The sequence below is a fragment of the Clostridium chrysemydis genome (assembly GCF_015234215.1).
Lineage (GTDB): Bacteria > Bacillota > Clostridia > Clostridiales > Clostridiaceae > Clostridium > Clostridium chrysemydis.
Map to the genome: position 1 here is coordinate 1 of NZ_JADEKP010000004.1, position 56,952 is coordinate 56,952.

72 protein-coding genes and 1 other annotated feature (1 of these 73 only partly in view) are annotated in these 56,952 nt (G+C 32.8%); of the genes, 67 read left to right on the plus strand and 5 right to left on the minus strand.

Annotation, left to right across the window (positions count from 1 at the left end; translation table 11 throughout):
• From tuf (INR60_RS11310) to INR60_RS11590, 57 genes are all read left to right on the plus strand, one after another.
• On the plus strand, positions 1–1,149 hold a 1,149-nt coding region (tuf, locus tag INR60_RS11310; RefSeq protein WP_194191646.1), incomplete at its 5' end, for an elongation factor Tu.
• A 209-nt stretch (positions 1,150–1,358) separates the two neighbouring features.
• Positions 1,359–1,508 carry a 50S ribosomal protein L33 gene (gene rpmG / locus INR60_RS11315; protein ID WP_194191647.1) on the plus strand — a complete coding sequence of 50 codons (150 nt, stop codon included), beginning with the start codon at positions 1,359–1,361 and terminating at the stop codon, positions 1,506–1,508.
• 55 nt (positions 1,509–1,563) lie between these two features.
• Complete coding sequence (secE, locus tag INR60_RS11320; RefSeq protein ID WP_194191648.1) at positions 1,564–1,788, plus strand: preprotein translocase subunit SecE; 225 nt, start codon at positions 1,564–1,566, stop codon at positions 1,786–1,788.
• Positions 1,789–1,824: 36 nt separating this feature from the next.
• A complete protein-coding gene (gene nusG / locus INR60_RS11325) occupies positions 1,825–2,346 on the plus strand; it encodes a transcription termination/antitermination protein NusG (protein ID WP_194191874.1) in 522 nt (173 codons plus the stop codon).
• A gap of 86 nt (positions 2,347–2,432) precedes the next feature.
• Positions 2,433–2,858 (plus strand): 50S ribosomal protein L11, encoded by a 426-nt coding sequence (gene rplK / locus INR60_RS11330; RefSeq protein ID WP_194191649.1) that lies wholly within the window; start codon positions 2,433–2,435, stop codon positions 2,856–2,858.
• Between the two features lie 57 nt (positions 2,859–2,915).
• Entirely contained in the window at positions 2,916–3,602 is a 687-nt protein-coding gene (rplA, locus tag INR60_RS11335; protein WP_194191650.1) for a 50S ribosomal protein L1, read from the plus strand.
• A gap of 55 nt (positions 3,603–3,657) precedes the next feature.
• Positions 3,658–3,789 (plus strand) — a sequence feature (ribosomal protein L10 leader region).
• Positions 3,790–3,820: 31 nt separating this feature from the next.
• Positions 3,821–4,324 carry a 50S ribosomal protein L10 gene (rplJ, locus tag INR60_RS11340; protein WP_194191651.1) on the plus strand — a complete coding sequence of 168 codons (504 nt, stop codon included), beginning with the start codon at positions 3,821–3,823 and terminating at the stop codon, positions 4,322–4,324.
• Positions 4,325–4,379: 55 nt separating this feature from the next.
• Positions 4,380–4,742, plus strand: coding sequence for a 50S ribosomal protein L7/L12 (gene rplL, locus INR60_RS11345; protein ID WP_194191652.1), 363 nt, complete (start codon positions 4,380–4,382; stop codon positions 4,740–4,742).
• Positions 4,743–5,131: 389 nt separating this feature from the next.
• Positions 5,132–8,839, plus strand: a complete 3,708-nt coding sequence (gene rpoB / locus INR60_RS11350; protein WP_194191653.1) for a DNA-directed RNA polymerase subunit beta — start codon at positions 5,132–5,134, stop codon at positions 8,837–8,839.
• Between the two features lie 20 nt (positions 8,840–8,859).
• Entirely contained in the window at positions 8,860–12,396 is a 3,537-nt protein-coding gene (gene rpoC / locus INR60_RS11355) for a DNA-directed RNA polymerase subunit beta' (protein ID WP_194191654.1), read from the plus strand.
• 205 nt (positions 12,397–12,601) lie between these two features.
• A complete protein-coding gene (rpsL, locus tag INR60_RS11360; protein ID WP_194191655.1) occupies positions 12,602–12,976 on the plus strand; it encodes a 30S ribosomal protein S12 in 375 nt (124 codons plus the stop codon).
• A 156-nt stretch (positions 12,977–13,132) separates the two neighbouring features.
• Positions 13,133–13,603, plus strand: coding sequence for a 30S ribosomal protein S7 (gene rpsG, locus INR60_RS11365; RefSeq protein ID WP_194191656.1), 471 nt, complete (start codon positions 13,133–13,135; stop codon positions 13,601–13,603).
• A gap of 77 nt (positions 13,604–13,680) precedes the next feature.
• Entirely contained in the window at positions 13,681–15,753 is a 2,073-nt protein-coding gene (fusA, locus tag INR60_RS11370; RefSeq protein WP_194191657.1) for an elongation factor G, read from the plus strand.
• A 171-nt stretch (positions 15,754–15,924) separates the two neighbouring features.
• Entirely contained in the window at positions 15,925–17,118 is a 1,194-nt protein-coding gene (gene tuf / locus INR60_RS11375) for an elongation factor Tu (RefSeq protein ID WP_194191658.1), read from the plus strand.
• Between the two features lie 464 nt (positions 17,119–17,582).
• Positions 17,583–17,891 (plus strand): 30S ribosomal protein S10, encoded by a 309-nt coding sequence (gene rpsJ / locus INR60_RS11380; RefSeq protein ID WP_008426564.1) that lies wholly within the window; start codon positions 17,583–17,585, stop codon positions 17,889–17,891.
• 80 nt (positions 17,892–17,971) lie between these two features.
• On the plus strand, positions 17,972–18,601 hold the full coding sequence (gene rplC / locus INR60_RS11385; protein ID WP_194191659.1) for a 50S ribosomal protein L3: 630 nt from the start codon (positions 17,972–17,974) through the stop codon (positions 18,599–18,601).
• A 25-nt stretch (positions 18,602–18,626) separates the two neighbouring features.
• Positions 18,627–19,247, plus strand: coding sequence for a 50S ribosomal protein L4 (rplD, locus tag INR60_RS11390; protein ID WP_194191660.1), 621 nt, complete (start codon positions 18,627–18,629; stop codon positions 19,245–19,247).
• Positions 19,247–19,540 (plus strand): 50S ribosomal protein L23, encoded by a 294-nt coding sequence (gene rplW, locus INR60_RS11395; RefSeq protein WP_194191661.1) that lies wholly within the window; start codon positions 19,247–19,249, stop codon positions 19,538–19,540. The genes rplD and rplW overlap by 1 nt, the downstream gene beginning before the upstream one ends.
• Positions 19,541–19,598: 58 nt before the next feature.
• Positions 19,599–20,432 (plus strand): 50S ribosomal protein L2, encoded by an 834-nt coding sequence (gene rplB / locus INR60_RS11400; RefSeq protein WP_194191662.1) that lies wholly within the window; start codon positions 19,599–19,601, stop codon positions 20,430–20,432.
• A gap of 65 nt (positions 20,433–20,497) precedes the next feature.
• Entirely contained in the window at positions 20,498–20,773 is a 276-nt protein-coding gene (gene rpsS / locus INR60_RS11405; RefSeq protein ID WP_194191663.1) for a 30S ribosomal protein S19, read from the plus strand.
• A gap of 23 nt (positions 20,774–20,796) precedes the next feature.
• Positions 20,797–21,132, plus strand: a complete 336-nt coding sequence (gene rplV / locus INR60_RS11410) for a 50S ribosomal protein L22 (RefSeq protein WP_194191664.1) — start codon at positions 20,797–20,799, stop codon at positions 21,130–21,132.
• 19 nt (positions 21,133–21,151) lie between these two features.
• A complete protein-coding gene (gene rpsC / locus INR60_RS11415) occupies positions 21,152–21,820 on the plus strand; it encodes a 30S ribosomal protein S3 (protein WP_194191665.1) in 669 nt (222 codons plus the stop codon).
• 17 nt (positions 21,821–21,837) lie between these two features.
• Positions 21,838–22,272 (plus strand): 50S ribosomal protein L16, encoded by a 435-nt coding sequence (rplP, locus tag INR60_RS11420; RefSeq protein ID WP_194191666.1) that lies wholly within the window; start codon positions 21,838–21,840, stop codon positions 22,270–22,272.
• Complete coding sequence (gene rpmC / locus INR60_RS11425; protein ID WP_194191667.1) at positions 22,272–22,484, plus strand: 50S ribosomal protein L29; 213 nt, start codon at positions 22,272–22,274, stop codon at positions 22,482–22,484. Before rplP ends, rpmC begins: the two co-directional genes overlap by 1 nt.
• 21 nt (positions 22,485–22,505) lie before the next feature.
• Positions 22,506–22,760, plus strand: a complete 255-nt coding sequence (rpsQ, locus tag INR60_RS11430) for a 30S ribosomal protein S17 (protein WP_194191668.1) — start codon at positions 22,506–22,508, stop codon at positions 22,758–22,760.
• Between the two features lie 33 nt (positions 22,761–22,793).
• The gene (gene rplN / locus INR60_RS11435) at positions 22,794–23,162 is read left to right on the plus strand and encodes a 50S ribosomal protein L14 (protein WP_194191669.1); all 369 of its coding nucleotides are present in this window, start codon (positions 22,794–22,796) and stop codon (positions 23,160–23,162) included.
• Positions 23,163–23,179: 17 nt separating this feature from the next.
• Positions 23,180–23,494 (plus strand): 50S ribosomal protein L24, encoded by a 315-nt coding sequence (gene rplX, locus INR60_RS11440; RefSeq protein ID WP_194191670.1) that lies wholly within the window; start codon positions 23,180–23,182, stop codon positions 23,492–23,494.
• Positions 23,495–23,518: 24 nt separating this feature from the next.
• Positions 23,519–24,058, plus strand: a complete 540-nt coding sequence (gene rplE / locus INR60_RS11445) for a 50S ribosomal protein L5 (protein WP_194191671.1) — start codon at positions 23,519–23,521, stop codon at positions 24,056–24,058.
• Between the two features lie 15 nt (positions 24,059–24,073).
• The gene (locus INR60_RS11450; protein ID WP_194191672.1) at positions 24,074–24,259 is read left to right on the plus strand and encodes a type Z 30S ribosomal protein S14; all 186 of its coding nucleotides are present in this window, start codon (positions 24,074–24,076) and stop codon (positions 24,257–24,259) included.
• Between the two features lie 32 nt (positions 24,260–24,291).
• Positions 24,292–24,690: a 30S ribosomal protein S8 gene (rpsH, locus tag INR60_RS11455; RefSeq protein WP_194191673.1), complete on the plus strand. Its 399-nt coding sequence runs from the start codon at positions 24,292–24,294 to the stop codon at positions 24,688–24,690.
• Between the two features lie 64 nt (positions 24,691–24,754).
• Entirely contained in the window at positions 24,755–25,294 is a 540-nt protein-coding gene (gene rplF / locus INR60_RS11460) for a 50S ribosomal protein L6 (RefSeq protein WP_194191674.1), read from the plus strand.
• A gap of 23 nt (positions 25,295–25,317) precedes the next feature.
• Entirely contained in the window at positions 25,318–25,677 is a 360-nt protein-coding gene (gene rplR, locus INR60_RS11465; protein ID WP_194191675.1) for a 50S ribosomal protein L18, read from the plus strand.
• Positions 25,678–25,694: 17 nt separating this feature from the next.
• Positions 25,695–26,192, plus strand: coding sequence for a 30S ribosomal protein S5 (gene rpsE, locus INR60_RS11470; protein ID WP_194191676.1), 498 nt, complete (start codon positions 25,695–25,697; stop codon positions 26,190–26,192).
• A gap of 13 nt (positions 26,193–26,205) precedes the next feature.
• Positions 26,206–26,385 carry a 50S ribosomal protein L30 gene (gene rpmD / locus INR60_RS11475; protein WP_194191677.1) on the plus strand — a complete coding sequence of 60 codons (180 nt, stop codon included), beginning with the start codon at positions 26,206–26,208 and terminating at the stop codon, positions 26,383–26,385.
• A 21-nt stretch (positions 26,386–26,406) separates the two neighbouring features.
• Positions 26,407–26,847 carry a 50S ribosomal protein L15 gene (gene rplO / locus INR60_RS11480; protein ID WP_194191678.1) on the plus strand — a complete coding sequence of 147 codons (441 nt, stop codon included), beginning with the start codon at positions 26,407–26,409 and terminating at the stop codon, positions 26,845–26,847.
• A gap of 2 nt (positions 26,848–26,849) precedes the next feature.
• Positions 26,850–28,127: a preprotein translocase subunit SecY gene (gene secY / locus INR60_RS11485; RefSeq protein WP_194191679.1), complete on the plus strand. Its 1,278-nt coding sequence runs from the start codon at positions 26,850–26,852 to the stop codon at positions 28,125–28,127.
• 26 nt (positions 28,128–28,153) lie between these two features.
• Positions 28,154–28,801, plus strand: coding sequence for an adenylate kinase (locus INR60_RS11490; RefSeq protein ID WP_194191680.1), 648 nt, complete (start codon positions 28,154–28,156; stop codon positions 28,799–28,801).
• 3 nt (positions 28,802–28,804) lie between these two features.
• Positions 28,805–29,554: a type I methionyl aminopeptidase gene (gene map / locus INR60_RS11495; protein WP_194191681.1), complete on the plus strand. Its 750-nt coding sequence runs from the start codon at positions 28,805–28,807 to the stop codon at positions 29,552–29,554.
• 72 nt (positions 29,555–29,626) lie between these two features.
• Complete coding sequence (locus INR60_RS11500) at positions 29,627–29,908, plus strand: KOW domain-containing RNA-binding protein (RefSeq protein WP_194191682.1); 282 nt, start codon at positions 29,627–29,629, stop codon at positions 29,906–29,908.
• Positions 29,909–29,915: 7 nt separating this feature from the next.
• The gene (infA, locus tag INR60_RS11505; protein ID WP_194191683.1) at positions 29,916–30,134 is read left to right on the plus strand and encodes a translation initiation factor IF-1; all 219 of its coding nucleotides are present in this window, start codon (positions 29,916–29,918) and stop codon (positions 30,132–30,134) included.
• A 41-nt stretch (positions 30,135–30,175) separates the two neighbouring features.
• Entirely contained in the window at positions 30,176–30,289 is a 114-nt protein-coding gene (gene rpmJ, locus INR60_RS11510) for a 50S ribosomal protein L36 (RefSeq protein ID WP_003373491.1), read from the plus strand.
• A 237-nt stretch (positions 30,290–30,526) separates the two neighbouring features.
• A complete protein-coding gene (gene rpsM, locus INR60_RS11515; protein WP_194191684.1) occupies positions 30,527–30,892 on the plus strand; it encodes a 30S ribosomal protein S13 in 366 nt (121 codons plus the stop codon).
• A 16-nt stretch (positions 30,893–30,908) separates the two neighbouring features.
• Positions 30,909–31,298, plus strand: a complete 390-nt coding sequence (rpsK, locus tag INR60_RS11520; RefSeq protein ID WP_194191685.1) for a 30S ribosomal protein S11 — start codon at positions 30,909–30,911, stop codon at positions 31,296–31,298.
• A 25-nt stretch (positions 31,299–31,323) separates the two neighbouring features.
• Positions 31,324–31,944, plus strand: a complete 621-nt coding sequence (gene rpsD, locus INR60_RS11525; RefSeq protein ID WP_194191686.1) for a 30S ribosomal protein S4 — start codon at positions 31,324–31,326, stop codon at positions 31,942–31,944.
• A 93-nt stretch (positions 31,945–32,037) separates the two neighbouring features.
• A complete protein-coding gene (locus tag INR60_RS11530; RefSeq protein ID WP_194191687.1) occupies positions 32,038–32,985 on the plus strand; it encodes a DNA-directed RNA polymerase subunit alpha in 948 nt (315 codons plus the stop codon).
• Positions 32,986–32,997: 12 nt separating this feature from the next.
• Positions 32,998–33,339, plus strand: a complete 342-nt coding sequence (gene rplQ, locus INR60_RS11535; protein WP_194191688.1) for a 50S ribosomal protein L17 — start codon at positions 32,998–33,000, stop codon at positions 33,337–33,339.
• A 451-nt stretch (positions 33,340–33,790) separates the two neighbouring features.
• Positions 33,791–34,636, plus strand: a complete 846-nt coding sequence (locus INR60_RS11540) for an energy-coupling factor transporter ATPase (RefSeq protein WP_194191689.1) — start codon at positions 33,791–33,793, stop codon at positions 34,634–34,636.
• Positions 34,621–35,481 (plus strand): energy-coupling factor transporter ATPase, encoded by an 861-nt coding sequence (locus INR60_RS11545; protein WP_194191690.1) that lies wholly within the window; start codon positions 34,621–34,623, stop codon positions 35,479–35,481. Before INR60_RS11540 ends, INR60_RS11545 begins: the two co-directional genes overlap by 16 nt.
• Positions 35,482–35,495: 14 nt before the next feature.
• Entirely contained in the window at positions 35,496–36,296 is an 801-nt protein-coding gene (locus tag INR60_RS11550; protein ID WP_194191691.1) for an energy-coupling factor transporter transmembrane component T family protein, read from the plus strand.
• Between the two features lie 147 nt (positions 36,297–36,443).
• On the plus strand, positions 36,444–37,178 hold the full coding sequence (gene truA / locus INR60_RS11555; RefSeq protein WP_194191692.1) for a tRNA pseudouridine(38-40) synthase TruA: 735 nt from the start codon (positions 36,444–36,446) through the stop codon (positions 37,176–37,178).
• A 161-nt stretch (positions 37,179–37,339) separates the two neighbouring features.
• Complete coding sequence (rplM, locus tag INR60_RS11560; RefSeq protein ID WP_194191693.1) at positions 37,340–37,774, plus strand: 50S ribosomal protein L13; 435 nt, start codon at positions 37,340–37,342, stop codon at positions 37,772–37,774.
• A gap of 28 nt (positions 37,775–37,802) precedes the next feature.
• Positions 37,803–38,195 carry a 30S ribosomal protein S9 gene (gene rpsI / locus INR60_RS11565; RefSeq protein ID WP_194191694.1) on the plus strand — a complete coding sequence of 131 codons (393 nt, stop codon included), beginning with the start codon at positions 37,803–37,805 and terminating at the stop codon, positions 38,193–38,195.
• Positions 38,196–38,341: 146 nt separating this feature from the next.
• Entirely contained in the window at positions 38,342–38,962 is a 621-nt protein-coding gene (locus INR60_RS11570; protein ID WP_194191695.1) for an alpha/beta fold hydrolase, read from the plus strand.
• A 256-nt stretch (positions 38,963–39,218) separates the two neighbouring features.
• Positions 39,219–40,832, plus strand: a complete 1,614-nt coding sequence (locus INR60_RS11575; protein ID WP_420797490.1) for a Na/Pi cotransporter family protein — start codon at positions 39,219–39,221, stop codon at positions 40,830–40,832.
• A gap of 110 nt (positions 40,833–40,942) precedes the next feature.
• Entirely contained in the window at positions 40,943–41,614 is a 672-nt protein-coding gene (locus INR60_RS11580) for an N-acetylmuramoyl-L-alanine amidase (protein WP_194191697.1), read from the plus strand.
• A 191-nt stretch (positions 41,615–41,805) separates the two neighbouring features.
• Positions 41,806–42,648 carry a fumarate hydratase gene (locus tag INR60_RS11585; protein WP_194191698.1) on the plus strand — a complete coding sequence of 281 codons (843 nt, stop codon included), beginning with the start codon at positions 41,806–41,808 and terminating at the stop codon, positions 42,646–42,648.
• A gap of 11 nt (positions 42,649–42,659) precedes the next feature.
• A complete protein-coding gene (locus INR60_RS11590; RefSeq protein ID WP_194191699.1) occupies positions 42,660–43,223 on the plus strand; it encodes a Fe-S-containing hydro-lyase in 564 nt (187 codons plus the stop codon).
• A 23-nt stretch (positions 43,224–43,246) separates the two neighbouring features.
• On the opposite strand, the gene INR60_RS11595 is transcribed toward INR60_RS11590, so the two are convergent.
• Positions 43,247–44,104 (minus strand): YitT family protein, encoded by an 858-nt coding sequence (locus INR60_RS11595; RefSeq protein WP_194191700.1) that lies wholly within the window; start codon positions 44,102–44,104, stop codon positions 43,247–43,249.
• 247 nt (positions 44,105–44,351) lie between these two features.
• On the opposite strand from INR60_RS11595, the gene INR60_RS11600 reads away from it, so the two are divergent.
• From INR60_RS11600 to INR60_RS11630, 7 genes are all read left to right on the plus strand, one after another.
• Entirely contained in the window at positions 44,352–44,519 is a 168-nt protein-coding gene (locus INR60_RS11600) for a hypothetical protein (RefSeq protein WP_194191701.1), read from the plus strand.
• Between the two features lie 92 nt (positions 44,520–44,611).
• Complete coding sequence (locus tag INR60_RS11605; protein ID WP_194191702.1) at positions 44,612–45,295, plus strand: response regulator transcription factor; 684 nt, start codon at positions 44,612–44,614, stop codon at positions 45,293–45,295.
• On the plus strand, positions 45,285–47,126 hold the full coding sequence (locus tag INR60_RS11610) for a sensor histidine kinase (RefSeq protein WP_238480442.1): 1,842 nt from the start codon (positions 45,285–45,287) through the stop codon (positions 47,124–47,126). The genes INR60_RS11605 and INR60_RS11610 overlap by 11 nt, the downstream gene beginning before the upstream one ends.
• A gap of 25 nt (positions 47,127–47,151) precedes the next feature.
• Complete coding sequence (locus tag INR60_RS11615; protein ID WP_194191703.1) at positions 47,152–47,511, plus strand: arsenate reductase family protein; 360 nt, start codon at positions 47,152–47,154, stop codon at positions 47,509–47,511.
• Between the two features lie 289 nt (positions 47,512–47,800).
• Positions 47,801–50,023 (plus strand): ribonucleoside-diphosphate reductase subunit alpha, encoded by a 2,223-nt coding sequence (locus tag INR60_RS11620; RefSeq protein ID WP_420797491.1) that lies wholly within the window; start codon positions 47,801–47,803, stop codon positions 50,021–50,023.
• A gap of 31 nt (positions 50,024–50,054) precedes the next feature.
• On the plus strand, positions 50,055–51,092 hold the full coding sequence (locus INR60_RS11625; protein ID WP_194191705.1) for a ribonucleotide-diphosphate reductase subunit beta: 1,038 nt from the start codon (positions 50,055–50,057) through the stop codon (positions 51,090–51,092).
• Between the two features lie 83 nt (positions 51,093–51,175).
• Positions 51,176–51,571: a hypothetical protein gene (locus INR60_RS11630; protein WP_194191706.1), complete on the plus strand. Its 396-nt coding sequence runs from the start codon at positions 51,176–51,178 to the stop codon at positions 51,569–51,571.
• A gap of 15 nt (positions 51,572–51,586) precedes the next feature.
• Here the strand turns inward: INR60_RS11630 and INR60_RS11635 are convergent, their stop codons facing one another.
• The gene (locus INR60_RS11635) at positions 51,587–52,192 is read right to left on the minus strand and encodes a DedA family protein (protein WP_194191707.1); all 606 of its coding nucleotides are present in this window, start codon (positions 52,190–52,192) and stop codon (positions 51,587–51,589) included.
• A gap of 157 nt (positions 52,193–52,349) precedes the next feature.
• Between INR60_RS11635 and INR60_RS11640 the strand changes: the two genes are divergently transcribed.
• Both INR60_RS11640 and INR60_RS11645 read left to right on the plus strand, forming a co-directional pair.
• On the plus strand, positions 52,350–52,514 hold the full coding sequence (locus INR60_RS11640) for a DUF4177 domain-containing protein (RefSeq protein WP_194191708.1): 165 nt from the start codon (positions 52,350–52,352) through the stop codon (positions 52,512–52,514).
• A 35-nt stretch (positions 52,515–52,549) separates the two neighbouring features.
• Entirely contained in the window at positions 52,550–52,804 is a 255-nt protein-coding gene (locus INR60_RS11645; protein WP_194191709.1) for a hypothetical protein, read from the plus strand.
• 30 nt (positions 52,805–52,834) lie between these two features.
• Here INR60_RS11645 and nadC read toward each other — a convergent pair whose 3' ends face one another.
• The 3 genes from nadC to nadA are packed head-to-tail and all read right to left on the minus strand — an operon-like array spanning position 52,835 to position 55,866.
• Positions 52,835–53,686, minus strand: a complete 852-nt coding sequence (gene nadC, locus INR60_RS11650) for a carboxylating nicotinate-nucleotide diphosphorylase (RefSeq protein WP_194191710.1) — start codon at positions 53,684–53,686, stop codon at positions 52,835–52,837.
• Positions 53,664–54,938, minus strand: a complete 1,275-nt coding sequence (locus tag INR60_RS11655; RefSeq protein ID WP_207729568.1) for an L-aspartate oxidase — start codon at positions 54,936–54,938, stop codon at positions 53,664–53,666. The genes nadC and INR60_RS11655 overlap by 23 nt, the downstream gene beginning before the upstream one ends.
• A gap of 19 nt (positions 54,939–54,957) precedes the next feature.
• Positions 54,958–55,866 carry a quinolinate synthase NadA gene (gene nadA, locus INR60_RS11660; RefSeq protein ID WP_194191711.1) on the minus strand — a complete coding sequence of 303 codons (909 nt, stop codon included), beginning with the start codon at positions 55,864–55,866 and terminating at the stop codon, positions 54,958–54,960.
• Positions 55,867–56,338: 472 nt separating this feature from the next.
• On the opposite strand from nadA, the gene ptsP reads away from it, so the two are divergent.
• Positions 56,339–56,952: the start of a phosphoenolpyruvate--protein phosphotransferase gene (gene ptsP, locus INR60_RS11665; protein ID WP_194191712.1), read on the plus strand. Its footprint extends 1,003 nt past the window's final position; only the first 614 of its 1,617 coding nucleotides appear in the window; its start codon is at positions 56,339–56,341; its stop codon lies beyond the right edge, outside the window.

Genomic DNA, 56,952 nt, shown 5'->3' on the forward strand with positions numbered 1-56,952 from the left:
GGAACTATCGGTCACGTTGACCACGGTAAAACTACATTAACAGCTGCTATAACAACTGTTTTAGCAAACAGAGGATTCGCTGAGTCATTCAAATATGACGAAATCGATAAAGCTCCAGAAGAAAAAGAAAGAGGAATCACAATCAACACTGCACACGTTGAGTACGAAACAGAAAACAGACACTACGCTCACGTTGACTGTCCAGGACATGCTGACTACGTTAAGAACATGATCACTGGTGCTGCTCAATTGGACGGAGCTATCTTAGTTTGTTCAGCTGCAGATGGTCCAATGCCTCAAACAAGAGAGCATATCCTACTTGCATCAAGAGTTGGAGTTGACCACATCGTAGTATTCTTAAACAAAGCAGATATGGTAGATGACGAAGAATTATTAGAATTAGTTGAAATGGAAGTAAGAGAGCTATTAAGCGAGTACGATTTCCCAGGAGACGACATCCCAGTAATAACTGGATCAGCATTAAAAGCTTTAGAAAACCCAACTGATGAAGCTGCAACAGCTTGTATCGATGAGTTAATGAAAGCAGTAGATGAGTATATCCCAACTCCAGAGAGAGCTACAGATAAACCATTCTTAATGCCAATCGAGGACGTATTCACAATAACAGGAAGAGGAACAGTTGCAACTGGTAGAGTTGAAAGTGGTATCTTAAATGTTGGTGAAGAAGTTGAAATCGTAGGAATTAAAGAAGAAACTAAGAAAACTGTTGTAACAGGAATCGAAATGTTCAGAAAGTTATTAGACAACGCGCAAGCTGGAGATAACATCGGAGCATTATTAAGAGGAATCCAAAGAACAGAAATCGAAAGAGGTCAAGTTTTAGCTAAAACTGGATCAGTTAAACCACACAAAAAATTCGTAGGTCAAGTATACGTACTTAAAAAAGAAGAAGGTGGAAGACATACTCCATTCTTCGATGGATACAGACCACAATTTTACTTCAGAACAACTGACGTAACAGGATCAATCAAATTACCAGACGGAATGGAAATGGTAATGCCAGGAGATCACATCGACATGAACGTTGAATTAATCACTCCAGTTGCAATGGACGAAGGATTAAGATTCGCGATCAGAGAAGGTGGAAGAACAGTTGGTTCAGGAGTTGTTACTTCAATAATCGAGTAATTTAAAATTTAGAATCAAATATATATACTAATTAAATATATAATTATATAGGACTGGGTTTAACTACCTAGTCCTTTATAAAGAGTATATTATTGACATGGTAAAAGAATTGTGATAATGTGAGAAAGTAACACACAATCACGATTTTTAGATACAGTAAGAGGAAATTAACTCTTAGAATATATATATAAAAACTGGAGGTGCGAACCGTGAGAGTAAAAATAACTTTAGCATGCACAGAGTGTAAACAAAGAAACTACAACTCAATGAAGAATAAGAAAAACAACCCAGACAGAATAGAAATGAACAAATACTGCAAATTCTGTAAAAAGCATACTCTTCATAGAGAAACTAAGTAATTCAAAGCGATTTTAGAAATGACACAGACTTATATAAGAGTAAGGATGTGAATTTATGACTAGTAAAAAAGTAAAAAGCACTGCTTCTACTAAAGGGGGCAAGTCAAACTTCTTTAAAGACGTGTTAGCTGAATTAAAAAGAATAACATGGCCTTCAAAAGAAGAAACAAAGAAAGCATTAATTGCAGTTCTTGGGTTCGCCCTAGTATACATAGTGTTAGTAGGCGGACTAGACTACATTTTTCAAAACCTCTTTGAAGTAGTTTTGAAACTTAAATAAAAGGAGGTTTAGTAGGTGTCTGACACTGAAGGAAATATGAGTGAAAGAGCAAGATGGTACGTAGTACATACGTATTCTGGGTACGAAAACAAAGTTAAAGTAAACATCGAAAAAGTTGTTGAAAACAGAAACTTAGAACATCTTATTCAAGATATCCAAATTCCTATGGAAGAAGCTATCGAAGAAAAAGATGGTAAGCAAAAAGTAACTTTAAAGAAAAAGTTCCCAGGTTATGTAATAGTGAAGATGCTAATGACAGATGAATCTTGGTATGTTGTAAGAAACACTAGAGGAGTTACAGGATTCGTAGGACCTGGTTCTAAACCAGTGCCTCTTACTGACTATGAGGTTGAATCAATGGGAGTTGTTGAACTACCATCTGATGTAGATCTTGAAGTAGGTGAAAGTGTAAGAGTTATCTCTGGACCACTTAGAGAATTTGTTGCAACTATCCAAGAGATTAATCTAGAGCAACACAAAATCAAAGCATCAGTTGATATGTTTGGAAGAGAAACATTGGCTGAGCTAGAATTCAATCAAATTGAGAAATTAGTTTAATTTATAGCTGATTTTAATCAAGTGGGAGGATAACAAAACAAGAAATAGGTTATCCGTATATACCACAGTATAGGAGGAATAATAAAATGGCTAAGAAAGTAACTGGAATGATTAAACTTCAACTTGCTGCAGGAAAGGCAACTCCAGCACCACCAGTAGGTCCTGCATTAGGACAACACGGTGTAAACATCATGGGATTCTGTAAGGAGTTCAACGCAAAAACTGCTGATAAAGCTGGACTAATAATACCAGTAGTTATCACAGTATACCAAGACAGATCATTTAGTTTTATACTAAAAACTCCACCAGCTGCAGTACTAATCAAAAAAGAATTAGGACTTGAAAGTGGATCAGGAGTACCAAACAAAACTAAAGTTGGTATGTTAACTAAAGAGCAAGTTAAGAAAATCGCAGAAATCAAAATGCCAGACTTAAATGCTGCATCTGTAGAAAGCGCTATGAGAATGGTTGCTGGTACAGCAAGAAGTATGGGTGTAACTGTAGAAGAGTAATTTTCATTAAAAATAGTGGGAGGTAAAAACCGCTAATACCACAAAGGAGGCTTATAAATGGGAAAGAAATATGTTGAAAGTGCAAAGTTAATAGACAAAAATGCTTTATACAATCCAGAAGAGGCTTTAGAGTTATCTGTAAAAACTGCAAAAGCTAACTTCGATGAAACAATCGAATTACACGTAAGACTTGGGGTAGATCCAAGACATGCAGACCAACAAGTTAGAGGTGCTGTAGTATTACCACACGGAACAGGTAAAGAGGTAAAAGTTTTAGTTTTTGCTAAAGGAGATAAAGCAAACGAAGCTCAAGAAGCGGGAGCAGATTTCGTTGGAGCTGAAGAATTAGTTCAAAAGATCCAATCAGAAAACTGGTTCGACTACGATGTAGTTGTAGCTACTCCAGATATGATGGGTGTAGTTGGTAGAATAGGTAGAGTTTTAGGACCTAAAGGATTAATGCCAAACCCTAAATCAGGAACAGTAACATTTGATGTAGCTAAAGCAATTGCTGACATCAAAGCTGGTAAAGTAGAGTACAGAGTTGATAAAACAGCTATCGTACACTGCCCAATCGGTAAAAAATCATTCGGAGTTGAAAAATTACAAGACAACTTCACAACATTAATGGATGCTTTAGTAAAAGCTAAACCAGCTGCTGCTAAAGGACAATACATTAAATCAGTAACTGTATCAAGCACAATGGGACCTGGTGCTAAAATCAACCCAGTAAAAGTTTTATAATTCGACAAAAAAATAGTTGACTTATTAAAATTTAAGTGATACAATAGTTCATGTTGAAAAAAGAAATATAGTTCCGTAGACAGTAGGTGCTTAACGGCATAACGTAAACAACCTACCGAGGGTCCTTAAATACATGTTTAATTTTAGGTCTTCCTCTGTCTACGGGAAGACCTTTATTTATAATAGAGCAGGTAATACTGTGAGGAGGTGGACACACAGTGAACAAGAACAGACAATTAAAAGAAGCAAAAGTTGCTGAAATCAGAGAAAAATTAGAAAAAGCAAAAGGTGTTGTTTTAACTGATTATCAAGGTTTAACTGTTGAAGAAGATACTCAATTAAGAAAGAACTTAAGAGAGGCTGGAGTAGAATACAAAGTATACAAAAATACTTTAGTTACTTTAGCTGCTAAAGAATTAGGATTCGATGGTGTTGTAGAATACTTAGAAGGTCCTGTTTCAATAGCATTCGGATATGACGATGCAACAGTAGCTGCAAGAGTTTTAAATGATTTCGCTAAGGATCACAAGAAACTTGAGTTAAAAGCTGGTATAGTTGAAGGTGATGTTTATGATAAAGATCAAATCACAAAAATCGCTTCAATACCATCAAAAGAAGTTCTTATTGCAAAACTTCTTGGAAGTATCAAGAGCCCATTATCAAATCTTGCATACTTATTAAATGCAATAAAAGAGAAAAAAGAAGCTGAATCAGCTGAATAATAGAATTAATTCAAAGAATTAATTTGGTTTTAAAAATTTTGGAGGTGCAATTAAAATGACAAGAGAAGATATCATTCAAGCTATAAAAGAAATGACAGTTTTAGAATTAAACGAATTAGTAACTGCTTGCGAAGAGGAGTTCGGAGTAAGCGCTGCTGCACCAGTTGCAGCTGCTGGAGCTGTAGCAGGAGCTGCTGCAGAAGAAAAATCAGAGTTCGACGTAGTTTTAACTAACGCTGGAGCTAACAAAATCAAAGTTATCAAAGTAGTTAGAGAAATAACTGGTTTAGGATTAAAAGAAGCTAAAGAAATAGTTGATGGAGCTCCTAAAACACTTAAAGAAGCTGTAGCTAAAGAAGCTGCTGAAGAAATGAAAGCTAAATTAGCTGAAGTTGGAGCAGAAGTAGAAGTTAAATAGTATTTGACTTGCTTTAGTAATAGTAATTATATAAAAAGGTGCTTTTATAGCACCTTTTTATTTCCACTAATTTTGAAACTATATAAAATATCCACAAAAATCAGGATACTTTATATAGTTTTATTTATAGTATGGGGTTGTAAACATGCTATAAATTTTTATAAAAATATAAATATATTAATTTATTGATAAAATAATATGTTGACATAACACATAAGGTGTGATACTATCATTAAATGTACTATTCAATATGGAGAAGTATATTTAGTCGAAAATAAGGTATAATCAATAATAGCGATTATATCACTATCAAGATGCTGTCCGAAAGCTAAAGTCCTTAGGGAAGTTATGCTTTTGGTTATTTTAGTTTATACAAGGGGTGAAAATTCATGGTACATCCTGTCCAATCTGGAAAAAGAACAAGAATGAGTTTTGGTAAAGTTAAAGATGTAACAGATATGCCAAATCTTATCGAAGTACAATTAGATTCATACGAGTGGTTTTTAAAGGAAGGTCTTCATGAAGTATTTGATGACATTAATCCTATTGGAAATTTCACAGGTAATCTAGTACTTGAATTCGTTGATTACAAACTTGATAAAGAAAATATCAAGTACTCAGTGGAAGAGTGTAAGGAGAGAGATTCAACTTATGCAGCACCACTAAAGGTATCAGTAAGACTTACTAATACTGAAACAGGAGAAATAAAAGAGCAAGAAGTATTTATGGGTGATTTCCCATTAATGACAGAACAAGGAACTTTTATAATTAATGGAGCTGAGAGAGTTATCGTCAGCCAATTAGTTAGATCTCCAGGTGTATACTATAGCCAAACAAGAGATAAGAATGGTAAAAGATTATTCTCATCAACTGTTATTCCTAATAGAGGAGCATGGCTTGAGTATGAAACAGATTCAAACGATATTATATACGTAAGAATCGACAAAACAAGAAAACTTCCAATAAGTATCTTAGCTAGAGCTATGGGTATAGGAAGTGATCAAGAGCTTTTAGATTACTTCGGTGAAGAAGAAAGATTTAGAGCTTCAATAGAAAAAGATAACACTAAAACAGAAGAGGAAGCTTTACTTGAGATCTATAAGAGATTAAGACCAGGTGAGCCACCTACTGTAGAAAGTGCTGTATCATTAATCGATTCATTATTCTTCGATGCAAAAAGATACGACATGTCAAGAGTAGGTAGATACAAGTTTAATAAAAAACTTGCTATTAACTTAAGAATTGCAAACCAAGTTGCAGCTGTAGATGTAGTTAATCCTACAACAGGTGAAATAATGGTAGAGCAAGGAGAGAAAATCAGCAGAGATATGGCAGAAGCTATTCAAAATGCTGGAATTAACTCAGTAGATGTTTTAGTAGAAGATAAAGTTGTTAGAGTTATAGGTAGCCACTTTGTTAATTTAGAAAAAGTTGTATCATTCGATATTTCTGATTTAAATGTTAAAGAACAAGTACACTATCCAACTCTTAAAGAAATCTTAGACAACTTTACAGATGAAGAAACAATTAAAGAAGAAATTAAGAAAAACATAAACAAATTAATACCTAAGCACATAATCAAAGATGATATCTTTGCAACTATCAGCTATGAATTAGGATTAGCTTATGGAATAGGATATATAGATGATATTGATCACTTAGGAAATAGAAGATTAAGATCTGTTGGTGAATTACTTCAAAACCAATTCAGAATTGGTTTATCAAGAATGGAAAGAGTAGTTAGAGAGAGAATGACTATTCAAGACCAAGAAGCGATAACACCTCAAATGCTTATCAATATAAGACCAGTTGCTGCAGCTATTAAAGAATTCTTTGGTAGTTCACAATTATCACAATTCATGGATCAAACAAATCCACTTTCAGAGTTAACTCACAAGAGAAGACTTTCAGCTTTAGGACCAGGAGGTCTTTCAAGAGAAAGAGCTGGTTTCGAAGTTAGAGACGTTCACCACTCTCATTATGGTAGAATGTGTCCAATCGAGACTCCAGAGGGACCAAACATAGGTCTTATAAACTCTCTTGCAACTTATGCTAAAGTTAATGAATATGGATTTATTGAAACTCCATACAGAATTGTTGATAAAGCTAATAAGAGAGCAACTATGGAAATAAGATACTTTACAGCTGACGAAGAGGACCAATACCTTGTAGCCCAAGCTAACGAACCTTTAGATGAAGATGGAAACTTCATTCACGATAAAGTAACAGTTAGATATATGGAAGAAGTTATAGTAGTTCCTGCTTCAGATGTAGATCTTATGGACGTATCACCTAGACAAATCGTTTCAGTAGCAACAGCTATGATACCATTCCTTGAGAATGATGACGCATCAAGAGCTCTAATGGGATCAAACATGCAACGTCAAGCAGTACCACTATTAAAGCCACAAGCTCCAATAGTAGGAACAGGAATTGAGTACAGAGCAGCAGCTGATTCTGGGGTTCTTCCAAAAGCGAAAAACGCTGGAACAGTTACTTATGTAAGTGCTAGTGAAATAAAAGTTAAAAGAGATGTTGATGGTGGAATCGACACATACAAGTTATTAAAGTTCAAAAGAAGTAACCAAGGTACTTGTATAAATCAAAGACCATTAGTTAGCGTTGGTGAGATGGTATTCAAAAACCAAGTACTAGCAGACGGTCCTTCAACTGATCTAGGAGAAATCGCATTAGGTAAAAATATCAGAATGGGATTCATAACTTGGGAAGGTTACAACTATGAGGATGCTATGCTTATCTCAGAAGAGTTAGTAAGAGAAGATGTATTTACATCAATCCACATAGAAGAATATGAATGTGAAGCTAGAGACACTAAGTTAGGGCCTGAAGAAATAACTAGGGATATTCCTAACGTAAGTGAAGACGCTTTAAAAGATATAGATGAAAGAGGAATAATCAGAATCGGTGCTGAAGTTAGATCAGGAGATATCTTAGTTGGTAAAGTTACACCAAAAGGTGAAACTGAATTAACTGCTGAAGAAAGATTATTAAGAGCTATATTTGGTGAAAAAGCAAGAGAAGTTAGAGATACTTCATTAAGAGTACCTCACGGGGAAGCTGGTATCATAGTTGATATCAAAGTATTCACAAGAGAAAATGGTGATGAATTAAACCCTGGAGTTAACGAACTTGTAAGAGCTTATATAGCACAAAAAAGAAAAATCTCTGTTGGAGATAAGATGGCTGGACGTCACGGTAACAAAGGGGTTATCTCAAGGGTATTACCTGAAGAAGATATGCCATTCTTACCAGATGGAAGACCACTTCAAATCTGCTTAAATCCACTAGGGGTTCCATCACGTATGAACATCGGTCAGGTACTTGAAGTTCACTTAGGATGGGCAGCTAGTCAATTAGGATGGCACATAGCTACTCCTGTATTCGACGGTGCAACAGAAGAAAATATAGAACAATGTTTAGTAGATGCTGGATATAATGCTAACGGTAAAACAGTTCTTTTCGATGGAAGAACTGGAGAAGCTTTCGATAACGAAGTAACAGTAGGTATCATGTATATCCTGAAACTTGCTCACTTAGTTGATGATAAGATTCACGCAAGATCAACAGGTCCTTACTCACTAGTAACTCAACAACCACTAGGTGGTAAAGCTCAGTTCGGTGGACAGAGATTTGGAGAGATGGAAGTTTGGGCACTTGAAGCATACGGTGCAGCACATACATTACAAGAAATATTAACTGTTAAGTCTGATGATGTTGTTGGTAGAGTTAAAACTTACGAGGCTATCGTAAAGGGTGAAAACATACCAGAGCCAGGAGTTCCTGAATCATTCAAAGTTCTTATAAAAGAATTACAAGCGTTATGCTTAGATGTAAGAGTTCTTAGCAAGAATGAAGAAGTTAAGATAAAAGAATTAACTGAAGAAAATGAAGACAGTAACGGTGAATTAGAAGTTAACATAGAAGGAACAGAGGAATTCGTTCCAGCTCAACCTACTATGGAAACTAATGATGGTTATACTTCAAACGAAGACGAAGAAGAGGAAGAGTTTGAAGGATTCCAATTAGAAGAGTTAGATGATAACTTAGATCTTGAAGATTTTAATGATGAACACTAATTTTGAAGGGAGGCTTACCCTTGTTTGAATTAAATAATTTTGACGCCATGCAAATTGGCTTAGCATCCCCTGAACAAATCAGAGAATGGTCAAGGGGAGAAGTTAAAAAACCTGAAACTATTAACTACAGAACTTTAAAACCAGAAAGAGATGGTCTATTCTGTGAAAGAATTTTTGGACCTATTAAAGACTGGGAATGTCACTGTGGAAAGTATAAAAGAGTAAGATACAAAGGTATCGTTTGTGACAGATGTGGAGTTGAAGTTACTAAAGCTAAAGTAAGAAGAGAGAGAATGGGGCACATTGAACTTGCTGCTCCTGTATCTCATATTTGGTACTTCAAAGGAATTCCATCAAGAATGGGATTAATCTTAGATATGTCACCAAGATCTCTTGAAAAAATCTTATACTTTGCTTCATACGTAGTAATTGATCCAAAAGAAACACCATTATTAAAGAAGCAACTTCTTAATGAAAAAGAATATAGAGAAGCTGTAGATAAGTATGGTGAAGAGAGCTTTGTAGCTGGAATGGGTGCAGAAGCTGTTCAAGAACTTTTAGGAGAAATCGACTTAGAAGGATCAGCAAGAGATTTAAAAGAAGAATTAAAGCAAAGCACTGGACAAAAGAAAGTTAGAATAATCAGAAGACTTGAAGTTATCGAGTCATTCAAATCATCAGGAAATGATCCAAGATGGATGATTATAAACGTAATTCCAGTAATCCCACCAGATTTAAGACCTATGGTTCAATTAGATGGTGGAAGATTTGCTACATCAGATTTAAATGACTTATATAGAAGAGTTATTAACAGAAATAACAGACTTAAAAAGTTATTAGATCTAGGGGCACCAGATATTATCGTTAGAAACGAGAAGAGAATGCTTCAAGAAGCAGTGGATGCTCTAATAGATAATGGTAGAAGAGGAAGAGCTGTTACAGGACCTGGAAACAGACCACTTAAATCATTATCAGATATGCTTAAAGGTAAGCAAGGTAGATTTAGACAAAACCTTCTAGGTAAGAGGGTTGACTACTCAGGAAGATCAGTTATAGTTGTTGGACCTGAGTTACAAATGTACCAATGCGGACTTCCAAAAGAAATGGCACTTGAATTATTCAAGCCTTTCGTAATGAAGAAATTAGTAGCTGATGGAGTAGCACACAACATTAAGAGTGCTAAAAGAATGGTAGAAAGAGTAATGCCACAAGTATGGGATATCTTAGAACAAGTTATCACAGACCATCCAGTGTTACTTAACCGTGCTCCTACTCTTCACAGACTTGGAATTCAAGCATTCCAACCTGTACTAGTAGAAGGTAGAGCTATCAAGCTTCACCCATTAGTATGTACAGCATACAACGCTGACTTCGACGGAGACCAAATGGCTGTTCACGTTCCATTATCAGTAGAGGCTCAAGCAGAGGCTAGATTCTTAATGCTAGCTGCAGGTAACATAATGAAACCATCAGATGGTAAACCAGTATGTGTACCTACTCAGGATATGGTTCTAGGATCATACTACATCACATTAGATAAAGAAGGTGCTTTAGGTAGCGGTAAATACTTCTCATCTAAAGATGAAGCTATAATGGCTTACGAAGTTAAAGCAATAAGCATTCATGCAGATATTTTTGTAAAAATGTTTAAAGAAATTGATGGGGAAATGAAATCAGGAGTTATTAAAACTACTGTTGGTAAGTTAATATTTAACGAATCAATTCCTCAAGATTTAGGTTTTATCGATAGATCAAATCCGGAAGAAACATTCAAGTTAGAAGTAGATTTCTTAATAACTAAAAAGTCATTAGGAACTATTATAGATAAATGCTACATGAAGCATGGTCCAACTCAAACTTCAATAATGCTAGATAGAATCAAAGCATTAGGATATCACTATTCATCAATCGGAGCTATAACAGTAGCTGCGTCTGATATGATAGTACCTCAAAAGAAATACGAATTATTAGATGATGCAGATGCAACAGTTGATAAGATAGAAAAGATGTATAAAAGAGGATTTATATCAGAAGATGAAAGATATGAAAGAGTTATCGAGAAGTGGACTAAGACAACTGAAGAAGTTGCCGATGCACTAATGGATAGTCTTGATAAATTCAATCCAATATTCATGATGGCAGACTCTGGGGCCAGAGGATCTAAGTCACAGATCAAACAGTTAGCTGGTATGAGAGGACTTATGGCAAGTCCATCAGGTAAAATTCTTGAGTTACCAATCAGAGCTTCATTCAGAGAAGGACTTGACGTACTTGAGTACTTCATATCTACTCACGGAGCTAGAAAAGGTAACGCAGATACAGCGCTTAAGACTGCTGACTCAGGATACTTAACAAGAAGACTTGTTGACGTATCACAAGATGTTATCGTAAGATCAGAAGATTGTGGAAGTACAAATGGTATTTGTGTTTCAGAAATCAAAGAAGGTAACGAGATCATCGAAGAATTAAAAGAAAGATTAACTGGAAGATACACAGCTGAGGATGTAATTCACCCAGAAACTGGTGAAGTTATAGTTCCAAACGATGCTTACATGGATGCAGAACTTGCAGAAAAAGTATCAGATGCTGGAGTTAAAAAGGTTAAAATTAGATCAGTATTTACATGTGATTGTAAAGTTGGTGTATGTTCAAAATGTTACGGTATGAATATGGCAACTGCTAAAGAGATAAATATCGGAGAAGCAGTTGGTATAATAGCGGCTCAATCAATCGGAGAACCAGGTACTCAGCTTACAATGAGAACCTTCCATACAGGAGGGGTTGCCTCAGCTGGAGATATCACTCAAGGTCTTCCAAGGGTAGAAGAGTTATTTGAAGCTAGAAAACCAAAAGGTCTTGCAATAGTAAGTGAAATTGGTGGTACTGTAAGAGTTGAAGATACTAAGAAAAAGAAAACAGTTTACGTTATGAGCCCAGAAGGTGAAGAAGTAAGCTATGATATACCGTTTGGTTCAAGAGTAAAAGTTACTACAGACCAAATAATCGAAGCTGGAGATGAAATTACAGAAGGTTCAGTTAACCCTCATGATATAATGGCAATCAAAGGTGTAGATGGAGCAAGAAATTACTTATTATCAGAAGTACAAAAAGTTTATAGACTACAAGGGGTTGATATCAACGATAAGCACTTAGAAGTAGTTGTAAAACAAATGACTAGAAAGATAAAAGTAACTGAGTCAGGAGATACAAATCTTCTACCAGGAACTACTATTGATATCTTCGACTTCCAAGAAGAAAACAATAGAGTTAGAGAATTTGGTGGAGAAGAAGCACAAGGAGATCAAGTATTACTTGGTATTACTAAAGCTTCACTTGCAACTGACAGTTTCTTATCAGCAGCTTCATTCCAAGAAACTACAAGAGTTCTTACAGAAGCAGCTATTAAAGGTAAGATAGATCCACTAATAGGATTAAAAGAAAATGTTATTATCGGAAAACTTATTCCAGCTGGAACAGGTTTAATGAAATACAGAAACGTAAGATTAGATGTTGAAGAAGATACTGAAGATACTGAAATAATTGGTGTTGCAGAATAATAATCTAATTTTATTGACAGGTGTATTCTTAAATGTTAAAATACATCTTGTGTATTCAAGAGAGTACACAAAACTAGTAATGTCTTTTAAGTCATTGAGGCAGAGATGTCTCTGCCTCAATGTTTTTTTATTAAGACAAAAATTTTAATTAAATTAGGTTTATCTAAAATTTAATATAGATAAATAAATTTCAGGAGGTGAAAAAATGCCAACTATAAGCCAATTAGTAAGAAAAGGAAGAAAAGTTGCTGCAAGCAAATCAAACTCACCAGCACTTAAGAGCTGCCCACAAAGAAGAGGAGTATGTACAGTAGTTAAAACTTCTACACCAAAGAAGCCTAACTCAGCCCTAAGAAAGGTTGCAAGAGTAAGACTTACAAACGGATTCGAAGTTACTGCTTACATCGGTGGAGTAGGACACAACTTACAAGAACATAGTGTTGTTCTTATAAGAGGTGGAAGAGTTAAAGACCTTCCAGGGGTTAGATACCACATCGTAAGAGGTGCATTAGACTGCGCAGGAGTAGCTAATAGACTTCAATCAAGATCAAAATACGGTGCTAAGAGACCTAAGAAATAGGAATCTCTAAACTAATGTAGTGCTTATCTACGGTATTTACATAGATTTATATATTAAATTTAATGCATGTAACGGAGAAAAGCACTTTACGATACGCAACTTAAGTGTGTCGAGTACCAATGAACTTAAATCAAAATTGTTAAGGAGGGAAGAAAAGTGCCAAGAAAAGGACATATCGCAAAAAGAGATGTTTTAGCAGATCCAGTTTATAACTCAAAGGTTGTAACTAAGTTAATAAACGGAATCATGTTAGACGGTAAAAAAGGAGTAGCACAAAAAATATGCTACGATGCATTCGAAATGATTGCTGAAAAAACTGGAAAAGATGCTTTAGAGGTTTTCGAAGAAGCTATGAACAATATAATGCCATTACTAGAAGTAAAGGCTAGAAGAATAGGTGGAGCTACTTACCAAGTTCCAATAGAGGTTAGAGCTGAAAGAAGACAGACACTAGGTATCAGATGGTTGTTAATAGCAACTAGAAAAAGAGGAGAGAAGTTAATGTGTCAAAAGTTAGCTGCTGAATTAATGGACGCTGCTAATAACACAGGAGCTGCAGTTAAGAAAAGAGAAGATACTCACAAAATGGCTGAAGCTAACAAAGCATTCGCTCACTACAGATACTAATTTTAAAACTGTTTTGGCTTACTCAGTCAAAACAGTTTTGTTGAATTTAAAATTACTCATCGGGAGGAGGAACAATTATGGCAAGACAATTTCCTTTAGAGAAATTTAGAAATATTGGTATAATGGCTCACATAGATGCTGGTAAAACAACAACTACAGAGCGTATACTATTCTATACAGGAAGAACACACAAAATTGGTGAAACACACGATGGTGCTTCACAAATGGACTGGATGGCACAAGAGCAAGAAAGAGGTATCACAATTACTTCTGCAGCTACATTCTGTCAATGGAAAGGTTATGCAATAAACATAATCGATACTCCAGGACACGTAGATTTCACAGTTGAGGTTGAAAGATCTTTAAGATGTCTTGATAGTGCTGTTACAGTACTTGATGCTAAGAGTGGAGTTGAGCCACAAACTGAAACAGTTTGGAGACAGGCAAACAACTACGGAGTTCCAAGAGCTATCTACGTAAACAAAATGGATGCTACAGGAGCTGACTTCTATGCATGTATCAACTCTGTAAGAGAAAGATTAAATGCTAACGCAGTAGCTATTCAAATTCCAATAGGAGCTGAAGAAAACTTCGCTGGAATGGTAGACTTACTACAAAACAAAGCGTTCATACACAAAGATGACTTAGGAAAAGACATTGAAGTTTGTGACGTACCAGCTGATTTAGCTGATAAAGCTGAAGAGTACAGATCATTAATGATCGAAGCTATAGCTGAAACAGATGAAGAGTTAATGATGAAATACTTAGAGGGTGAAGAGTTAACTTTAGAAGAGTTAAAAGCTGCTTTAAGAAAAGCTACTATAGCTAACGAAATCGTTCCTGTAATCTGTGGATCATCTTACAAAAACAAAGGTGTTCAAGAAATGATCGACTTAGTTGTTGATTACTTACCATCACCTTTAGATATACCTGCTGTAAAAGGTATAGATGTTGACGATCCAGAAGTAGAATTAGAAAGAGAAGCTAGTGATGAAGCTCCAATGTCAGCTTTAGCATTCAAAATAGCTACAGACCCATTCGTTGGAAGATTAGCATTCACAAGAGTTTACTCAGGAATCATGGAGAGTGGTACTTATGTACTTAACTCAACAAAAGGTAAAAAAGAGAGAATCGGTAGACTAGTTAAAATGCACGCTAACTCAAGAGAAGAAGTTCAAGAGTTAAGAGCAGGAGACTTAGGAGCTGTTGTTGGTCTTAAGAATACTACTACAGGGGATACATTATGTGCTGAAAACGCACCAATAATCCTTGAAAGTATGGACTTCCCAGAACCAGTTATCTCAATCGCTATCGAGCCTAAAACTAAATCAGGTCAAGAAAAAATGGGTATCGCTTTAGCTAAACTAGCTGAAGAGGATCCAACTTTCAAAACTTGGACTGATCAAGAAACAGGTCAAACAATCATCGCTGGTATGGGTGAGCTTCACTTAGATATCATCGTTGATAGATTACAAAGAGAATTCAAAGTTGAGTGTAACGTTGGTGCTCCACAAGTTGCTTACAAAGAAACTATCAGATCTGCTGTTAAAGCTGAAGGTAAGTTCGTAAGACAATCAGGTGGTAGAGGACAATACGGTCACTGTTGGATAGAAATGATACCACACGAAGGAGAATACGAATTCGAAAACGCTATCGTTGGGGGAGTTATTCCAAGAGAGTACGTTCCAGCTGTAGATAACGGAATTCAAGAAGCTGCTGAAAGTGGGGTTATCGCAGGATACCCAACTATCAACTTTAAAGTTAGATGTATCGATGGTTCATACCATGATGTTGACTCAAACGAAATGGCATTCAAAATTGCTGGATCAATGGCATTCAAGAACGCTATGAAAAAAGCAGACCCAGTATTACTTGAACCTACAATGAAGGTTGAAGTAGTTGTACCAGAAGAGTACATGGGAGATGTTATGGGTGATGTTAACTCAAGAAGAGGTAGAATCGAAGGTATGGAAGCTAAACACGGAGCTCAAGTAATTAGAGCATTCGTTCCATTATCAGAGATGTTTGGATACGCTACATCATTAAGATCAAAAACTCAAGGTAGAGGAACTTACTCAATGGTATTTGATCACTATGACGAAGTGCCAAAATCAATCCAAGAAGAAGTTATTGGAAAAAGAGATAAATAAGAACCTTATTTATTCTTAAATATATAGATGGCTAGATAACTAGCCATCAAATATCAAATTTTATTTATGAAATTTGAATAAAAATATTAATAGTATTTATAATAAAAGAACAATCGGTTATAATAGTGTCGTAAATAACATTATATGACCTTAATGAAGGAGGATTTTACAATGTCAAAAGCAAAATTTGAAAGAAGTAAACCACACGTAAATATCGGAACTATCGGTCACGTTGACCACGGTAAAACTACATTAACAGCTGCTATAACAACTGTTTTAGCAAACAGAGGATTCGCTGAGTCATTCAAATATGACGAAATCGATAAAGCTCCAGAAGAAAAAGAAAGAGGAATCACAATCAACACTGCACACGTTGAGTACGAAACAGAAAACAGACACTACGCACACGTTGACTGTCCAGGACATGCTGACTACGTTAAGAACATGATCACTGGTGCTGCTCAAATGGACGGAGCTATCTTAGTTTGTTCAGCTGCAGACGGTCCAATGCCTCAAACAAGAGAGCATATCCTACTTGCATCAAGAGTTGGAGTTGACCACATCGTAGTATTCTTAAACAAAGCAGATATGGTAGATGACGAAGAATTATTAGAATTAGTTGAAATGGAAGTAAGAGAGCTATTAAGCGAGTACGATTTCCCAGGAGACGACATCCCAGTAATAACTGGATCAGCATTAAAAGCTTTAGAAAACCCAACTGATGAAGCTGCAACAGCTTGTATCGATGAGTTAATGAAAGCAGTAGATGAGTATATCCCAACTCCAGAGAGAGCTACAGATAAACCATTCTTAATGCCAATCGAGGACGTATTCACAATAACAGGAAGAGGAACAGTTGCAACTGGTAGAGTTGAAAGTGGTATCTTAAATGTTGGTGAAGAAGTTGAAATCGTAGGAATTAAAGAAGAAACTAAGAAAACTGTTGTAACAGGAATCGAAATGTTCAGAAAGTTATTAGACAACGCACAAGCTGGAGATAACATCGGAGCATTATTAAGAGGAATCCAAAGAACAGAAATCGAAAGAGGTCAAGTTTTAGCTAAAACTGGATCAGTTAAACCACACAAAAAATTCGTAGGTCAAGTATACGTACTTAAAAAAGAAGAAGGTGGAAGACATACTCCATTCTTCGATGGATACAGACCACAATTTTACTTCAGAACAACTGACGTAACAGGATCAATCAAATTACCAGACGGAATGGAAATGGTAATGCCAGGAGATCACATCGACATGAACGTTGAATTAATCACTCCAGTTGCAATGGACGAAGGATTAAGATTCGCGATCAGAGAAGGTGGAAGAACAGTTGGTTCAGGAGTTGTTACTTCAATAATCGAGTAATTTAAACTTAGAATTTAAATTGTTTTATATAAAATAGAGTTTAGGAGACGTCCTAAACTCTATTTTTTTGTTTAATAAAACCATAAAAGGGAATAATTAATAAAAGAAAAAGATTTCAAAAATTAATTTGCAAAAAGGAAATAAAAAAACTTGAAATTTAATAGAAATACATTTAGAATATAAAAAGCGAGTTAATTCTAGTAATAAAAACCGAAAAATAAATTACGTAAATGCTTGATATTATACTATAAAGATAGTATAATAAAATAGTTGTGTAGCATACGGCGATGAATCAAGAGGTTGCCGGACTTCCGGGTAATTCTTGAGGAGTAAGTCAGGATCTCGAATCCGACGACAGGGATTTTATATTCTTTCTTAGGTTTAGGATACACCAGGAACAGTTTATAGAAGAACCGCTGTTGTGCGTTAGAAGTAAAGCGTACATGAAAAGGAGGGAAACCAAGATGTCAAAACAAAAAATAAGAATCAGATTAAAAGCATTTGATCACACTATATTAGATCAATCTGCTGAAAAAATCGTTGAAACTGCAAAGACAACAGGAGCTAAAGTAGTAGGTCCAGTACCACTACCAACTGAAAAAGATGTTGTTACTATATTAAGAGCAGTTCACAAATATAAGGACTCTAGAGAGCAATTTGAAATAAGAACTCACAAGAGACTTATAGATATCGTTAATCCATCACCAAAAACTGTTGATGCATTAATGAGATTAAATCTACCAGCTGGAGTAGATATAGAAATTAAGCTTTAATAGCTAAATTTTAAATAAAAAAGACATTGAACTATTACGATTGCAAAGCAATCCGCTACTAGTTTGGGAGGTGTAAATACATGAAAAAAGCTATATTAGGTAAAAAAGTAGGAATGACTCAAATATTCGATGAGAATGGAAAAGTTGTACCTGTAACAGTTGTAGAAGCTGGTCCATGTGTTGTTGTTCAAAAGAAAACTGTTGAAACAGACGGTTATGATGCAATACAAGTAGGTTATGGAGACATAAGAGAAAAATTAGTTAACAAACCTAGAAAAGGACAATTCAACAAAGCAGGAGTTTCATTAAAGAGAACTCTTAAAGAATTAAGATTAGAAAATGCTAGCGAATTCGAAGTTGGTCAAGAGATCAAAGCAGATGTATTTGCTGCAGGAGATAAGGTAGACGTATCAGGAGTTTCTAAAGGTAAGGGATTCCAAGGTACAATTAAAAGACATAACGCTCAAAGAGGACCAATGTCACACGGTTCTAAATTCCATAGAGCGCCAGGTTCAATGGGAGCTGCTTCAGACCCATCAAGAACTTTCAAAAACAAAAAGTTACCAGGACACATGGGTGCTAAAAACACTACAGTAGAAAACTTAGAAGTAGTTAAAGTAATAGCTGAGAAAAACTTAATACTAATCAAGGGTGGTATCCCTGGTGCTAACAGAAGCACAGTAGTAATAAGAAACGCAGTTAAGGCTTAATTTCTAAAGGAAAGGAGGAAGCAGGATGCCTACAGTAGGATTATTTAATAAAGAAGGAAAAAACATTGGAGATTTTTCATTAAACGAAAATGTTTTTGGAGTTGAAATAAACGAAAGTGCACTACACCAAGTAGTAGTAGCATTATTAGCTAACAAGAGACAAGGAACTCAATCAGCTAAAACAAGAGCTGAAGTTAGAGGAGGCGGAATCAAGCCTTGGAGACAAAAAGGAACTGGTAGAGCAAGACAAGGTTCTATAAGAGCTCCACAATGGATTAAGGGTGGTGTTGTATTTGCACCAAAACCAAGAGATTACAGAATGGCTATACCAAAGAGCATGAAAAGAGTTGCTATGAAATCAGCATTAACTAGTAAAGTTCAAGCTGGAGAATTCGTAGTAGTTGAAGATTTAGCTTTCGATTCAATCAAAACTAAATCAGTAGTTAACATGCTTAAAGAAATGGAAGCTAAGAAAACTCTTATCGTTACAGCTGAGTCAAACGAAATAGTTTACAAATCAGCTAGAAACATCGAAGGAGTTGCAGTAATACCTGCAAACAACATCAATGTTTATGACTTACTTAAGTACAAAAAAGTAGTTATGACTAAAGATGCTGTACAAAAAATTGAGGAGGTGTACGCATAATGAATTTATCAAGCCACGATATAATTAGAAAACCTGTTATAACTGAAAAGAGTATGGCAGCTATGGCTGAGAATAAGTACACTTTTATAGTTCACACAAGTGCTAACAAATCTCAAATAAAGAGAGCAGTAGAAGAAGTTTTCAACGTAAAAGTTGCTGAAGTAAAAACTATCAACACACTTGGAAAAACTAAGAGAATGGGCGTGCATGTTGGTAAGAGAGCAGACCAAAAGAAAGCTATCGTTACTTTACAAGAAGGAAGCTCAATCGAATTCTTCGAAGGAATGCAATAGTAAAAGTGAAGTATTGGTGCTAGGCACCAGATAAGCTTTAAGAAGGAGGGAAATCAAAATGGCAGTTAAAACATTTAGACCTACTACACCATCAAGAAGAAACATGACAATGCCTACATTTGATGAAATAACAACAAATGTACCTGAGAAATCATTATTAGTTTCTTTAAAGAAAACTGGTGGTAGAAATGCACAAGGTAAAATAACTGTAAGACACCACGGTGGTGGAGCAAAAAGAAAATACAGATTAATAGATTTCAAAAGAAATAAGGATGGTATTGAAGCAAAAGTTGCTACAGTAGAATACGATCCAAACAGATCAGCATATATCGCTTTAGTTGTATACGCTGATGGAGACAAAAGATACATCATCGCACCTAACGGATTAAAAGTTGGAGACGTTGTTGTTTCAGGACCAGAAGCTGATATCAAGCCAGGTAACGCGTTACCATTAGCTAATATCCCAGTTGGTACTTTTGTTCACAACATAGAATTACAAGCTGGAAAAGGAGCTCAATTAGTAAGAGCTGCTGGTGGATCAGCACAATTAATGGCTAAAGAAGGTAGATATGCTACTTTAAGATTACCTTCAGGCGAAACTAGATACGTTAGAATAGAATGTAGAGCTACTATAGGTACTGTTTCAAACACTACTAACGATATCGTTAAAATAGGTAAAGCTGGTAGAAAGAGACACTTAGGTTGGAGACCAACTGTAAGAGGATCTGTTATGAACCCTTGCGATCACCCGCACGGTGGTGGAGAAGGTAAATCACCAGTAGGTAGACCAAGTCCAATGACTCCATGGGGTAAACCTGCACTTGGATACAAAACTAGAAAGAATAAAAAATATTCAGATAAATTCATCATTAAGAGAAGAAATAGCAAGTAGTTTGAAGAGAATTCCCATTCTCTTCATGGCTAGAAGCCTAAGTATATGAAGGGAGGCAAACTATAATGAGTAGATCAATCAAAAAAGGACCTTTTGTTCACGCTGGACTTTTAAAGAAAATCGAAGAAATGAACGCTAATGGGGAACACAAAGTTGTTAAGACTTGGTCAAGAACTTCAACAATTTTCCCACAAATGATTGGACACACAATCGCTGTTCATGATGGAAGAAAGCACGTTCCAGTTTATATCAGTGAAGATATGGTTGGACATAAGTTAGGAGAATTCTCACTAACAAGAACTTATAGAGGACATGATGATAAATCATCAAAAAGAAAGTAATTGCCTAGAAAGGAGGAGCATAAATGGAAGCTAGAGCTATAGCTAAGTATGTTAGAATGTCTCCAGTTAAAGTAGGAGTTGTTCTTAATTTAATAAAAAATAAAAATGTTAAAGAAGCTTTTGCTATCTTACAATACACTCCAAGAGAAGCAGCTGTTGAAATAAACAAAGTTTTAAAATCAGCTGTTGCTAATGCAGAAAACAATAACGGTTTAGATGCAGATAGATTATATGTATCAGAAGCATTCGTAGGTCAAGGTCCAATCCTTAAGAGATTCAGACCAATGGATCACGGTAAAGCATTCAGAATTAACAAAAAAACAAGCCACATAACAATAGTTGTTAAAGAAAGAGCTTAGAAAGAAGGAGGGAAACGAAGTGGGTCAAAAAGTACATCCTCACGGACTTAGAGTAGGTGTTATCAAAGATTGGGACGCAAAATGGTATGCTAACAAAAAAGATTTTGCTGATAACTTAATCGAAGATAACCAAATAAGAGAATTCGTTAAAAAAGAACTTTTCTCAGCAGGAATCTCAAGAATCGAAATCGAGAGAGCTGCTAAGAGAATTAAATTAAACATACACACAGCTAAACCAGGTGTAGTAATCGGAAAAGGTGGATCAGGAATCGAAGCCTTAAAGAAGAAATTAGCTGGATTCGTAGGTGGAAAACATTTAATAATCAACATAGTTGAAGTTAAAAATGTTGAAACTAACGCTCAATTAATGGCTGAAAACATAGCTGCACAATTAGAAAAGAGAATATCTTTCAGAAGAGCTATGAAGCAAACTATACAAAGAGCTATGAGACAAGGAGTTAAAGGTGTTAAAACTGCTTGTTCAGGAAGATTAGGTGGAGCTGAGATCGCAAGAACTGAGCAATACAATGAAGGAACAATTCCACTACAAACTATAAGAGCTGACATCGATTATGGATTTGCAGAAGCAGATACAACATACGGAAAAATCGGAGTTAAAGTTTGGGTTTACAACGGAGAGGTTCTTCCAACTAAAAAAGTTGAGAAAGAAGCAACTGCTAACGCATAGGAAAGGAGGAATAAGTCATGTTAATGCCTAAAAGAGTTAAGCATCGTAAGGTACAACGTGGTAGAATGAAAGGTAAAGCTACAAGAGGTAATTTCCTAGCTTATGGAGATTTCGGTATTCAAGCTACAACTTGTGGATGGATCACAAGTAACCAAATAGAGTCTGCCAGAATTGCTATAAATAGATATATTAAAAGAGGAGGAAAACTTTGGATAAAGATTTTCCCAGATAAGCCTGTTACAGAAAAACCAGCTGAAACTAGAATGGGTTCAGGTAAAGGTTCACCAGAATACTGGGTAGCAGTAGTTAAGCCAGGTAGAGTTCTTTTTGAACTATCAGGCGTAAGTGAAGAAGTTGCAAGAGAAGCTATGAGACTTGCATCACACAAACTTCCTGTAAAGACTAAGTTCGTTACAAGAAGAGATTTTGAGGAAATGGGTGGTGAAGAATAATGAAGGCTAGAGAACTAAAAGAATTAAGAAATAGCAATCCTCAAGATTTAAAAGCTAAATTAGGAGAATTAAAGGCTGAATTATTCAACTTAAGATTCCAATTAGCTACTGGACAATTAGAAAATCCAATGAGAATCAGAGAAGTGAAAAAATCTATAGCCCAAATAAAAACCATCTTAAGACAAGAAGAGTTAAGAGCGGTTGAACAGTAATCCTGGAAGGAGGTTTCTTTAATGGAAAGAGGACTAAGAAAGAAAAGAGTTGGTAGAGTCGTTTCAGATAAAATGGATAAAACAATTGTAGTTGCTATCGAAACTAAAGTTAGACATCCACTTTATGGAAAAACTGTTAACAGAACTACTAAATTCAAAGCTCATGATGAAAATAATGAAGCTGGAATTAATGATAGAGTATTAATAATGGAAACAAGACCTATATCTAAAGATAAGAGATGGAGACTTGTTGAAATAGTAGAAAAAGCTAAATAATATTGCTTAAGACCGAAAGGAGGGTAATTTTCAATGATACAACAACAAACTAGATTAAAAGTTGCTGACAACTCAGGTGCTAAAGAAATTATGTGCATAAGAGTATTAGGCGGTTCTAAAAGAAAGTACGGTAACATTGGAGACATTATAGTTGCTAGCGTTAAAAGTGCAACACCAGGCGGAGTTGTTAAAAAAGGCGAAGTTGTTAAGGCAGTTATAGTAAGATCAGTAAAAGGAATAAGAAGAGCAGATGGATCATATGTAAGATTCGATGAAAATGCTGCTGTTATAATAAAAGACGATAAGCAACCAAGAGGAACACGTATCTTCGGTTCAGTTGCTAGGGAGCTAAGAGATAAAGAGTTCAACAAAATCTTATCATTAGCACCTGAAGTTCTATAAGAGGAGGTGTCCAATTCATGAGAATGCACGTTAAAAAGAATGATACAGTTTTAGTTATATCTGGTAAAGATAAAGGGAAAACTGGTGAAGTTTTAAAAGTATATCCAAAAACTGGTAAAGTGCTAGTTCAAGGAGTTAACATAGTTAAGAAGCACCAAAAAGCTAATAGAACACAAGCTGAAAGTGCAATAATCGAAAGAGAAGCTGCTATAAACGGCTCAAAAGTAATGTTATTCTGCACAAAATGCAAAAACGCTACAAGAATTAGTAATAAAATCTTAGAAGATGGTACTAAAGTAAGAGTTTGCAAGAAGTGCGGAGAAACATTCTAAGAATTCTGAAAGGAGGGAATCGATATGACAAGACTTCAAGATAGATATGAAAAAGAAATAATACCTGCAATGATGGAGAAGTTTGGTTATGAAAACATCATGCAAGTACCAAGACTTGAGAAAATAGTAATCAACATGGGAGTTGGTGAAGCTAGAGAAAACCAAAAGGTTTTAGAATCAGCTGTAAGCGACTTAACAATAATATCAGGACAAAAGCCTATATTAACAAGAGCTAAGAAATCAGTTGCTAACTTTAAAATAAGAGAAAACATGGCATTAGGATGTAAAGTTACATTAAGAAAAGCAAACATGTATGAGTTTGCTGACAAGTTAATGTCAATTGCTTTACCAAGAGTTAGAGACTTCAGAGGAGTTTCAAGTAAGTCATTTGACGGAAGAGGAAACTACTCAATGGGAGTTAAAGAGCAATTAATATTCCCTGAAATAGAATATGATAAGATAGATAAAGTTAGAGGAATGGATATCATCTTCGTAACAACAGCTAATACTGACGAAGAAGCAAGAGAATTATTAAAATTCCTTGGAATGCCATTCGCTCAATAATAAGGAGGGAAAAAGATGGCACGTAAAGCGATAATAGAAAAGTGGAGTAAAGAACCAAAATACAAAACTAGAGCTTATACTAGATGTAGAGTATGTGGTAGACCACACTCAGTTTTAAAGAAATTCGGTATATGCCGTATCTGCTTCAGAGAACTTGCATACAAAGGCCAAATCCCTGGATGCAAAAAGGCAAGCTGGTAATACTGAACACATAGTGAAAGGAGGCATATTAAATGGTTATGACAGATCCAATAGCAGATTTACTAACTCGTATCAGAAATGCTAATGCAGTTAGACACGAAGTAGTAGAGGTACCTTCATCAAGCGTGAAGAAGACTATTGCAAATATATTATTACAAGAAGGTTACATCAAGGAAATTGATGAATACAATGACGGAGTTGTACCAATGTTAAGATTATCTCTTAAATATGGTGCTAACAACGAAAAAGTAATCACTGGATTAAAGAGAATATCTAAACCAGGATTAAGAGTTTACTGTAAGAAGGACGAAACTCCAAGAGTACTTAACGGACTTGGAATCGCTGTAATATCAACTTCAAGAGGAATCATGGTTGATAGAGAAGCTAGAAAGAACGGTGTAGGTGGAGAAGTTCTTTGCTACGTTTGGTAGTATTAAATTTAAGAAATTAACTAAGATTATATAGATTGTATAGAACAATACAGGAGGTGCAATTATGTCAAGAGTAGGTAGATTACCAATAGCTATCCCTGCTGGCGTAACTGTTACTGTAGCAGATAATAACACTGTTACTGTAAAAGGGCCAAAAGGCGAGCTAGTGCAAGCTATGAACGCAGACATGACTATAAAGGTTGAAAACAACGAAGTTGTTGTTACTAGACCAAGTGACGTTAAAGAGCATAGAGCTCTTCACGGATTAACAAGAGCACTTATAAACAACATGATCACAGGAGTAGAGAAAGGATATTCAAAAACTCTTATCCTAAATGGTGTTGGTTATAGAGCTCAAAAGCAAGGAAATAAACTTGTAATGAACCTTGGATACTCACATCCAGTTGAAATAAAAGCAATCGAAGGCGTTGAATTCGAAATTCCAGAAGCTACTAAAGTTATAGTTCAAGGAATTGACAAGCAAAAAGTTGGAGAAGCTGCTGCACAGATCAGATCATGGAGAAAACCAGAGCCATACAAAGGTAAAGGTATAAGATACGAAAACGAAGTGATCAGACGTAAAGAAGGTAAAACTGGTAAGTAATAGATAGGAAAGGAGTGAGCTTTATGTTCAAGAAGGCAGACAGAAAAGCTAAAAGAGAAAGACGTCACCTTAGAGTACGTAAAAAAGTTGTTGGTACTCCTGAAAGACCAAGACTTTCAGTATATAGAAGCGAAAAGAATATATACGCACAAATCATAGATGATGTAAATGCTGTAACAATAGTTGCTGCTTCAAGCTTAGAAAAAGATTTTGCTGCTAAAGGCGGAAACAAAGAAGGCGCTAAGTTAGTAGGAGAAGCCGTTGCAAAGAAAGCTATAGAAAAAGGATTATCAGAAGTTGTTTTTGATAGAGGTGGATACGTGTACCACGGAAGAGTTCAATCTTTAGCTGACGGAGCAAGAGAAGCTGGATTAAAATTCTAATAAGAGGAGGGAAATCAATGAGAATCGATCCTAGTACACTAGACCTTAAAGAAAAGGTTGTTAACATAAATAGAGTTACTAAGGTTGTTAAAGGTGGTAGAAACTTCAGATTTGCTGCATTAGTAGTAGTTGGAGACGAAAACGGACACGTTGGTGTTGGAATGGGAAAATCTATCGAAATACCTGAAGCAATCAAAAAAGGAATAGAAGATGCTAAGAAAAACTTAGTAAATGTTTCTATCGTAGGAACTACAGTTCCTCATGAAATCCATGGAAAATTCGGAACTGGTGATGTATTAATAATGCCAGCTAAAGAAGGTACAGGAGTTATCGCTGGAGGACCAGCGAGAATCGTACTTGAATTAGCAGGATTAAAAGACGTAAGAGCTAAATCATTAGGTTCAAACAACAAAATCAACATGGTTAAATCAACTATCAACGGATTAGCTAACTTAAGAACAGCTGAAGATATAGCTGCATTAAGAGGAAAATCTGTTGAAGAAATATTAGGTTAGGAGGGAACTTGCAATGGCAAAAGTTAGATTAACATTAGTTAAAAGCTTAATCGGTAGAAAAAAAGATCATATCGCTACTGCAAACGCTCTTGGACTTAAAAAAATAAGAAAAACAGTAGAACATGAGGTAACTCCTCAAATACAAGGTATGATAAATAAAATCGACTACTTACTAAAAGTAGAAGAAATATAACATAGAGGAGGTGCACTAGATATGAAACTACATGAATTAAAACCTGTAGCAGGAAGCAGAAAAGCTCCTAAAAGAGTTGGAAGAGGAACTGGTTCAGGATTAGGAAGAAACGCTGGTAAAGGTGAAAAAGGACAAAACGCTAGATCAGGCGGTGGAGTTAGACCCGGTTTTGAAGGGGGTCAAATGCCTTTATACAGAAGATTACCTAAAAGAGGATTCACTAACATATTCGCTAAGAAAATTGTTAGCATAAACGTAGACAGATTAAATGTATTTGAAAATGGTACAGAAGTAACTCCAGAGTTATTACTTGAAAGAAGAGTAGTATCAAAAGTTATGGATGGAGTAAAAATCCTTGGAAACGGAAACTTAGAAAAGAGTTTAACAGTAAAAGGTGTTAAATTCTCAAAGTCTGCTATCGAAAAAATCGAAGCAGCTGGAGGAAAAGCTGAGGTGATTTAAGAATGCTGTCAACCCTACGTAATGCCTGGAAGGTTCCAGAGTTAAGAAGTAAGTTTTATTGGACATTGTTCTTAGTAGCTATCTTCAGGATGGGAAGTCATATTCCTGTTCCTGGGGTAAGTGCTGACTTTTTAAAAGGACTTACTCAGTCTGGAAGTCTAATGGGATTCTATGATTTAATATCAGGTGGAGCCTTTAGTAGATTTAGTATTTTTGCACTAGGTGTTATGCCATATATTAATGCATCTATCATCACTCAATTGCTTACTATCGCAATTCCATCTTTAGAACAACTTTCTAAAGAAGGTGAAGAAGGTAGAAAGAAAATTCAAAACGCAACAAGATATTTATCTATTGTGATTTCAGTTATCTTAGCAGTTGGTATGTACTTCACGATTTCAAGAAGTGGTGCAACAGCAGGATTAACTACTGCCAAAATGTTGGTTGTTATAACATCTTTAGTAGTAGGATCTACGTTCTGTATGTGGCTAGGAGATCAAATCACTGTTAAGGGATTCGGAAATGGTGTATCAATATTGATCTTCATAAATATTATTTCTAGATTACCAATGACAATAAGAGACTTAGCTCTCTTAGAAGACACAGGAAAAATAAGTATTGTTGAGATAGTACTATTTATAGTATTCGCTTTAGCAGTGCTTACAGGAGTTATTTATTTCTCGCTTGCGGAGAGAAGAGTTCCAGTACAATATGCTGGTAAAGCTGTAGGAAACAAGATGATGAAGGGACAATCAACTCATATCCCACTAAGTATAGTAGGATCTGCAGTTATCGCAATAATTTTTGCAATGTCTGTATTAGGTTTCCCTAGAACAATAGCTAATTTCTTCCCGAACCACGAGTGGGCAATATGGGTTACAAGCAGTCCATGGAGTATATTTAATGATAAAACATGGATGTATCCAGTAGTGTATGCAGTACTTACGATATTCTTTACTTGGTTCTACACACAGGTAACGTTCAAACCAGATGAAATGGCTGAGAACTTACACAAATCTGCTGGAGTTATTCCAGGAGTTAGACCTGGAGAACCAACAGAAAGATTTTTTGAAAAACTTCTAAACAGAGTATCTTTTATAGGTGGTATATTCGCTGCTTTCTTAGCAGTGTCACCAATATTAGTTGCTCAGTATACTTCATTTGAAGGAATACAATTTGGAGGAACATCATTACTAATCGTTGTAAGTGTCGCTTTAGACTTTACAAGACGTTTAGAATCACAAATGGTAATGAGGCACTACAAAGGATTTCTTAAATAAAAATAAATAGTGGAGATGATGAGCCCGTGAAGATTATTTTATTAGGCCCTCCTGGAGCAGGTAAGGGAACACAGGCAAAATCAATTAGTAATAGATATTCAATACCTCATATTTCAACTGGAGATATCTTCAGAAAAAACATTTCTGGAAATACACCTCTTGGAATAGAGGCAAAGAGTTATATGGATAATGGGCAATTAGTCCCAGATGAAGTTACTATTAACATGGTAAAAGATAGACTTCAAGAAGATGACTGTAAAAACGGATACCTTTTAGATGGTTTCCCAAGAACAGTAGCTCAAGCAGAAGCTTTAGATGCTTTCTTAAAAGAAAGAAACGAAAACTTAGATACAGCTTTATGTATTGAAGTTCCAAGCGATTTTATTCTTGAAAGAATGACAGGTAGAAGAGTTTGCCCAGCATGTGGAGCAAGTTATCATATAAAATTCAACCCACCAAAGGTTGAAGGAAAGTGCGATCTTTGCGGAAGCGAAATAGTACAAAGAAAAGATGATACAGCAGAGACTGTTGGTGAGAGACTTGAAGTTTATAAAACACAAACTCAACCACTAATTGATTTTTATAGAGAAAAGAATTTACTTTCAACTGTTGACGGTACTAGAGCTATCAACGAAGTATTCGAAAGTATCTGTGAAATCTTAGGAGATAAATAATAAATGATTATAATTAAAAATCATTTAGAAATTGACTCTATGAGAAGAGCAGGACGATTAGTTGGAGAAACTCTTAATCTAATCGAAACTAGAATCAAACCTGGTATAACTACTAAAGAATTGGACAGAATAGCAGAAGAATTTATAACTAAGCATGGAGCAAAACCTTCATTTAAGGGGTTGTACGGCTTTCCTTCTTCTCTATGTATTTCTGTGAATAATGAAGTAGTTCATGGAATACCAGGAAATTACATCTTAAAAGAAGGCGATATAGTCAGTATTGATTGTGGAGCCTATCTTGAAGGATTCCATGGAGATGCTGCTAGGACTTTTCCTGTAGGTAAAGTATCCGAAGGAGCAAAAAAGTTAATAGATGTTACAAGAGATTCCTTTTTTGCAGGTTTAAAACAAGCGAAAATAGGGAATAACTTATCAGATATATCACATGAAATACAAAGGTACGCTGAGGAGAATGGTTTCTCAGTTGTAAGGAATTTTGTAGGACACGGGATAGGCAGAGATCTACATGAAGATCCTGAGATACCTAATTTCGGTAAACCAGGTAAAGGTCCAAAGCTTACTGAGGGTATGGTATTAGCAGTAGAGCCGATGATTAATGCAGGATCCCACAAAGTTAGGACGCTTAGAGATAAGTGGACAGTTGTAACAAGTGATGGTAGTTTATCTGCTCATTACGAAAATACAATTGCAATTTTACCAGATGGTCCCGAAATTTTAACACTAGTAAAATAGTGAAAAAGTGTTGCTTAGTTATAAATTTATAAAATTAGATTTGTTTCTAAGATACTCATCGAGGTGAAAAATTTGCAAAACAATGACTTGATTGGGAAGGTAGTACTTTCTTTAGCTGGTAGAGACAAAGATCATTTATACGTAGTAGTAGGTACTTTGGATAAAGATTATGTGTTACTATCTGATGGAAATACAAAAACTATTTCAAAACCGAAGAAAAAAAGAATTAAACATTTAAATCTTTTAGAAAGTATAAATGAAGATTTGATTAACTCAATCAGAGTAAATAAGAAAGATGCTGACTTAAAAATTAAGAGATTTTTAAAATTAAGAGGCATTGTTAAGGAGGGTTGATTACCTTATGTCAAAAGATGATGTTATAGAAATGCAAGGTGTGGTACTAGAATCCTTACCTAATGCAAACTTCCAAGTTGAACTTGAAAGTGGTCACGTAATTCTAGCACATATATCAGGAAAATTAAGAATGAACTTCATAAGAATTCTGCCTGGAGATAAAGTTACAGTAGAGCTTTCTCCATATGATCTAACAAGAGGTAGAATTACATGGAGAGCAAAATAATTAGATAACAAAGTTATCATAACTTACAAGGAGGGTTAGCGATGAAAGTAAGACCATCAGTTAAGCCTATTTGCGAAAAGTGCAAAGTAATAAAAAGAAAAGGAAGAGTAATGGTTATCTGTGAAAATCCTAAGCACAAGCAAAAACAAGGCTAATATAAATTAATATTAGACAAAAAATACAATTTAGGTATTTAAAAAATGTTGACTTTTATGCAAAAGTCAAATATCATTATATAGGCATTAATTAAAATAATTAGATTTTAGGGCGGCTGCAATAGAGATGCAAAATCTCTGTTGACCTGAAATTTTATTATATATATTTTTTTTTAGATTATTAATATATAATAATTTTTTACAAGGCATTTCAATTACCAGGAGGTGTAAATTTTAATGGCAAGAATAGCAGGTATTGACCTACCAAGAGAAAAAAGAGTAGAAGTAGGCTTAACTTACATTTATGGAATCGGGTTATCTACTTCACATAAGATATTATCAGCTACAGGTATAAATCCAGACACAAGAGTTAAGGATTTAACTGAAGACGAAGTAAACTCATTAAGAAATTACATTAAAGAGCTTACTATCGAAGGTGATTTAAGAAGAGAAGTTGCTCTTAACATCAAAAGATTAATGGAAATCGGATGTTATAGAGGAATTAGACATAGAAAAGGTCTTCCAGTAAGAGGACAAAAAACTAAGACTAATGCGAGAACAAGAAAAGGTCCTAAAAAGACTATCGCAAATAAGAAGAAATAATTAAGGAGGGAAGGCAATGGCAAAGGTTAAAAAAACTAGAAGAAGAAAAGAAAGAAAAAACGTTGAGCATGGTGCTGCACACATCAAATCAACATTCAACAACTCAATAGTTACTTTAACAGACGCTCAAGGTAACGCGTTATCATGGTCAAGTGCTGGAGCTCTAGGTTTCAGAGGATCAAGAAAGAGTACTCCATTCGCAGCTCAAATGGCAGCTGAAACAGCAGCTAAAGGAGCTATGGAACACGGATTAAAGAGCATAGAAGTTTACGTTAAAGGACCAGGTTCAGGAAGAGAAGCAGCTATAAGATCATTACAAGCTGCAGGTTTAGAAGTAACATTAATAAAAGATGTTACTCCAATCCCACACAACGGATGTAGACCACCAAAAAGAAGAAGAGTCTAGTCTATTCAAACAGGAGGTGTAATTAATGGCAAGATATACTGGAGCTACATGTAGATTATGTAGAAGAGAAGGTATGAAACTATTCCTAAAAGGGGATAGATGTTATACAGATAAATGTGCTTTTGTTAGAAGAAGCTACGCACCAGGACAACACGGAGCAGCAAGAAAGAAGCTATCTGAGTATGGTGTTCAATTAAGAGAAAAGCAAAAAGCAAGAAGAATATATGGAGTGTTAGAAGGCCAATTCAGAAGTTACTACGAGAAGGCTGATAACATGAAAGGTATCACTGGGGAAAACTTACTACAATTATTAGAGCAAAGACTTGATAACGTAGTATATAGACTAGGATACGGAGCTTCAAGAAAAGAAGCAAGACAATTAGTTAATCACGGACATTTCTTAGTAAATGGTAAGAAAGTTGATATTCCATCATACAAAGTATCAGCTAACGACGTAATAACTGTTGCTGAGAAGAGCAGAGCAAGCGAAAAGTTCAAAACTTTCGTTGAAAATCCAAAGACTTTACCAAAATGGTTAGAAGCTAACGTTGAAAACTACGAAGGCAAAGTAGTTGCTTTACCAACAAGAGAAGACATTGACGTTCCTGTTAATGAAACTCTTATCGTTGAGTTATACAGCAAATAATTGTAATATTTGTTAGGGGATAGTAATTCTATAACAAATATGGAATCAGTTGCCCTCAAAAAGGTTGCCATTTTAAAATAAAGGAGGGTTCGTATGTTAGAAATCGAAAAGCCAATAATTGAATGTATAGAGTCAAATGAAGACGGTACTTATGGTAAGTATACGGTTGAGCCACTTGAAAGAGGATATGGTATTACATTAGGAAATGCCCTAAGAAGAATATTATTATCTTCTTTACCAGGTGCTGCTGTAACATCAGTGAAAATTGATGGTGTATTACATGAGTTCTCAACTATACAAGGAGTTAAAGAAGATGTTACAGAAATTATTCTTAACATTAAAGCTTTAGCTTTAAGAATGAATGGTGAAGGTCCTAAAACTATATATATAGATGCAAAAGGACCAGGTGTTGTAACAGGCGCTGATATAAAGACTGACGGAGATGTTGAAGTTGTTAATAAGGATTTACATATTGCAACTTTAGATACAGATGGAAGACTTTATATGGAGCTTACTGTAAACAGAGGTAGAGGATATGTTACTCAAAATAAAAATAAGAGCGACGATCTACCAATATCAGCAATCGCTGTTGATTCAATATACACACCAGTAAAAAGAGTTAATTATAAAGTAGAAAATACTAGAGTCGGTCAAATTACTGACTATGATAAATTAACTTTAGAAATTTGGACAGATGGTACTATTAAGATTGATGAAGCTATTAGCTTATCAGCAAAAATCTTAATAGAACACTTCAAATTATTTATGTCATTAACTGACAACACAAATGATGTTGAGATAATGATAGAAAAAGAAGAAGATAAAAAGGAAAAAGTACTAGAGATGACTGTTGAAGAGCTTGATCTTTCAGTAAGATCATATAACTGCTTAAAAAGAGCAGGAATCAACACAGTTCAAGAACTTGCTAACAGATCAATGGACGACATGATGAAAGTAAGAAATCTAGGAAAGAAATCCTTAGAAGAAGTTGAAAAGAAACTTAAAGAGTTAGGTTTAAGCTTAAAACTAGGCGACGAGTAAGGAGGTAAATCCATGGCAGTTAATCGTAAGTTAGGTCTTCCTTCAGATCAAAGAAGAGCTATGCTTAGAGGACTAGTAACTAGCTTCTTAAAGCACGGTAAGATCGAAACAACTGTAACAAGAGCTAAAGAAACAAGAAGTTTAGCAGAAAAAATGATCACTCTTGCTAAAAGAGGAGATCTTCACGCTAGAAGACAAGTATTAGCTTTTGTACAAGAGGAAGCAGTAGTAAAACATTTATTTGATAATATAGCTCCAAAATACACTGAGAGAAACGGTGGTTATACAAGAATGTATAAAGTTGGTCCAAGAAGAGGGGACGGAGCAGAAATGGTTATACTTGAATTAGTATAATTGTTTTGTTAAGGGTATTAAGTATTCGTACTTAATACCCTTTTTTCATAGATATAATTTAAAATTAAATCCATTTAGTAGTTAGTTTTAAGACTATATCGCAAAATTAAGCCCAAAATGTAAGAAAAGATGTATTACTTTTAGTAACACATCTTTATTTTTGTATAAAATAAAGAATTTTATGTAGAATAAATATTTACAATAGATATCCTTTTGTGGTAAATTTCAAAATAAGGCTTAGAAATTAGTTAGAATATTATAAGTTAGATATATATTTAACATTGAAAATAGGACCATATAAGATATAATAGTATTGGTACACTGTATATACAGTATTTTAGGATTTTTTTAATCTTTAAATAGTGTATATAAAAAATATCGATTAGTTTTTTAGTTAAAATTTATATGATGTTTTTAAAGTCATATAGAGATAGGTATGGTGGTAATATAAATGAGTAATGAAATGATAAGATGTGAGAATGTATCATTTAAGTATACTTCACATGAAGATGGTGAGATTAAATATGCTTTAAAAGATATAAACCTTTCTGTTAAAAAAGGTGAATTTCTTGTAGTACTTGGTCATAATGGATCTGGTAAGTCTACTGTAGCTAAGCATATGAATGCTCTTTTAATTCCTAGTGACGGAAATGTATATGTTGATGAATTAAATACTAGGGATGAAGATAATGTTTGGGATATAAGGTCAAAAGCTGGAATGGTGTTTCAAAACCCAGATAACCAAATGGTTGCAACTATTGTTGAAGATGACGTTGCGTTTGGGCCAGAAAATTTAGGTATAGATCCTTTAGAAATAAGAAAAAGGGTTGATGAAAGTTTAGAGAAGGTTGGCATGAGTGAATATAAAAGGCACGCACCACATCTTCTTTCAGGTGGACAAAAGCAAAGAGTAGCTATAGCAGGTATTTTAGCTATGCAACCTGATTGTATAATTTTAGATGAACCTACAGCTATGCTTGACCCTTCAGGAAGAAAAGAAGTAATAAAAAATATAAAAGAGATAAATAAAGAGTATGGAATTTCTATTGTTTTAATTACTCACTATATGGATGAAGCAGCTGAAGCTGATAGAATCGTTGTAGTAGATGATGGTAAAGCAATAATGGAAGGAACGCCAAAGAAGATTTTTTCAAATGTTGAAAAAATGAAAGAAGTAGGATTAGATGTTCCTCAAGTTACAGAGTTATCATATGAATTAAATAAAGCTGGTATTTCTATAGATAGAGAAATTATAAATGTAGATGAGATGGTGGATGCGTTATGTCAATTAAAATAGAAGATTTAAGACACGTCTATATGCAAAATGGTCCTTTTGAAAAGGTAGCTTTAGATGATGTTAATTTAAATATAAATGATGGTGAATTTATTGCATTAATAGGTCACACAGGGTCTGGTAAATCAACTCTTATACAACACATGAATGGTCTTTTAGAAGCTACTTCAGGAAAGATTATAGTTGATGGTGTTGATATAACTTTAAAAGGGTCAAAGCTTATTGATGTTAGAAAAAAAGTTGGGTTAGTATTTCAATATCCAGAGTATCAGCTTTTTGAAGAAACTATCGAAAAAGATATAGAATATGGTCCTAGAAATTTAGGGCTAGATGATGAAGAAATAACTAAAAGAGTTAAAAAGTCTATGGAGATGGTAGGGTTAGATTACGAAACTTATAGACATAAATCACCTTTTGATTTAAGTGGAGGACAAAAAAGAAGGGTAGCTATAGCTGGAGTTATCGCTATGGAACCTAAAACTTTAATTTTAGATGAGCCTACAGCAGGATTAGACCCTAAAGGCAGAGATGATATCTTAAATCAAATAAAATTACTTCACGAAAAATATAATATGACTATAATCTTGGTAAGTCACAGTATGGAGGACGTTGCTAAGATTGCAAAGAGAGTAATAGTTATGAATAAAGGTAAAGTAGTATTAGAAGGAAGCCCTAGAGAGGTTTTTAAAGAAGTTGAAACCTTAGAAGATATAGGACTTGGGGTTCCGCAGGTTACGTACCTTATAAGAGCACTTAGAGCTAAAGGAATAGATATAAGAGAAGATATTTATACAATAGAAGAGGCTAGAAAAGAATTAATTAAAATATTTGGAAAGAGTTCTGTTTAGGGGGGATAGTTAAGATGATGAAAGATATAACTATAGGACAATATATTCCTGGTAATTCATTTGTTCATAAGCTAGACCCAAGAACTAAAATACTTATATCATTATTATTTATAGTTTCTTTATTTATAATGGATAAGTTTTGGGGTTATATTTTAGTAGTTGCTTTTTTAGCAGCAGTAATTGCAGACTCAAAAGTTCCTGCAAGATTTATTTTAAAAGGTTTAAAACCTATAATATTTTTAGTAGTTTTAACCTCTATAATTAATATATTTATGATAAAAGGTACACCAGATACATTACTATTCCACTTTGGGTTTATAAATATATATGTTGAAGGTGTAAGAACAGCCGTATTTATGGCTTTAAGGCTTATATTCTTAGTAGTAGGTACATCACTCCTTACATTAACAACATCACCTATAGAACTTACAGACGGTATAGAAGCACTTTTAAGACCTATTGGTAGAGAACTTGCACACGAACTTGCTATGATGATGACGATAGCTTTAAGATTCATTCCAACGCTTATGGATGAAACAGATAAGATTATGAAAGCACAAAAAGCAAGAGGTGCAGATTTTGAAACCGGAAATATAATACAAAAGGCTAAAAGTTTAATACCTTTATTAGTTCCGTTATTTATAAGTTCATTTAGAAGAGCTGATGAACTTGCTATAGCTATGGAAGCTAGATGCTATAGAGGTGGAGCTGGCAGAACTAGAATGAAGAAATTACAGTTTACAAAAAGAGATGCAAAGGCTTGGGCTATTTTTGCAGTGTTATTTGTAGCTAGTATATTAATTAGAATTTTATAAAAAGATTTAAAGATAATAGCAATAGGTTAAAAAAACTTTTAATCTATTGCTAGATTTTTGTTTGTAAGATTATAAAAATGTGCGTTTAAGGATATAATTATAAATATCGCTAAACGCTCTTATTTTAGGCTTGAAGAGGGGATAATTTTGAAAAATATTAAATTAACAATAGAATACGATGGAAGTAATTATGCTGGGTGGCAAAGGCAAAATAATCATTTAACTATTCAAGAATGCATTGAAAATGCTATAGAAAAAATAGTAAAAGATAAGGTATCTATCACAGGAAGCTCTAGAACTGATGCAGGAGTGCATGCAAGAGGAATGGTAGCAAACTTTAAAACAGATAGTAGTGTGCCACCAGAACGCTTTAGAGAAGCAATAAATACTAAGCTACCTGATGATATAGCAATAGTAAAATCAGAAGAGGTTCCTTTAGATTTCCATGCCCGTTATAGTAGTAAAGGAAAAACTTATTGTTATACTATAATTAATAGATACGAAAAGGTAGCAATGTTTAGAAGCTATTCTTGTCATATAAGAGATAAGCTTAATTTTAGTGATATGGAAGAGGCTTGTAAAGATTTTATAGGGAAACACGATTTTAAAGCTTTTAAAACATCAGGAAGTTCTGTAAAAACTAGCATTAGAACTATTAGCGATCTTCATTTAGAAAAGGATGGAGAAATTATAAAATTATATATAACTGCGGATGGATTTCTTTATAATATGGTTAGAATTATTGCTGGAACTTTAATAGAAGTAGGTCTTGGAAAAATAAAAAAACAAGATATAAAAAGTATTATAAATCTAGGAAAACGTGAAGATGCAGGCTTTTGTGCACCATCTACAGGGTTAGTTTTAGAAAAAGTCTATTATTAGCGAAAAAAGTGAGTAAAATTTATTGACACGCCCGTAAGCGTGTATTATAATAATTAATGTTTGTTAGAATATTTATGTAGATTAGACTTTTAAAAGTCGTAACATAAATGCGGTACTTAAGCTTTAAGTAAAGCGAATGAATTATCTAGGGAGGTAAAGAGATGAAATCATACATTGCAAAAGCACAAGAAGTTGAAAGAAAATGGTATGTTGTTGACGCTGCTGGAAAGCCTCTAGGAAGAGTTGCTAGCCAAGTTGCTTCAATATTAAGAGGAAAAAATAAACCAACATTTACACCAAATGTTGACTGCGGAGATTTCGTAGTAGTTATCAATGCAGAGAAAGTTGTTTTAACTGGTAAGAAGTTAGATCAAAAAATGTTAAGAAAGCACAGCGGATACGCAGGTGGACTAAAAGAAACTCCATACAGAGAAGTTTTAGCTAAAAAACCTGAATTTGCATTCGAAGAAGCAGTAAGAAGAATGTTACCAAGTGGTGTTTTAGGAAGAAAAATGTTAAAGAAATTAAAAGTATACAGAGGAACTGAGCACAACCACGAAGCTCAAAATCCAGAAGTACTTGAATTAAAGTACTAGTATACAATTCTTGGGAGGAGGAAGTAAAATGGCAAAAGTTCAATACATGGGAACTGGTAGAAGAAAAAAATCAGTTGCAAGAGTTAGATTAGTACCTGGAAACGGGCAAGTAATCATAAATAAAAGAGATTCTGAAAATTATTTCGGATTAGAAACTTTAAGAGTTATACTTAACCAACCTTTAGTTTTAACAGAAACTAAAGATAAGTTTGACGTTTTAGTAAATGTTCACGGTGGAGGATTCACAGGTCAAGCAGGAGCTATCAGACACGGAATCGCTAGAGCATTAGTTAAATCAGACGAGGCATTAAAGCCTGAGTTAAAAAAAGCTGGATTCTTAACTAGAGACTCAAGAATGGTTGAAAGAAAGAAATACGGTAAAAAGAAAGCAAGAAAATCACCACAATTCTCAAAAAGATAATTGTCTGGATTTACTTATTTTCAGAAAAAGAAGAGCAGTATGTTACTGTTCTTCTTTTTTTTTTGTACCTTTTAACTTGAGGTAGAATAATATTTTTTGAGTATATGGTAAAATATAGATAAAAAGCAAATTGGGGGAGGGGCATAATGAAACGTATTTTAATTCATGGACTAGGGCAAAATTCTTTAGTTTGGAACGAAACTATTTCACATATGTTAAAACAAGATAATATATTTTGTGTTGAGTCAGCTACACTTATTAAGGGTAAAGAGGTATCCTATCAAAATTTGTATAAAGCTTTCTCAAACTACTGTAATGAAATTTCAGAACCATTAGATTTATGCGGACTTTCACTAGGCGCAGTTCTAGCATTAAATTATGCTATAGATAATCCTAAAAGAGTTAATTCATTAGTATTAATTGCTGCGCAATATGAAATGCCAAAAACGTTACTTAAATTGCAAAATATAGTTTTTAGATTTCTACCTAAAAAATCCTTCGAAAGTATGGGAATGAGTAGAGAAGATTTTATTAAATTGACAAAATCAATGATGAACTTGAATTTAAAAAATGAATTAAAGAAGGTTTCTTGTAAAGTGCTACTAATTTGTGGAGAAAATGATAGTCCAAATAAAAAGGCTACAAGAAATCTATATAAAAGTATATCAAAATCAGAAATGGTATTTATAAAGAACTCAAAACATGAAGTAAATAATGATAATCCAAAGGAATTAGCTAAAATACTAAATAATTTTTATAAGATGTAGATTAATTGAAACATTAGATTTTATATTTAACAAAAATAGTTATAAATTTAACTATATAGAAACAGTCCTTTAAAGTAAAAAAATTATATTTAACCTGTTTCTAATAAAAGTCCGTTTTATATTAAAATTAGGTTAAAAGTAGCCAAAATATATTAACAAATGTTAAGTGATATTGTACACTTTGAATTGTAAGTAAAGGAAATACATAGAAAAGAAAATAAATATATAAATTTGGAGGATAAAGACTTTGGATTCAATGATAATGACTATAATTACTCTGATGGGTGGTCTTGGACTATTCATTTACGGAATGAAGCTTATGGGAGACGGCTTAGAAAATGCAGCTGGGGAAGGTCTTAAAAAGATACTTGAAAAAGTAACATCTAACCCTATTATGGCGGTAGTAGTAGGGGCGGCAGTAACTGCTGTAATACAAAGTAGTAGTGCGACTACTGTAATGGTAGTTGGTTTTGTTAATGCAGGATTGATGAACTTAGCGCAAGCTGTTGGTGTTATTATGGGAGCAAATATAGGTACTACTATAACTGCTCAATTAGTTGCATTTAAATTAGACGATATAGCACCACTATTTGTGTTCTTTGGAACAGGAATGGTTATGTTTGCTAAATCAAATAAGAGAAGAGAAATAGGTAATATTGTTTTAGGATTCGGTATATTATTTACTGGAATGGGCGCTATGAGTGAGGCTATGAAACCTCTAGCTAGTTCACCGGTATTTGAACAACTTTTAGCTTCAATAGGTGATAAGTGGTACATAGGAATTTTAGTTGGTGCAGGTATAACTGCAATACTTCAAAGTTCATCAGCTACTACTGGTATCTTAATTGCCCTTGCAGGTACAGGAACTATAACGATTGGAGAAGCACTTCCAATATTATTTGGATGTAATATAGGTACTTGTATAACAGCATTACTTGCAAGTATAGGAACTAATAAAACAGCGCATAAGGCTGCCGTACTTCACCTTTTATTTAATGTTGGTGGAACAATTATATTTATTCCTTTCTTAGGAATGCTTGGAGAACTTGTATATAACTTAACTCCAGGAGATGTAAGTAGGCAAATAGCTAACTCACATACAGTTTTCAACGTAGTAAATACTTTAGTTATGTTACCTCTTAGAAATGTGCTTATAGCTATAGCCAATAAGGTAGTTCCAGGAGATGAAGAGGTTGAAACTAATGGTCCTAAATTTATTGATGATAGATTATTAGAAACACCTGTTATAGCAGCAGGACAAGTTATAAAAGAAACTATAAGAATGTCAAACAAAGCTCAAAAGAATTTAGATTTAGCTATGCAGGCATTTTTTGAAAATGATGAAAAATTAATAAAAAAAGTATATGAGAACGAAGAGATAATAAATACTCTAGAAGAAGCTATAACTAATTATTTAGTTAAACTTTCAAAATGCGATCTTTCAGATAGAGAACTTGGTATAGTTACATCAACTTTCCATATTGTAAATGATATTGAAAGAGTAGGAGACCATGCTGAAAATATAGCAGACCTTGCATCACAAAAAATAAATAAAAACTTAGAATATAGTAAAGGTGCAATAGAGGATTTAAAACAAATGTACAACTATACTAAAGATGCACTTCAAATAGCTGCAGATAGTTATGAAAATAGAGATGTTAAAAAAGCAAGTAGCATAAGTGATGTTGAAGATAGAATAAATGTATTAGAAAAAGATTATAGAGATAAACATATTAAAAGACTTAATGATGGAAAATGCAGTGCATATGCAGGTGCAATATTCTTAGATCTAATAAGTAACTTTGAAAGAATTGGTGACCACTCAGTAAATATCGCTGAGAGCGTTATTGAAAACAATACATTAGACTAATAAAAACCGCCGGTTACGGCGGTTTTTTATGTTTAACTAAAAGAATAAATAAAATATATAATCCGCATACTAATAAAGATTTAGTAAATAAGTTAGATGGAGGATTTAAGATGAAATTACTTAAAAGGATCAGTATATTTTTATGTCTTTTTTTATGTTTTTTTAGTTTGAAAGTTTTTGCAGAAGAAGAGTTTTTCGAAAAGACAAGTATCCTTATAGATCCAGGTCACGGCGGAATAGATGGTGGTGCAAGATCTAAAAATGGAACTTTAGAAAAGGATTTGAATTTAGAAATAAGTAAAAGATTAAAAGATTCTCTTTCAAAAAGAGGATATAAGGTTTCTATGACAAGAGAACAAGATTTAGAATTATCTTCAAAAAAGAGAGAAGATTTAGATTTAAGGTGCCTTAAGAAAAAAGAAGTTAAAAGCGATATTTTTATATCTATACACCAAAATATATTTCCTAAAGTAACAAGCAAAGGAGCTCAGATTTGGTATTCTAGCAATGAAAAAAGTAAGTTATTAGCAGAATCTATTCAAAGTTCTATTAAAGAAAACTTGCAGCCAAACAATAATAGATTATCTAAAGATGCAAAAGGTGATTATAAAATCTTAAAAGATGGTAATTTAGGTGCAAATATAATAATAGAATGTGGATTCTTATCTAACTATGACGACGAAGCTAATTTAAAATCTAGTGAGTTCCAACAAAAGCTTGTAGATTCAATAGTGATAGGTGTAGAAAGATATAATGAAATTAATAAAAAGAATGTAGAATAAAGGATATTTCCTAGGAAATTTAAAAAAAGGTAGCTAATTTAGTAGCTGCCTTATTTTTATAAGAAAATATAACTATACAATTAAAAAGTTATGTAAAGGTAAAAATATAAAAATTAGTTTTTTATTGTAAATTTAAAAGACTATTATAAAATATAATTGTGAGGAATAATTTATAAAAAGAGGTGGGCTATATGAGAGAGATTAATGTCAAATTAATCGAAGAAACTATAAAAAAGTTATGTATCGAAGCAAATTATTATATTGGGGAAGACATAAAAGATGCATTAAATAGAAGTAGCATGAAAGAAGATTATGCACTTGCGAAGGATATATTAAAGAATATTATAGAAAATGAAAAGATAGCGAGAAATGAGGAGGTACCTATATGCCAAGATACTGGCATGGCTTGTATATTCTTAGAAATAGGACAAGATGTGCATATAGTAGGAGGAGATTTAGAAGATTCGATTAATGAGGGAGTAAGAAAAGGTTATGAGGAAGGTTATTTAAGAAAGTCAGTTGTAAAAGATCCTATAGAGAGAATAAATACGAAAGATAACACTCCAGCTGTAATTTATTATGAAATAGTAAAGGGAAGCAATATAAAAATTAAGCTAGCACCTAAGGGTTTTGGATCTGAAAATATGAGCAAAATAGGGATGCTTAAACCATCTGATGGGATAGATGGAGTTAAAAGGTTTATATTAGATACTGTAAAGCAAGCGGGACCTAATCCTTGCCCGCCTATGGTCATAGGAGTAGGAATAGGAGGGACATTTGATAAGGCTGCGTATTTAGCAAAAAAAGCACTTTTAAAGCCTATAAACTATATAAATGAGTCAGAATATTATAAAGCTTTAGAAGAGGAATTATTAAAAGAAATAAACAGCTTAGGAATAGGCCCACAAGGTTTTGGAGGGCTAACTACTGCACTTGGGGTAAATATATTAACTTACCCAACGCATATAGCAGGGCTTCCTGTGGCGGTTAATATAAGCTGTCATGCAACTAGACACAAAGAAGCTGTACTTTAGGAGGGGTTATTTTGAAAGAAAAAATTTATTTAAATACACCATTAACTAGAGAAAAAATAAAAAACTTGAATGCTGGGGATACAGTTTATTTAAGCGGGAGTATATACACAGCACGTGATGCTGCTCACAAGAGATTAATAGAACTTATAGATAAAGGGGAAGAACTTCCTATAAGTATAGAAAATGAAACTATATATTATGTTGGTCCTACTCCTGAAAAAGAAGGTAAAGTAATAGGGTCTTGTGGACCTACTACAAGCTATAGGATGGACTCTTATTCACCTAAGTTATTAGATTTAGGGCTTAAGGGAATGATAGGAAAAGGCTCTAGAAGCATAGAGGTAATAGATAGTATAGTTAAAAATTCGGCAATTTATCTTGGGGCTATAGGAGGCGCTGCTGCATTAATTGCAAAATGCGTAGTCAAATCAGAAATTATAACTTACGAAGATTTAGGATCTGAAGCTATAAGGAAATTAGAAATAAAGGATATGCCACTTATAGTAGTAATAGATTCTAAGGGGAATAACTTATATGAAATAGGAAAGGAAAGATATTTAAATTCAAAAAAATGATGACTTAAAAGTCATCATTTTTTCTATATAGAAACGAATCCCTTACCTTTAACTTCAGAAACATCTACTATTGTTATGAAAGCTGAAGGGTCTATTTTTACTAGTTTTCGTTTAAGTCTTAACATTTCATTAGTAGTTAAAATGCAATAAAGCATTTTTCTTTTTGAGTGAGTGTATTCACCTTCTGATATCAATGAGGTAACACCACGATTAAGATCAGACATAATATAGTCAATTACAGCATCCTCTTTGTTTGTAAGTATTAAAAGTAGGTTTTTACTATTTAGACCTCTAAGAACCTTATCTAAAACTACACCTTGAATAAAAATAGATACAAGAGTATATAATGCCTTTGGTATCCCAAAAATTATAGCTCCGACTATTATGATTAGGCAATTAAGGGCAAAACCTAGTTTACCTATTTCAAAGTTAGAGTATTTTTTACGAATAAGCATAGTTATAATATCAGTTCCCCCTGTTGAACCATTTCTTAAAAATACTATACCGTAACCTATACCGCAAAGTACGCCGCCATAAACGCAATAAAGTAATATGTCGTTTATTTCAATTATATTGGATAATGGTTTTGTTAGTATAAGTGCTATTGAAAGGGATAACATTCCGACTCCAGAGTATAGAGTAAACTTTTTACTAAGCTTAAATAAACTTATAATAAAAAGAGGAACGTTTAAAATAAATACAACAATCCCGGCTTGAATTCCGGCAATGTATTCAAACATAAGTGCTATTCCAGTAGCACCACCGCTAAGTAGTTGAGCGTGAGTTAAGAAAAGATTTACCCCAAGTGCGGCTATAAGGCAACCTATAAAAATCAAAACGACGTCAACATAGAATCTTTTACTTCTAATCAATTTACCCATTTAAAATTCTCCCTATGGTTATACAAATATAAATTAAATCAACGTTTATTATATATAAAATAGTGAAGAAAGTTAACGTGTAAATAATGAGTAATATAGAGATATTTCAAGGTGAATGACAGCGTAGAGACTATACCTATCTTTAATTATTAATATCTCAAAAAAGCTAGTAAATGCTATGTAGTATACATATACGAGGCTAGACATAACATAAAAAATAGTAAATAATTATCTTATAGAGAGGATGGTGGTTTATATTTTAAGAATAAATTTACCAGGAGACAAGAAAAATAAGAAAATATTACTTATAATTCTAGTAATAATAGTTCTTTTTGTACTAATAAAAGCAGGTTTTGATAATAATAAAAAGAAATTTGATATAAATAATGGAAAAGATGTAGAAACTATTAAATAAATAATAATATTTTAAATAATTTGTAATACTATTTTACTTATATATACGTTAAGATAAATATATAACCTATTAAACGTAAGGGAGGAAAAACTATGTTTAATATTTTAGTTGTAGATGATGAAAAAGAGATTAGAGATGCTATTAATATATATTTAAGAGGTGAAAATTTAACTGTATTTAATGCTAGTAATGGATATGAGGCATTGGAAATTTTAGAGGAGAAAAATATACACGTTATAATTTTAGATATAATGATGCCAGAATTAGATGGTATAAAAACATGCTTAAAAATAAGAGAGTCAAATAACATACCAATAATTATGTTATCAGCTAGAGGTGAAGATTCTGATAAAATTTTAGGGTTAAATGTTGGTGCTGATGATTATATAACTAAACCATTTAATAACCTAGAACTTGTAGCTAGAGTTAAATCGCAGCTTAGAAGATACGATAATCCTTTATCTATGGAAAATAAGGATTTTATTAAAGTTCGTGATTTAGAAATAGACACAGTAGCAAAAGTGATAACCGTAAGAGGCGAAGAGATAAAGGTAACAGCTACAGAATATAAGATATTAGTTCTTTTATCTTCAAACCTTGGGAAAGTTTTTTCTATTAAAGAAATATATGAAAAGGTTTGGGAAGAACCATTTTATAAAAGTGAGAACACAGTTACAGTTCATATAAGAAGGATAAGAGAAAAAATTGAGATAAACACAAAAGATCCAGAATACATTAAGGTGGTATGGGGAATTGGGTATAAAATTGAAAAATAGCCTAAAAAAATATGTAAGTACTTTATGGATTATAGAACTTATAATTTTATTAGTTCTTTCTATAATAAATATAGATGCAGGTTTTAAATATTTAACTAGCCCAAACAAAAACGATGGAGTTAGTAATATTGATGCAATTTTTAATAGACCTAAATACTATAAAAGTATGCTAGAACACGATAGCGAAGAAATAAGTCAAGACTTATACAAAAAGACTGATGGACTTAGGCTTCTCTTAGTTCCTAGTGAAGATCAAAAAGAAACTATTAGAAATATGATTTATAACGACAGCTTTTATAGTAATAGTGGTGATAAAGAGAAGATTCCAAAAGAAGTTTATTTTATTGTTAGAAATAAAGAAACCAACGACATCTTTTCAAATGATCCTTTTTTCCAAGGTGTTAAGAAATTAGATGTTAAAGATCTAAGGTCTGTTTTATCTAAGAAATACGAGGGAAAAGAAGTTATATATGATGCTTGTAATAATGAAAATATATATAACGCTGGGATAGAGGAAGGACTTATGACTTACTCTAAAAAGATAGTAGGTCAATTTGAAGAGATATATTATACATCAGCTGAGGCATATAGTGCATATGTAGCACATGCTGTAAAAAGGGTAATATTTTTCTTTATAAGCATAACAATAAACCTCTTATTACTTTTTAAAGTGATATATCTTTTTGTAAAAGGAAAAGGGAATGTGATTATAAGCGGAAACTTTGTCCGTGATATATTATATGTATTTAAAAATGCATTTAAATATAAAGGGCCTAGAAGGACTCTTATAACAAGTATAATAATAGCTATTATATTTTATATAATATATTTATATGCACTAGCTGTAGATGGAACAGAGAACAATTTAATAGTTAAATTCTTTAGGTCCTATCCTTTTAAAGGGAGTTTTTTATTAGTTTTATTGCCTATGATAGGTGTTTTATATTCTGTTAAAAGAAATATCGAGATAGGTATTATAGGAGATAGAATAAAAATAATAAACGATGGAAATCTTCATGAGGATATAAAAGAAGTTGGTGGAGGAGAAATTAAGTCTCTTATACAAAATATAAACAAAATGAAAGATGGTTATAATATTGCAGTACAAGAAGCACTTAAGAATGAAAAGCTTAAAACTGAACTTATAACTAATGTATCACATGATTTAAAAACGCCTCTAACTTCAATAATAAACTACGTAAATATTCTTCAAAGAGATAATATTTCAGAAGAGGAAAGAAAAGAGTATTTAAAAATAGTAGAAATAAAATCTAATAAATTAAAAGTATTAATTGAAGATTTATTTGAAGTATCTAAGATGAATTCAGGAAAAATTGAAATCCAAAAAGAAAACATAGATGTAGTATCTTTAGTATATCAAGTTATAGGGGAATATTCTTCTATGTATGAAGATAAAAATATAGATTTTATAGTTGAGAGTACAGAGGATGAACTTATAATGCCATTGGATGGGGTGATGTTCTCTAGAGTTATAGAAAATATTACTGTAAATGCATTAAAATACTCTCTTGAAGGAACTAGAGTTTATGCAAACATAGAAAAAAAAGAAAATGAAGTTATAATAAGCTTTAAAAATGTTGCAAATTATGAGATGACTTTTGATGAGAATAGTATATTTGAAAGGTTTGTGCGTGCAGATGAGTCTAGAAACTCGAAAGTTGAGGGCTCTGGGCTTGGGCTTGCTATAACTAAAAGCATAGTTGAGCTTCATGGAGGAGAAACTAAAATAAAAAGAGAGGGTGACTTATTTAAAATTTTTGTTATATTACCTTTAGACGCGGAAGATTCTAAAAAAGATATGATAAAATAATAAGTAAGTAAAAGGAGGGAATAGTATGAGTATATTATTTGTAGAATATCCTAAATGTACTACTTGTAGAAAAGCTAAAAAGTGGTTACAAGAAAAAGGGTTAGAGTTTATAGACAGAGACATAAAAGAAGATAATCCAAGCAAAGAAGAATTAAAAAAATGGTTAGAAATGAGCGGCTTACCTATAAAGAAATTCTTTAATACATCTGGTATGTTATATAGAGAAAAAGGAATGAAAGACAAAATTAATACTTTGTCAGAAGAGGAACTTTTAGATATCCTTTCAGAAGATGGAATGATGGTTAAAAGACCTATAGTAGTTAACGGTGATAAAGTTTTAGTTGGGTTTAAAGAAGCGGCGTGGGAAGAGGACTTATTAAAATAAGATAGTTTTAGGACTGTATTAATTTAAAACTTAATACAGTCTTTTATTATGAGGATGATGTAATAATTAATATTATAAAAATTAGTTTGTCAAAAGATAAAGGTTATCAAAAAAGAGAGATAATAAGAGAAATCTAAAAGAAAATATATATATTTACTTAATACAAACTTTAATTAGTTTTACACTAGGAAGTATTAAAACTATAATTAAAAAGCAACATATTGTGTTGGTTTGGTATAAACACAATATAGATATACAATATATAGTTAAAGGAGAATGGGTTTAAATGATGCACGAGCTATGCAAGATTGGGCTAGAAGCCATAAATGACGAGTATGGGATATATACTGAAGAGAGATTAAAAGAGAAATTAGATTTAATTATTAGACCTAAGATGAAATATGAGGAAATAAGGGATTCACTTATAAGAGTTTCATTAGAACTTACAACTGATATGGAGCCAGATTGGCAAAACATAGCTTCAAAGTTATACGTTCAAAGATTATATGATATAGTAAAGACAAACAGAGGATTAAAAGATACGGAAAACCCATATAAAGATTTATACGGATTTATAAAAAGATTAACAGATGAAAAGTTATACGGAAAATATATATTAGAAAACTATTCAAAAGAAGATATAGACGAATTAGAGAAAGAATTAAAACCTGAGCGTGATTATCTTTTTACATACAGCGGAATAAAACTTTTAAGTGAGAGATACTTAGTTGAAAATTTTAATAGAGAAGTTTTAGAATTACCACAGCAATTATTTATGGGAATAGCAATGCATTTAGCAATACCAGAAGAAAAAGGTAAAAGACTTTTTTGGGCAAAGAGATTCTATGACGTATTAAGTTCGTTAAAAGCAACAATGGCAACACCTACAATGGCTAATGCTAGAAAGCCTTTCTATCAATTAAGCTCATGCTTTATAGATACAGTAAATGATAGTTTAAAGGGGATTTATAAGTCATTAGACAACTTTGCTGAAGTTTCTAAGTTTGGTGGCGGAATGGGAATCTATATAGGTAAGATAAGAGCTCTTGGCTCTCCAATTAGAGGATTTAAAGGAGCATCAGGTGGAATTATACCTTGGGTTAAATTATTTAACGATACAGCAATAGCAGTAGACCAGCTTGGAGTAAGAAATGGTTCAGTAGCTATTTGGCTTGATGCTTGGCATAAAGATCTACCAGATTTTCTTCAAGTTAGAACTAATAACGGAGATGATAGAAAGAAAGCGCATGATGTTTTCCCAGGTCTTTGTTATCCGAACCTATTTTGGAAACTTGCAGAAGAAGATATAGATGCAAACTGGTATATGATGTGTCCTCACGAAATAAGACTTGTTAAAGGATATTCTTTAGAAGATTTTTATGGCGATGAGTGGGAAGAAAAATACTATGACTGTGTAAATGATTCTAGAATAGAAAAACGCGTCATGAAAGTTAAAGACTTAGTAAGGCTTATAATTAAAAGTGCAGCAGAAACTGGAACTCCATTTGCATTCTTTAGAGATGCTGCAAATAAAATGAATCCAAATAAGCATAAGGGTATGATTTATTCTTCAAACCTTTGTACTGAAATAATGCAAAACATGAGCCCTATGGATATAAGAGAAAGCGAAATAACAGATGAAAATGGCGATAAGGTTATAGTTGAAAAAACTAAGGCAGGGGATTTTGTTGTTTGTAATCTTTCTTCAGTAGTTTTAGGAAACGTTGATGTTACGAGTGAAGAAGAGATAGAGTACGTTGTAGAAACTCAAATAAGAGCTATGGATAACGTAATAGATCTTAATTATTACTCAGTTCCTTATGCAGAAGTTACAAATCAAAAGTATAGAGGGGTAGGTCTTGGAACTTCAGGATATCACCATATGCTTGCTGAAAACAGAATTCATTTTACAGAAGATAATCATAAAGACTTTGTTGATAAAGTTTATGAAGATATAAATTTCTATGCAATTAAAGCTAGTATGAAAATAGCTAAAGAAAAAGGAAGATACAATGAATTTGAAGGCTCTGATTGGGATAATGGAGATTATTTCAAATTAAGAGGATATAATTCTAATAGATGGAGAGAACTTTATAGTGAAATAAAAGAAAATGGAATGAGAAACGGATACCTTATGGCAGTAGCACCTAACGGATCTACAGCAACACTTGCTGGAACTTCAGAAGGAGTAGATCCTGTTATGTCAAGATTCTGGTTAGAAGAGAAAAAGGGAAGTATAGTTCCAAAGACAGCACCAAATCTTTCAGAAGATAATTACTGGTATTATAACTCTGCTTATAATATAGACCAAGCTTGGTGCGTTAAGATGAATGGCGTAAGACAAAGACATATAGACCAAGGACAATCCTTCAACCTTTATATAACTACGAATTATACTATGAGAGGTATAATGAACCTTTATATAGAGGCTTGTAAGTCAGGTGTTAAATCAATTTATTACGTAAGAAGTAAGTCGCTTGAAGTAGGAGATTGTGAAAGCTGTTCGGCTTAAAAGATAGAGGTATTTAGGAGGCAAAATTTAAATGTTAGATATAAATAGAAAACCACTCTTTAATGAGTTTGGAGATATAGAAACTTCAAAAAAGAGAATGATAAATGGTAACACAACAAATCTTAATGATTTTAACAATATGAAATATACTTGGGTATCAGATTGGTATAGACAAGGTATGAATAACTTTTGGATACCAGAAGAGATAAACTTAGCACAAGATTTAAAAGATTATAAGAGATTAACAGAAGATGAGAGAACTGCATACGATAAGATACTTTCATTTTTAATATTCTTAGATTCAATTCAAACAGCTAATTTAGGTAATATAAATAACTATATAACTGCAAGTGAAGTTAACCTTTGTTTAACTATACAAGCATTCCAAGAAGCTGTTCATTCACAAAGTTATAGTTATATGTTAGATACTATATGTTCACCTGAAAAGAGAAATGAAATTTTATATCAATGGAAAGATGATAAGATACTTTTAGATAGAAATAAGTTTATAGGTGAGCTTTATAATAACTTTTTAGAAAGTCCTACAAAAGAAAATCTTTTAAAAACTATAATGGCAAACTATATATTAGAAGGTATATATTTCTATAGTGGATTTATGTTCTTCTATAATTTAGAGAGAAATGGGAAAATGCCAGGTTCAGCACAAGAGATAAGATATATAAATAGAGATGAAAATACTCATCTTTGGTTATTTAGAAGTATTATAAAGGAACTTCAATTAGAAGAGCCTGAAATGTTTACTGATGAATTGAAAAATGATCTTAGAGAGATGATGAGAATTGGGGTAGAACACGAAATAGCTTGGGGTCATTATGTAATAGGAGATAATATATCTGGTATAAATAAAAAACTTATAGAAGATTATATAAAATATCTTGGTAACTTGAGATTAACTTCTATAGGGCTTAATAAACTATATGATGGCTATGACGAAAACCCAGCAGAGTGGGTAGATAGACAAGCAAATGCAAACTCAGTAAAAACTGATTTCTTTGAAGCAAAATCTACAGCTTACGCAAAGGCAGCTACTTTAGTTGATGATTTATAAAACGTAACTTTAAAATCCTTTGAATTAATTATTTCAGAGGATTTTTTGTGTTTATATATGGTAAAATATTCTAGAGGTGAGGTATGGGATTAGTAATATGTATAATTTTAGGTATAGATGTTTTAAAGTCTTTGTATGAAATATGTTTAGAGTGGGACAAAGATGAAGGGATAAAATCTAATTTAATAGGTGGAGCTATAAGTATAGTTTTCTTATTAATATCTACTATATTTAAGGGAATGTTAGTAGTGTATTTTATAAAAAATGGAGTAGAGATACCTGTAAATGCAAGTGCCTTGGTTAAAGGAGCCTATTATTCGATAATGGTTGGATGCATTATAGAAGTAATAATGTTTATTTATTACGCAAAAAAAGAAAATAAGAGTGTATTAAATATAATATCAAGTATTCCAAAGCTAATAATAGAAATAGTATCTACTGTAAGTGCTGGAGTAATAGGTATAAAAATATTCCTTTAAAAAATCCTCTAAGTCTTACTTAGAGGATTTTTTCTTTTTAATGAAGTGAATAACTAAAAATATTACTAAAATAATAACTAAGAAGATAAAAACTATAGAGTATTTATGAAGTATTAATAAAAGAGTTTTTTCATCTTTATAAAATAAACTACCTAGTTTTATCAAAGTAAAGTTCCAAATAGTCATTCCTAATACAGAACAAATTAAAAACTTAGGAACTTTCATTCCAACCATCCCAGCTACTATAGAAGAGGTAGTCCTACCAACTGGTGAAAGTCTTGATAAAAATACGCCGATATATCTATGTTTATATAAGAAGTTTTTTGACTTTTCTATAGGTTCTTTAAATTTAGGGAATATTTTAAAAAACTTATCAGAATAACTTTTATCTATAAAGCGGCCTAATAAAAATACTACTAAAGCTCCTAAATTTCCTCCTATAACAGAAAATAAGGTTAATATATATATGTTTTGTCCATTACTTATAGCTAAGTCTCCTGCAAAGGGAAGAATTACTTCACTAGGGATAGGGAAGCATAAATATTCTAAAAATACAGAAGAAAAAGTAGCAAGATATCCAAATTTAAGCATAAAGGCTTTTAAAATAGCAACTAAACTCATAAAAATCCCCTCGAATCTTATAATATTAGGTGTAATTATATCACTTAATAATTAAGTAAATAGAAACAGAAGATTAACTTAAAAACAAAAATAAATTTCAAAGGATTGTAAGATAAGGTATAATTATTATTAATATAAGATATAAAGGAGAGCTATTATGTACGAATACAAGGTTTTTAGATGTATATTAGATTCAAGTACAGTTTTAGATTTTGAAAATGAATTAAATTATTATGCAAAAGAAGGATATAAAATTTCTAATATACTTTCAGATAGCAAAGAAAGTACAGCAACAGTTATTTTAGAGAGAAAATCAAAATAACTATTTGTGAGATTAGATTTTTGGGGGAATAATTTATGCAGATGATAAAGAAAAGTTATGTAGTTATCATTTTATTAGCTGTAGGTGTACTAGCTCTTAAAGGAATTATAACAGAAAAGGTACTAGCAATTATTTGCGGAGGATTAATAAGTGTAACTGGATATTTAGATATAATGAAATCTAAAAAGGAAAAGAAAAGTTTAAAGAAGAATACAGTAGAAAGCTCTGGGATGTCTAGGGTTATAATAGGGATAATAATTATAGGAATGTCATTTCTTTTAATAAAATAATAACTCGATTATTTAATCGAGTTATTATTTTTATTTTAATTTTAGATTTTTTAAAGAAAGATCTAAAATAGGAGCGGAATGAGTTAAAGCACCGCAAGAAATAAAATCAGCATTAAGAGAAGAAAGCTTAGAAATAGTATCGCAGGAAACATTTCCAGAAATTTCTGTAAGGGCTGAGTCTCCTATAATATCTATAGCTTTTTTCATATCAGAAATAGACATATTATCTAGCATAATTATATCTGCTTTAGCTTCTAGTGCTTCTAAAACCATTTCTATGCTCTCAGCTTCAACTTCTATTTTCTTAGTTGCATCTACAGAATTTCTAACTAAGTTTACTGCGTTTAAAATACCGCCTGCTGCATTTATATGATTATCTTTTATCATCACTCCATCTGAAAGGTTAAATCTGTGATTTTTACCGCCTCCAACAGTGACTGCATATTTTTCAAAGAGCCTCATGTTAGGGGTTGTTTTTCTAGTATCTAAGAGTTTTGTTTTATTTTTCACCATTTTATCCACAAATTTTGTGGTTAAAGTAGAAATTCCACACATCCTCTGTAGATAATTTAAGGCAGTTCGTTCTCCAAGTAATATATTTCTACAATTACCTTCTATTTTTAAAATAATATCACCAGATTTTATTTTATCTCCGTCAGAAAAGTACGTTTCAAATCTAACATCACCTAAAAGTTCAAAAACTCTCTTAAAAACATCTATTCCACACAAGATACCATCTTCTTTGCAAATCAAATCTGAAGATGCTATTTGGTTTTCTGAAACTATTGAATTTGTTGTTATATCATAATTGCTTATATCTTCATTTAATGCACTAATAATATATTTATCCATTGGATTATTAATATTTAAATACTGAGTCATCTAAAAAATCAGCCTCCCTTTTTAATAAATCAATGACTTTAGACTTATCTATTGAAGTAGATGCTTTAAAATTATAATTGTTATAGATAAAAGATCCTCTTGAAGAGTTTATGAAATTTGCGATTCTCTTTGAAAAAACTAAAGCTTCTAACAATGAATTACTAGCTAATCTATTTTGACCATGAACGCCAGTACAAGCAGTTTCACCACAAGAGAATAAATTATCCATAGAAGTTCTTCCAAACAAATCAACTGAAATTCCACCCATAAAATAATGCTGGGCTGGACTTACTTTAATAGGTTCTTTTAAGATATTATATCCTTCATCAAAACAAGCTTTAACTATATTTGGAAACCTAGTTTTTAAAAATTCTTCAGAAAGAAAATCGGCTTTTAAGTAAACATAATCTTTTTTAGTTTTATTTATTTCTTTAAATATAGCAGCAGATACTATATCACGTGGTAAAAGTTCGTCTATAAACCTATCACCATTTGAATTAATTAATATAGCACCTTCACCTCTTAAGGATTCTGATATTAAAAATCTTCTTTTATTTGATTCTTTAGAATATAGAGCCGTTGGATGGATTTGAATATAATTCATATCTTTAAGAATTATATTATGCTTTAAAGCTAAGGATAAACCATCTCCAGTTATACTATTTTGATTTGTAGAATTCTTAAATAAGCCGCCTATTCCACCAGTAGCTAGTACAGTAAATTCTGCATATATTTTTTCAATTTCATTATTTTTTTCTATAATGGCACCTATACAAGAGTTATTTGAAGTTAATAAGTCTACACATTTAGTGTCTTCTAAAAGAGTTATATTAGAAGAAAGTGACACTCTATCTAAAAGGGTGTCTGTTATTTCTTTTCCTGTAATATCTTTATGGTAGACAATCCTGTTTGTAGAGTGAGCCCCCTCTTTTGTATAAATAAGACCATCTTCATTTTTCTCAAATCTTACGCCTAGAGATATAAGATTATCTATAGCTTGTCTAGATTCCAAAGCTAGAGTTCTTACTGACTCTTTATTATTTTTATAATGGCCAGCTTTAAGTGTATCTTCTATAAAAAGATTTAAATCCTTAGGATCTTTTAAGACAGAAACACCGCCTTGAGCTAGATAAGAGTTACTGTCTTCCTTTTTTGATTTAGTAATTAAAAGAACTTTTTTATTTTTATCTATATTTAAAGCACAGTAAAGGCCAGAGATGCCTGTACCTATTATTAAGATGTCATAAGTCATAAATATCGCCTCTTTTATATTATTTAGCTAATTCGTGCATACGAGTTAGCGAGTCTTTAGCCTTTAAAATTATATTTTCTGAAAGATGCACTGTGTTTGTTTTATTTTTTATTGCATCATACAGGCTATTTAAAGTTATCTTTTTCATATTAGGACATATCTGCATATCATTTACTGTATAGAATTTTTTGTTTGGATTATTTTTTTTAAGTTCGTAAAAAACTCCAACCTCAGTGCAGACTATAAACTCTAAAGAAGGGTCTTTAGTTGCAAACTCTATTATTTCAGATGTGCTTCCTATAAAATCAGAAAGATTCAAAACTTCTTTAGTGCACTCTGGGTGAGAAATAACCTTTGCTTTAGGGTGAAGTTTTTTTGCGTTTAATACATCTTCCTCATTCATATAGTTGTGAATAGGGCAAAATCCATTATTTAAAATGAAATTTTTATCTTTGATTTGTTCTTTTAGATAACTTCCAAGGTTTCTATCGGGTACGAAGAAGATATTTTTTTCTTTTAAGTTTGGAATAACTTTTATAGCATTTGAAGATGTTACGCATACATCTGCATATTCTTTTACTTCAGAAGTAGAATTTATATAAGTTACAACTGCAAGGTCAGAATATTTTTCACGCATAGTTTTAATTTCTTCTATAGATATCATATCTGCCATAGGGCATTTTGAATCTAGATTTGGTAGTATTATTGTCTTATTTGGACTTAAAATCTTTGCACTTTCTCCCATAAAAGATACCCCACAAAACACTATAGTTTTTTCGGGTCTTTCTAATGCTATTTTGCTTAAATAATAGGAATCACCAACAAAATCTGAGATTTTTTGGATCTCTGGACTTACGTAGTAGTGAGCTAAAATCAATATGTCATTTTCATCCTTTAATTTTAATATTTGGTTTGTTATATTATCCATGGAAAAATCCTCCTAGAAATTTTTATAGTTTACAGGTGTATATACACTAAAATAACATTTTTACATCAGAAATACAATTAATGGTTGAACAAATTTTCATAAAATTCTTACAGTAGGGCAATTTAAAGGTATAATAAAAAATGTAAAGGATTAATGAAAATGTTTTTATGTAATTTTAAGAAAATATAGAAAAAATTATTTTTTATTAAATTAATTGGAATTAATATTTTCAAAATTTTAGTAATCATAAAAAATAGGATGAAAAAAATATACATCAGTATTAAAAATTTACAAATTACTTAGTAAAATTTATACTCTAAGGTGTTAACAAAGATATAAATTATGATATAATTACAATGGTTGTACTTGATATGTAAAAGGTTATCATAAGAATTATTATCAATTTGGATAGTAATTAATTTATGTACCTAAATTTTATTTGAATAGGAACATAATTAAGGAGGATTTAGATATGAAAAAAGGTATTGCTGCTTCAAAAGGATACGCAATAGGAAAAGTATTCTTACAAGAGCATGAGGAGATAGTTATAACTGACGCAAAGGTTTCAGATATAGCAGTAGAAAAAGAAAACTTACAAAAGGCATTAGATGCTTCAAAAGAGCAATTAGAAAAAATAAAAGCTAAAGCTAGTGTAGAAATGGGAGAAGAAAAGGCTGCTGTGTTCGAAGCACACATAACTTTACTTGATGACCCAGAATTTACTGGAGCAATGGCATTAGAAATAGAAAACAATTCAATAAACGCTATGAAAGCTGTAGAAAATGTAACTAATACATTCGTAATGATCTTCGAATCAATGGATGATGCTTACATGAGAGAAAGAGCAGCAGACATTAAAGACGTTTCAAAAAGAATAATAGCAAACTTAGCTGGTAAAGGCGGAGACGCTTTTGCAATAACTGAAGGTAACACTATAGTAGTTGCAGAAGATTTAACTCCATCAGATACAGCTCAATTAGATAGAAGCAAAGTTGTTGCTTTCTTAACTAACATCGGAGGAAGAACTTCTCACTCAGCTATAATGGCTAGGACTTTAGAAATTCCAGCTGTAGTTGGTTTAGGAGA

What these genes read in the sequence shown, in the direction of transcription:
- INR60_RS11530 (WP_194191687.1), top strand. Translation starts at nt 32,038, where the DNA reads ATGTTAGAAATCGAAAAGCCAATAATTGAATGTATAGAGTCAAATGAA.
- rplE (WP_194191671.1), top strand. Translation starts at nt 23,519, where the DNA reads ATGACAAGACTTCAAGATAGATATGAAAAAGAAATAATACCTGCAATG.
- rpsJ (WP_008426564.1), top strand. Translation starts at nt 17,583, where the DNA reads ATGTCAAAACAAAAAATAAGAATCAGATTAAAAGCATTTGATCACACT.
- rpsS (WP_194191663.1), top strand. Translation starts at nt 20,498, where the DNA reads ATGAGTAGATCAATCAAAAAAGGACCTTTTGTTCACGCTGGACTTTTA.
- INR60_RS11545 (WP_194191690.1), top strand. Translation starts at nt 34,621, where the DNA reads ATGTCAATTAAAATAGAAGATTTAAGACACGTCTATATGCAAAATGGT.
- INR60_RS11655 (WP_207729568.1), bottom strand. Translation starts at nt 54,938, where the DNA reads ATGACTTATGACATCTTAATAATAGGTACAGGCATCTCTGGCCTTTAC.
- rpoB (WP_194191653.1), top strand. Translation starts at nt 5,132, where the DNA reads ATGGTACATCCTGTCCAATCTGGAAAAAGAACAAGAATGAGTTTTGGT.
- rpsI (WP_194191694.1), top strand. Translation starts at nt 37,803, where the DNA reads ATGGCAAAAGTTCAATACATGGGAACTGGTAGAAGAAAAAAATCAGTT.
- map (WP_194191681.1), top strand. Translation starts at nt 28,805, where the DNA reads ATGATTATAATTAAAAATCATTTAGAAATTGACTCTATGAGAAGAGCA.
- INR60_RS11625 (WP_194191705.1), top strand. Translation starts at nt 50,055, where the DNA reads ATGTTAGATATAAATAGAAAACCACTCTTTAATGAGTTTGGAGATATA.
- INR60_RS11450 (WP_194191672.1), top strand. Translation starts at nt 24,074, where the DNA reads ATGGCACGTAAAGCGATAATAGAAAAGTGGAGTAAAGAACCAAAATAC.
- rpsH (WP_194191673.1), top strand. Translation starts at nt 24,292, where the DNA reads ATGGTTATGACAGATCCAATAGCAGATTTACTAACTCGTATCAGAAAT.
- INR60_RS11635 (WP_194191707.1), bottom strand. Translation starts at nt 52,192, where the DNA reads ATGAGTTTAGTTGCTATTTTAAAAGCCTTTATGCTTAAATTTGGATAT.
- rplV (WP_194191664.1), top strand. Translation starts at nt 20,797, where the DNA reads ATGGAAGCTAGAGCTATAGCTAAGTATGTTAGAATGTCTCCAGTTAAA.
- secY (WP_194191679.1), top strand. Translation starts at nt 26,850, where the DNA reads ATGCTGTCAACCCTACGTAATGCCTGGAAGGTTCCAGAGTTAAGAAGT.
- INR60_RS11595 (WP_194191700.1), bottom strand. Translation starts at nt 44,104, where the DNA reads ATGGGTAAATTGATTAGAAGTAAAAGATTCTATGTTGACGTCGTTTTG.
- fusA (WP_194191657.1), top strand. Translation starts at nt 13,681, where the DNA reads ATGGCAAGACAATTTCCTTTAGAGAAATTTAGAAATATTGGTATAATG.
- INR60_RS11645 (WP_194191709.1), top strand. Translation starts at nt 52,550, where the DNA reads ATGCAGATGATAAAGAAAAGTTATGTAGTTATCATTTTATTAGCTGTA.
- rpsM (WP_194191684.1), top strand. Translation starts at nt 30,527, where the DNA reads ATGGCAAGAATAGCAGGTATTGACCTACCAAGAGAAAAAAGAGTAGAA.
- rplD (WP_194191660.1), top strand. Translation starts at nt 18,627, where the DNA reads ATGCCTACAGTAGGATTATTTAATAAAGAAGGAAAAAACATTGGAGAT.
- rplB (WP_194191662.1), top strand. Translation starts at nt 19,599, where the DNA reads ATGGCAGTTAAAACATTTAGACCTACTACACCATCAAGAAGAAACATG.
- nadC (WP_194191710.1), bottom strand. Translation starts at nt 53,686, where the DNA reads ATGACTCAGTATTTAAATATTAATAATCCAATGGATAAATATATTATT.
- nadA (WP_194191711.1), bottom strand. Translation starts at nt 55,866, where the DNA reads ATGGATAATATAACAAACCAAATATTAAAATTAAAGGATGAAAATGAC.
- rplP (WP_194191666.1), top strand. Translation starts at nt 21,838, where the DNA reads ATGTTAATGCCTAAAAGAGTTAAGCATCGTAAGGTACAACGTGGTAGA.
- rplW (WP_194191661.1), top strand. Translation starts at nt 19,247, where the DNA reads ATGAATTTATCAAGCCACGATATAATTAGAAAACCTGTTATAACTGAA.
- rplF (WP_194191674.1), top strand. Translation starts at nt 24,755, where the DNA reads ATGTCAAGAGTAGGTAGATTACCAATAGCTATCCCTGCTGGCGTAACT.
- rpsE (WP_194191676.1), top strand. Translation starts at nt 25,695, where the DNA reads ATGAGAATCGATCCTAGTACACTAGACCTTAAAGAAAAGGTTGTTAAC.
- rpmC (WP_194191667.1), top strand. Translation starts at nt 22,272, where the DNA reads ATGAAGGCTAGAGAACTAAAAGAATTAAGAAATAGCAATCCTCAAGAT.
- rplC (WP_194191659.1), top strand. Translation starts at nt 17,972, where the DNA reads ATGAAAAAAGCTATATTAGGTAAAAAAGTAGGAATGACTCAAATATTC.
- rplQ (WP_194191688.1), top strand. Translation starts at nt 32,998, where the DNA reads ATGGCAGTTAATCGTAAGTTAGGTCTTCCTTCAGATCAAAGAAGAGCT.
- rplR (WP_194191675.1), top strand. Translation starts at nt 25,318, where the DNA reads ATGTTCAAGAAGGCAGACAGAAAAGCTAAAAGAGAAAGACGTCACCTT.
- rpmJ (WP_003373491.1), top strand. Translation starts at nt 30,176, where the DNA reads ATGAAAGTAAGACCATCAGTTAAGCCTATTTGCGAAAAGTGCAAAGTA.
- rplX (WP_194191670.1), top strand. Translation starts at nt 23,180, where the DNA reads ATGAGAATGCACGTTAAAAAGAATGATACAGTTTTAGTTATATCTGGT.
- INR60_RS11580 (WP_194191697.1), top strand. Translation starts at nt 40,943, where the DNA reads ATGAAATTACTTAAAAGGATCAGTATATTTTTATGTCTTTTTTTATGT.
- rplA (WP_194191650.1), top strand. Translation starts at nt 2,916, where the DNA reads ATGGGAAAGAAATATGTTGAAAGTGCAAAGTTAATAGACAAAAATGCT.
- INR60_RS11570 (WP_194191695.1), top strand. Translation starts at nt 38,342, where the DNA reads ATGAAACGTATTTTAATTCATGGACTAGGGCAAAATTCTTTAGTTTGG.
- secE (WP_194191648.1), top strand. Translation starts at nt 1,564, where the DNA reads ATGACTAGTAAAAAAGTAAAAAGCACTGCTTCTACTAAAGGGGGCAAG.
- INR60_RS11615 (WP_194191703.1), top strand. Translation starts at nt 47,152, where the DNA reads ATGAGTATATTATTTGTAGAATATCCTAAATGTACTACTTGTAGAAAA.
- tuf (WP_194191658.1), top strand. Translation starts at nt 15,925, where the DNA reads ATGTCAAAAGCAAAATTTGAAAGAAGTAAACCACACGTAAATATCGGA.
- INR60_RS11640 (WP_194191708.1), top strand. Translation starts at nt 52,350, where the DNA reads ATGTACGAATACAAGGTTTTTAGATGTATATTAGATTCAAGTACAGTT.
- rplN (WP_194191669.1), top strand. Translation starts at nt 22,794, where the DNA reads ATGATACAACAACAAACTAGATTAAAAGTTGCTGACAACTCAGGTGCT.
- rpsL (WP_194191655.1), top strand. Translation starts at nt 12,602, where the DNA reads ATGCCAACTATAAGCCAATTAGTAAGAAAAGGAAGAAAAGTTGCTGCA.
- INR60_RS11550 (WP_194191691.1), top strand. Translation starts at nt 35,496, where the DNA reads ATGATGAAAGATATAACTATAGGACAATATATTCCTGGTAATTCATTT.
- INR60_RS11540 (WP_194191689.1), top strand. Translation starts at nt 33,791, where the DNA reads ATGAGTAATGAAATGATAAGATGTGAGAATGTATCATTTAAGTATACT.
- rplK (WP_194191649.1), top strand. Translation starts at nt 2,433, where the DNA reads ATGGCTAAGAAAGTAACTGGAATGATTAAACTTCAACTTGCTGCAGGA.
- nusG (WP_194191874.1), top strand. Translation starts at nt 1,825, where the DNA reads ATGAGTGAAAGAGCAAGATGGTACGTAGTACATACGTATTCTGGGTAC.
- rpmD (WP_194191677.1), top strand. Translation starts at nt 26,206, where the DNA reads ATGGCAAAAGTTAGATTAACATTAGTTAAAAGCTTAATCGGTAGAAAA.
- INR60_RS11575 (WP_420797490.1), top strand. Translation starts at nt 39,219, where the DNA reads ATGATAATGACTATAATTACTCTGATGGGTGGTCTTGGACTATTCATT.
- INR60_RS11585 (WP_194191698.1), top strand. Translation starts at nt 41,806, where the DNA reads ATGAGAGAGATTAATGTCAAATTAATCGAAGAAACTATAAAAAAGTTA.
- rplL (WP_194191652.1), top strand. Translation starts at nt 4,380, where the DNA reads ATGACAAGAGAAGATATCATTCAAGCTATAAAAGAAATGACAGTTTTA.
- rplM (WP_194191693.1), top strand. Translation starts at nt 37,340, where the DNA reads ATGAAATCATACATTGCAAAAGCACAAGAAGTTGAAAGAAAATGGTAT.
- rplO (WP_194191678.1), top strand. Translation starts at nt 26,407, where the DNA reads ATGAAACTACATGAATTAAAACCTGTAGCAGGAAGCAGAAAAGCTCCT.
- INR60_RS11620 (WP_420797491.1), top strand. Translation starts at nt 47,801, where the DNA reads ATGCACGAGCTATGCAAGATTGGGCTAGAAGCCATAAATGACGAGTAT.
- INR60_RS11605 (WP_194191702.1), top strand. Translation starts at nt 44,612, where the DNA reads ATGTTTAATATTTTAGTTGTAGATGATGAAAAAGAGATTAGAGATGCT.
- infA (WP_194191683.1), top strand. Translation starts at nt 29,916, where the DNA reads ATGTCAAAAGATGATGTTATAGAAATGCAAGGTGTGGTACTAGAATCC.
- rpsK (WP_194191685.1), top strand. Translation starts at nt 30,909, where the DNA reads ATGGCAAAGGTTAAAAAAACTAGAAGAAGAAAAGAAAGAAAAAACGTT.
- rpsQ (WP_194191668.1), top strand. Translation starts at nt 22,506, where the DNA reads ATGGAAAGAGGACTAAGAAAGAAAAGAGTTGGTAGAGTCGTTTCAGAT.
- INR60_RS11630 (WP_194191706.1), top strand. Translation starts at nt 51,176, where the DNA reads ATGGGATTAGTAATATGTATAATTTTAGGTATAGATGTTTTAAAGTCT.
- rpsD (WP_194191686.1), top strand. Translation starts at nt 31,324, where the DNA reads ATGGCAAGATATACTGGAGCTACATGTAGATTATGTAGAAGAGAAGGT.